50 protein-coding genes, 1 tRNA gene and 1 pseudogene (1 of these 52 only partly in view) are annotated in these 56,217 nt (G+C 73.5%); 35 read left to right on the forward strand and 17 right to left on the reverse strand.

The genetic code is table 11. The features are described 5' to 3' along the window. The 13 genes in view from V1L54_RS13660 to nuoN are tightly spaced (at most 13 nt apart) and all read left to right on the forward strand, a layout consistent with a single transcriptional unit that may run on beyond the window. Positions 1–63, forward strand: partial view of a NuoB/complex I 20 kDa subunit family protein gene (locus V1L54_RS13660; protein WP_330118256.1) — the end only. The gene continues 492 nt to the left of window position 1, outside the view; 63 of the gene's 555 nt are visible here — the last part of the coding sequence; its start codon lies off the left edge, out of view; it ends in the stop codon at positions 61–63. Beyond that, positions 60–776 carry an NADH-quinone oxidoreductase subunit C gene (locus tag V1L54_RS13665; RefSeq protein ID WP_330118257.1) on the forward strand — a complete coding sequence of 239 codons (717 nt, stop codon included), beginning with the start codon at positions 60–62 and terminating at the stop codon, positions 774–776. Before V1L54_RS13660 ends, V1L54_RS13665 begins: the two co-directional genes overlap by 4 nt. After that, on the forward strand, positions 776–2,125 hold the full coding sequence (locus V1L54_RS13670) for an NADH-quinone oxidoreductase subunit D (protein ID WP_330118258.1): 1,350 nt from the start codon (positions 776–778) through the stop codon (positions 2,123–2,125). Before V1L54_RS13665 ends, V1L54_RS13670 begins: the two co-directional genes overlap by 1 nt. Then, positions 2,122–3,012 carry an NADH-quinone oxidoreductase subunit NuoE gene (gene nuoE, locus V1L54_RS13675; RefSeq protein WP_330118259.1) on the forward strand — a complete coding sequence of 297 codons (891 nt, stop codon included), beginning with the start codon at positions 2,122–2,124 and terminating at the stop codon, positions 3,010–3,012. Before V1L54_RS13670 ends, nuoE begins: the two co-directional genes overlap by 4 nt. Next, positions 3,009–4,382: an NADH-quinone oxidoreductase subunit NuoF gene (nuoF, locus tag V1L54_RS13680; protein ID WP_330118260.1), complete on the forward strand. Its 1,374-nt coding sequence runs from the start codon at positions 3,009–3,011 to the stop codon at positions 4,380–4,382. Before nuoE ends, nuoF begins: the two co-directional genes overlap by 4 nt. Beyond that, complete coding sequence (locus V1L54_RS13685) at positions 4,379–6,973, forward strand: NADH-quinone oxidoreductase subunit G (protein ID WP_330118261.1); 2,595 nt, start codon at positions 4,379–4,381, stop codon at positions 6,971–6,973. The genes nuoF and V1L54_RS13685 overlap by 4 nt, the downstream gene beginning before the upstream one ends. Then, positions 6,970–8,382 carry an NADH-quinone oxidoreductase subunit NuoH gene (gene nuoH, locus V1L54_RS13690; protein WP_330118262.1) on the forward strand — a complete coding sequence of 471 codons (1,413 nt, stop codon included), beginning with the start codon at positions 6,970–6,972 and terminating at the stop codon, positions 8,380–8,382. Before V1L54_RS13685 ends, nuoH begins: the two co-directional genes overlap by 4 nt. Then, positions 8,375–9,007 (forward strand): NADH-quinone oxidoreductase subunit NuoI, encoded by a 633-nt coding sequence (gene nuoI / locus V1L54_RS13695; protein ID WP_330118263.1) that lies wholly within the window; start codon positions 8,375–8,377, stop codon positions 9,005–9,007. The genes nuoH and nuoI overlap by 8 nt, the downstream gene beginning before the upstream one ends. After that, positions 9,004–9,981: an NADH-quinone oxidoreductase subunit J gene (locus V1L54_RS13700; RefSeq protein ID WP_330118264.1), complete on the forward strand. Its 978-nt coding sequence runs from the start codon at positions 9,004–9,006 to the stop codon at positions 9,979–9,981. Before nuoI ends, V1L54_RS13700 begins: the two co-directional genes overlap by 4 nt. Then, positions 9,978–10,277 (forward strand): NADH-quinone oxidoreductase subunit NuoK, encoded by a 300-nt coding sequence (gene nuoK / locus V1L54_RS13705; RefSeq protein WP_100203740.1) that lies wholly within the window; start codon positions 9,978–9,980, stop codon positions 10,275–10,277. Before V1L54_RS13700 ends, nuoK (V1L54_RS13705) begins: the two co-directional genes overlap by 4 nt. Before the next feature lie 13 nt (positions 10,278–10,290). Next, on the forward strand, positions 10,291–12,237 hold the full coding sequence (gene nuoL, locus V1L54_RS13710; protein WP_330118265.1) for an NADH-quinone oxidoreductase subunit L: 1,947 nt from the start codon (positions 10,291–10,293) through the stop codon (positions 12,235–12,237). A 4-nt stretch (positions 12,238–12,241) separates the two neighbouring features. Further along, a complete protein-coding gene (locus V1L54_RS13715; RefSeq protein WP_330118266.1) occupies positions 12,242–13,852 on the forward strand; it encodes an NADH-quinone oxidoreductase subunit M in 1,611 nt (536 codons plus the stop codon). Then, on the forward strand, positions 13,849–15,495 hold the full coding sequence (gene nuoN, locus V1L54_RS13720; protein WP_330118267.1) for an NADH-quinone oxidoreductase subunit NuoN: 1,647 nt from the start codon (positions 13,849–13,851) through the stop codon (positions 15,493–15,495). The genes V1L54_RS13715 and nuoN overlap by 4 nt, the downstream gene beginning before the upstream one ends. Positions 15,496–15,916: 421 nt before the next feature. On the opposite strand, the gene V1L54_RS13725 is transcribed toward nuoN, so the two are convergent. After that, positions 15,917–16,444, reverse strand: a complete 528-nt coding sequence (locus tag V1L54_RS13725) for a hypothetical protein (RefSeq protein ID WP_330118268.1) — start codon at positions 16,442–16,444, stop codon at positions 15,917–15,919. A gap of 87 nt (positions 16,445–16,531) precedes the next feature. Further along, a complete protein-coding gene (locus tag V1L54_RS13730; protein WP_443076618.1) occupies positions 16,532–17,578 on the reverse strand; it encodes a hypothetical protein in 1,047 nt (348 codons plus the stop codon). Positions 17,579–17,729: 151 nt separating this feature from the next. Here V1L54_RS13730 and V1L54_RS13735 point away from each other — a divergent pair, with 151 nt between their 5' ends. Next, positions 17,730–18,563 (forward strand): TetR/AcrR family transcriptional regulator, encoded by an 834-nt coding sequence (locus tag V1L54_RS13735; protein ID WP_330118269.1) that lies wholly within the window; start codon positions 17,730–17,732, stop codon positions 18,561–18,563. A 124-nt stretch (positions 18,564–18,687) separates the two neighbouring features. On the opposite strand, the gene fahA is transcribed toward V1L54_RS13735, so the two are convergent. Then, positions 18,688–19,926 carry a fumarylacetoacetase gene (fahA, locus tag V1L54_RS13740; protein WP_330118270.1) on the reverse strand — a complete coding sequence of 413 codons (1,239 nt, stop codon included), beginning with the start codon at positions 19,924–19,926 and terminating at the stop codon, positions 18,688–18,690. A gap of 276 nt (positions 19,927–20,202) precedes the next feature. Between fahA and V1L54_RS13745 the strand changes: the two genes are divergently transcribed. From V1L54_RS13745 to V1L54_RS13760, 4 genes are all read left to right on the forward strand, one after another. Then, positions 20,203–21,213 carry a polyprenyl synthetase family protein gene (locus V1L54_RS13745; RefSeq protein ID WP_330118271.1) on the forward strand — a complete coding sequence of 337 codons (1,011 nt, stop codon included), beginning with the start codon at positions 20,203–20,205 and terminating at the stop codon, positions 21,211–21,213. 354 nt (positions 21,214–21,567) lie between these two features. Continuing rightward, positions 21,568–22,800: a LolA family protein gene (locus V1L54_RS13750; protein WP_330118272.1), complete on the forward strand. Its 1,233-nt coding sequence runs from the start codon at positions 21,568–21,570 to the stop codon at positions 22,798–22,800. 112 nt (positions 22,801–22,912) lie between these two features. Beyond that, positions 22,913–23,917 (forward strand): ABC transporter ATP-binding protein, encoded by a 1,005-nt coding sequence (locus tag V1L54_RS13755; RefSeq protein ID WP_443076619.1) that lies wholly within the window; start codon positions 22,913–22,915, stop codon positions 23,915–23,917. Then, complete coding sequence (locus tag V1L54_RS13760; RefSeq protein WP_443076620.1) at positions 23,904–24,911, forward strand: ABC transporter permease; 1,008 nt, start codon at positions 23,904–23,906, stop codon at positions 24,909–24,911. Before V1L54_RS13755 ends, V1L54_RS13760 begins: the two co-directional genes overlap by 14 nt. A gap of 50 nt (positions 24,912–24,961) precedes the next feature. Here the strand turns inward: V1L54_RS13760 and V1L54_RS13765 are convergent, their stop codons facing one another. After that, entirely contained in the window at positions 24,962–25,447 is a 486-nt protein-coding gene (locus V1L54_RS13765) for a VOC family protein (RefSeq protein ID WP_330118275.1), read from the reverse strand. A 152-nt stretch (positions 25,448–25,599) separates the two neighbouring features. Between V1L54_RS13765 and V1L54_RS13770 the strand changes: the two genes are divergently transcribed. Further along, entirely contained in the window at positions 25,600–26,250 is a 651-nt protein-coding gene (locus V1L54_RS13770) for a CGNR zinc finger domain-containing protein (protein WP_330118276.1), read from the forward strand. 435 nt (positions 26,251–26,685) lie between these two features. Here V1L54_RS13770 and V1L54_RS13775 read toward each other — a convergent pair whose 3' ends face one another. Both V1L54_RS13775 and rarD read right to left on the reverse strand, forming a co-directional pair. Next, positions 26,686–28,077, reverse strand: coding sequence for a M28 family peptidase (locus V1L54_RS13775; RefSeq protein ID WP_330118277.1), 1,392 nt, complete (start codon positions 28,075–28,077; stop codon positions 26,686–26,688). Positions 28,078–28,243: 166 nt separating this feature from the next. Further along, positions 28,244–29,212, reverse strand: a complete 969-nt coding sequence (rarD, locus tag V1L54_RS13780; protein WP_443076630.1) for an EamA family transporter RarD — start codon at positions 29,210–29,212, stop codon at positions 28,244–28,246. Positions 29,213–29,552: 340 nt separating this feature from the next. On the opposite strand from rarD, the gene V1L54_RS13785 reads away from it, so the two are divergent. Then, positions 29,553–30,062: an ATP-binding protein gene (locus V1L54_RS13785; protein ID WP_330118279.1), complete on the forward strand. Its 510-nt coding sequence runs from the start codon at positions 29,553–29,555 to the stop codon at positions 30,060–30,062. 40 nt (positions 30,063–30,102) lie between these two features. On the opposite strand, the gene V1L54_RS13790 is transcribed toward V1L54_RS13785, so the two are convergent. The 5 genes from V1L54_RS13790 to V1L54_RS13810 form a co-directional block, all read right to left on the reverse strand. Beyond that, positions 30,103–31,212: a 2-oxoacid:ferredoxin oxidoreductase subunit beta gene (locus tag V1L54_RS13790; protein ID WP_330118280.1), complete on the reverse strand. Its 1,110-nt coding sequence runs from the start codon at positions 31,210–31,212 to the stop codon at positions 30,103–30,105. Further along, positions 31,205–33,115 carry a 2-oxoacid:acceptor oxidoreductase subunit alpha gene (locus tag V1L54_RS13795; RefSeq protein ID WP_330118281.1) on the reverse strand — a complete coding sequence of 637 codons (1,911 nt, stop codon included), beginning with the start codon at positions 33,113–33,115 and terminating at the stop codon, positions 31,205–31,207. The genes V1L54_RS13790 and V1L54_RS13795 overlap by 8 nt, the downstream gene beginning before the upstream one ends. Positions 33,116–33,299: 184 nt before the next feature. After that, the gene (locus V1L54_RS13800; protein WP_330118425.1) at positions 33,300–33,959 is read right to left on the reverse strand and encodes a response regulator transcription factor; all 660 of its coding nucleotides are present in this window, start codon (positions 33,957–33,959) and stop codon (positions 33,300–33,302) included. A gap of 132 nt (positions 33,960–34,091) precedes the next feature. After that, positions 34,092–35,417: a sensor histidine kinase gene (locus tag V1L54_RS13805; RefSeq protein ID WP_330118282.1), complete on the reverse strand. Its 1,326-nt coding sequence runs from the start codon at positions 35,415–35,417 to the stop codon at positions 34,092–34,094. A gap of 187 nt (positions 35,418–35,604) precedes the next feature. Continuing rightward, positions 35,605–36,918, reverse strand: a complete 1,314-nt coding sequence (locus tag V1L54_RS13810; RefSeq protein WP_330118283.1) for a sensor histidine kinase — start codon at positions 36,916–36,918, stop codon at positions 35,605–35,607. Positions 36,919–37,121: 203 nt separating this feature from the next. Between V1L54_RS13810 and V1L54_RS13815 the strand changes: the two genes are divergently transcribed. From V1L54_RS13815 to V1L54_RS13870, 12 genes are all read left to right on the forward strand, one after another. After that, positions 37,122–37,493, forward strand: coding sequence for an NADH-quinone oxidoreductase subunit A (locus V1L54_RS13815; protein ID WP_233221303.1), 372 nt, complete (start codon positions 37,122–37,124; stop codon positions 37,491–37,493). Beyond that, the gene (locus tag V1L54_RS13820; RefSeq protein ID WP_330118284.1) at positions 37,484–38,167 is read left to right on the forward strand and encodes an NADH-quinone oxidoreductase subunit B; all 684 of its coding nucleotides are present in this window, start codon (positions 37,484–37,486) and stop codon (positions 38,165–38,167) included. Before V1L54_RS13815 ends, V1L54_RS13820 begins: the two co-directional genes overlap by 10 nt. Continuing rightward, entirely contained in the window at positions 38,164–39,315 is a 1,152-nt protein-coding gene (locus tag V1L54_RS13825) for an NADH-quinone oxidoreductase subunit C (protein ID WP_330118285.1), read from the forward strand. The genes V1L54_RS13820 and V1L54_RS13825 overlap by 4 nt, the downstream gene beginning before the upstream one ends. Then, positions 39,312–40,274: a complex I subunit 1/NuoH family protein gene (locus V1L54_RS13830; RefSeq protein WP_330118426.1), complete on the forward strand. Its 963-nt coding sequence runs from the start codon at positions 39,312–39,314 to the stop codon at positions 40,272–40,274. The genes V1L54_RS13825 and V1L54_RS13830 overlap by 4 nt, the downstream gene beginning before the upstream one ends. Beyond that, on the forward strand, positions 40,274–40,861 hold the full coding sequence (locus tag V1L54_RS13835) for a NuoI/complex I 23 kDa subunit family protein (RefSeq protein WP_330118286.1): 588 nt from the start codon (positions 40,274–40,276) through the stop codon (positions 40,859–40,861). Before V1L54_RS13830 ends, V1L54_RS13835 begins: the two co-directional genes overlap by 1 nt. Beyond that, positions 40,858–41,454, forward strand: coding sequence for an NADH-quinone oxidoreductase subunit J family protein (locus tag V1L54_RS13840; RefSeq protein WP_330118287.1), 597 nt, complete (start codon positions 40,858–40,860; stop codon positions 41,452–41,454). Before V1L54_RS13835 ends, V1L54_RS13840 begins: the two co-directional genes overlap by 4 nt. Continuing rightward, positions 41,454–41,849 (forward strand): NADH-quinone oxidoreductase subunit NuoK, encoded by a 396-nt coding sequence (nuoK, locus tag V1L54_RS13845; RefSeq protein WP_330118288.1) that lies wholly within the window; start codon positions 41,454–41,456, stop codon positions 41,847–41,849. The genes V1L54_RS13840 and nuoK (V1L54_RS13845) overlap by 1 nt, the downstream gene beginning before the upstream one ends. Next, positions 41,846–43,918 carry an NADH-quinone oxidoreductase subunit 5 family protein gene (locus V1L54_RS13850; protein ID WP_330118289.1) on the forward strand — a complete coding sequence of 691 codons (2,073 nt, stop codon included), beginning with the start codon at positions 41,846–41,848 and terminating at the stop codon, positions 43,916–43,918. Before nuoK (V1L54_RS13845) ends, V1L54_RS13850 begins: the two co-directional genes overlap by 4 nt. A gap of 3 nt (positions 43,919–43,921) precedes the next feature. Then, positions 43,922–45,526 (forward strand): complex I subunit 4 family protein, encoded by a 1,605-nt coding sequence (locus V1L54_RS13855; protein ID WP_330118290.1) that lies wholly within the window; start codon positions 43,922–43,924, stop codon positions 45,524–45,526. Beyond that, positions 45,523–47,082, forward strand: a complete 1,560-nt coding sequence (locus tag V1L54_RS13860; protein WP_443076621.1) for an NADH-quinone oxidoreductase subunit N — start codon at positions 45,523–45,525, stop codon at positions 47,080–47,082. The genes V1L54_RS13855 and V1L54_RS13860 overlap by 4 nt, the downstream gene beginning before the upstream one ends. A 174-nt stretch (positions 47,083–47,256) precedes the next feature. Continuing rightward, a complete protein-coding gene (htpX, locus tag V1L54_RS13865; protein WP_330118291.1) occupies positions 47,257–48,123 on the forward strand; it encodes a zinc metalloprotease HtpX in 867 nt (288 codons plus the stop codon). Then, the gene (locus tag V1L54_RS13870) at positions 48,120–48,530 is read left to right on the forward strand and encodes a YccF domain-containing protein (protein ID WP_330118292.1); all 411 of its coding nucleotides are present in this window, start codon (positions 48,120–48,122) and stop codon (positions 48,528–48,530) included. The genes htpX and V1L54_RS13870 overlap by 4 nt, the downstream gene beginning before the upstream one ends. 15 nt (positions 48,531–48,545) lie before the next feature. Here the strand turns inward: V1L54_RS13870 and V1L54_RS13875 are convergent, their stop codons facing one another. Next, complete coding sequence (locus tag V1L54_RS13875; protein ID WP_330118293.1) at positions 48,546–49,418, reverse strand: restriction endonuclease; 873 nt, start codon at positions 49,416–49,418, stop codon at positions 48,546–48,548. 185 nt (positions 49,419–49,603) lie between these two features. Here V1L54_RS13875 and V1L54_RS29475 point away from each other — a divergent pair. Then, a pseudogene (locus V1L54_RS29475) lies at positions 49,604–50,346 on the forward strand (SDR family NAD(P)-dependent oxidoreductase). On the opposite strand, the gene V1L54_RS13885 reads toward V1L54_RS29475, so the two are convergent. Both V1L54_RS13885 and V1L54_RS13890 read right to left on the reverse strand, forming a co-directional pair. Beyond that, the gene (locus V1L54_RS13885; RefSeq protein WP_330118295.1) at positions 50,243–50,647 is read right to left on the reverse strand and encodes a hypothetical protein; all 405 of its coding nucleotides are present in this window, start codon (positions 50,645–50,647) and stop codon (positions 50,243–50,245) included. The pseudogene V1L54_RS29475 and the gene V1L54_RS13885 overlap by 104 nt on opposite strands. Positions 50,648–50,817: 170 nt before the next feature. Beyond that, positions 50,818–51,306, reverse strand: coding sequence for a YajQ family cyclic di-GMP-binding protein (locus V1L54_RS13890; protein ID WP_330118296.1), 489 nt, complete (start codon positions 51,304–51,306; stop codon positions 50,818–50,820). A gap of 194 nt (positions 51,307–51,500) precedes the next feature. Between V1L54_RS13890 and V1L54_RS13895 the strand changes: the two genes are divergently transcribed. Continuing rightward, a tRNA-Tyr gene (locus tag V1L54_RS13895) sits at positions 51,501–51,582 on the forward strand. A gap of 115 nt (positions 51,583–51,697) precedes the next feature. On the opposite strand, the gene V1L54_RS13900 is transcribed toward V1L54_RS13895, so the two are convergent. Further along, positions 51,698–53,071, reverse strand: a complete 1,374-nt coding sequence (locus V1L54_RS13900) for a transcriptional regulator (RefSeq protein ID WP_330118297.1) — start codon at positions 53,069–53,071, stop codon at positions 51,698–51,700. 204 nt (positions 53,072–53,275) lie between these two features. Here V1L54_RS13900 and V1L54_RS13905 point away from each other — a divergent pair, with 204 nt between their 5' ends. Then, the gene (locus V1L54_RS13905) at positions 53,276–54,019 is read left to right on the forward strand and encodes a DUF4232 domain-containing protein (RefSeq protein ID WP_330118298.1); all 744 of its coding nucleotides are present in this window, start codon (positions 53,276–53,278) and stop codon (positions 54,017–54,019) included. Positions 54,020–54,121: 102 nt separating this feature from the next. On the opposite strand, the gene V1L54_RS13910 is transcribed toward V1L54_RS13905, so the two are convergent. Both V1L54_RS13910 and V1L54_RS13915 read right to left on the reverse strand, forming a co-directional pair. Then, positions 54,122–54,802, reverse strand: coding sequence for an NAD(P)H-binding protein (locus tag V1L54_RS13910; protein WP_330118299.1), 681 nt, complete (start codon positions 54,800–54,802; stop codon positions 54,122–54,124). A 39-nt stretch (positions 54,803–54,841) separates the two neighbouring features. After that, entirely contained in the window at positions 54,842–56,134 is a 1,293-nt protein-coding gene (locus tag V1L54_RS13915; RefSeq protein ID WP_330118300.1) for an amidohydrolase family protein, read from the reverse strand. Positions 56,135–56,217 lie beyond the last annotated feature (83 nt).

Consider the following 56,217-nt stretch of genomic DNA (forward strand, 5'->3'; position numbering starts at 1 on the left):
GAGGCGGAGGAGGCCGCGCTCAAGGCGCTTCCGACGATCGAGATGAAGGGGCTGCTGCGATGAGCGACGCACAGGCAGGCGGCAGCGGCGCCGTCCCCGCGCCGCGCGACGACTCCGGCGAGGTCATCGACGTACGCCGGGGGATGTTCGGCGCCAAGGAGGGCGGCGACACCTCCGGCTACGGCGGCCTGGTGCGCACCGTGCGGCTGCCGGGCGCGTCGAGCCGGCCGTACGGCGGCTGGTTCGACGAGGTGGCCGACGAGCTGGAGGGCGCCCTGGAGGAGCAGGGCCTGGTGCCGGAGGAGGTGATCGAGAAGACGGTCGTGGACCGCGGCGAACTCACCTTCCACATCGCCCGCGAGCACCTGCCGGCCACCGCCCGCACCCTGCGCGACGACCCCGCGCTGCGCTTCGAGATGTGCACCGGCGTCAGCGGCGTCCACTACCCCGGCGACTCCGGCCGCGAACTGCACGCCGTCTATCACCTGCGCTCGATCACCCACAACCGGCTCATCCGGCTGGACGTCAGCGCCCCGGACAGCGATCCGCACATCCCGTCGATCGTCTCGGTCTACCCCACCAACGACTGGCACGAGCGCGAGACCTACGACTTCTTCGGCATCGTCTTCGACGGCCACCCGGCGCTCACGCGGATCATGATGCCCGACGACTGGCAGGGCTTCCCGCAGCGCAAGGACTACCCCCTGGGGGGCATCCCCGTCGAGTACAAGGGCGCCCAGATCCCGGCTCCCGACCAGCGGAGGTCGTACAGCTGATGAGCACCTCGCACACCACCCCGCACGCCACCGCGTCCGCGAGCACCCGCGAGACCACCGAGGGCACCGTCTACACCGTCACCGGCGGCGACTGGGACGAGGTCGCGGCCGCGGCGGCCGGCGGCGACGACGAGAAGATCATCGTCAACATGGGCCCGCAGCACCCGTCCACGCACGGCGTGCTCCGGCTCATCCTGGAGATCGACGGCGAGACGGTCACCGAGGCCCGCTGCGGCATCGGCTACCTGCACACCGGTATCGAGAAGAACCTCGAGTACCGCAACTGGACGCAGGGCACGACCTTCGTGACGCGCATGGACTACCTCACGCCGTTCTTCAACGAGACGGCGTACTGCCTGGCGGTGGAGCGGCTGCTGGGCATCGAGGACCAGGTTCCCGACCGGGCCAACGTCATCCGCGTGCTGATGATGGAGCTCAACCGGATCTCCTCCCACATGGTGGCCATCGCCACCGGCGGCATGGAACTGGGCGCCACCACGGTGATGATCTACGGCTTCCGGGACCGCGAGCTGGTCCTGGACCTCTTCGAGCTCATCACCGGCCTGCGGATGAACCACGCCTACATCCGGCCCGGCGGCCTCGCCCAGGACCTGCCGGCCGGCTCGCTGGACGCGCTCCGCGAGTTCGTGCGGAAGATGCGGAAGAACCTGCCGGAGTACGACAAGCTCTGCACCGGCAACCCCGTCTTCCAGGCCCGGCTGAAGGACGTCGGCTACCTCGACCTGGCGGGCTGCATGGCGCTGGGCGCCACCGGCCCCATCCTGCGCTCCACCGGGCTCCCGTACGACCTGCGCAAGGCGCAGCCGTACTGCGGTTACGAGACCTACGACTTCGAGGTCCCCACCGAGACCACCTGCGACTCCTACGGCCGCTTCCTGATCCGGCTGGAGGAGATGCGCCAGTCGCTGCGGATCGTCGAGCAGTGCATCGACCGGCTCGCCGAGCCCGGCCCGGTGATGGTCGAGGACCGGAAGATCGCCTGGCCCGCGCAGCTCGCGATCGGCCAGGACGGGCTCGGCAACTCGCTGGACCACATCAAGAACATCATGGGCACCTCGATGGAGGCCCTGATCCACCACTTCAAGCTGGTGACCGAGGGATTCCGGGTGCCGCCCGGCCAGGTGTACACCGCCGTGGAGTCCGCCAAGGGCGAGCTGGGCGTGCACGCGGTCAGCGACGGCGGGACCCGGCCCTTCCGGGTCCACTTCCGCGACCCGTCCTTCACCAACCTGCAGACCATGGCGGCGATGTGCGAGGGCGGCCAGGTCGCCGACGTCATCGTCGCCGTCGCGTCCATCGACCCCGTGATGGGAGGCGTCGACCGGTGACAGACGTATCGCTCGGGATGCCCCAGCTGCCCGCCCCCGACTACCCGGCCGAGGTGCGCGCCCGGCTGGAGGCGGACGCGAAGGAGATCATCGCCCGCTACCCCGGCAGCCGCTCCGCGCTGCTGCCGCTGCTGCACCTGGTGCAGTCGGAGGAGGGGCACGTCACCCCCACCGGAGTGCGCTTCTGCGCCGAGGTGCTCGACCTGAACACGGCCGAGGTCAGCGCGGTGGCCACCTTCTACAGCATGTACCGGCGCAAGCCGTCGGGCGACTACCAGGTCGGGGTGTGCACCAACACCCTGTGCGCGGTGATGGGCGGCGACGCCATCTTCGAGGCGCTCCAGGAGCACCTGGGCGTCGGCAACCAGGAGACCACCGGGGACGGCAAGATCACCCTGGAGCACATCGAGTGCAACGCGGCCTGCGACTTCGCGCCCGTGGTGATGGTCAACTGGGAGTTCTTCGACAACCAGACGCCCGACAGCGCCAGGAAGATGGTGGACGACCTGCGCGCCGGACGCGAGGTGCGGCCCACCCGCGGCGCCCCGCTGTGCACCTTCAAGAAGACCGCGCGCATCCTCGCCGGCTTCCCCGACGAGCGCCCCGGCGCGGCCGAGGGCGAGGCCGGGGAGGCCTCGCTGATCGGGCTGAGGCTGGCCAGGGGCGAGGCGGCGCGGTCCGGTACGGGTCCGGCGGCGACCGGGCGGAAGGTCGTCTCACCGCGCGGCGGCGAGGAGCTCCCGGCCGCCGCGGAGCAGGGGCAGCCGACCACCGAGACCGGTGAGGCGCCCGACCCGCACCCCAGCTCCCACGACGCGCCGCGGAAGACCGCCGCCTCCGACCCCGACAACCCGACCGGTCCGGTGAGCAAGGAGGGCGACCGATGACCGAACAAGCCGCACGGCCGGCGGACGCGTCGGCGGAGACCTCGGCGGAGAAGCTGCTGTCACCGGTGCTCTCGGCCTTCTGGGACCGGCCGGACTCCTGGACGCTGGACACCTATCTGGCCCACGAGGGCTACGAGGGGCTGCGCAAGGCCCTGGCCATGCCGCCCGACGACGTCATCGCGTACGTCAAGGACTCCGGGCTGCGCGGCCGCGGCGGCGCGGGCTTCCCCACGGGCATGAAGTGGCAGTTCATCCCGCAGGGCGACGGCAAGCCCCACTACCTGGTGGTCAACGCCGACGAGTCCGAGCCGGGCACCTGCAAGGACATCCCCCTGCTGTACTCCAACCCGCACGCACTGATCGAGGGCATCGTGATCGCCTGCCACGCGATCCGCTCGAACCACGCCTTCGTCTACCTGCGCGGCGAGGTCGTCCCCGTGCTGCGGCGCCTGCACGAGGCCGTGCGCGAGGCGTACGCGGCGGGCTACCTGGGCAAGGACGTCCTCGGCTCCGGCCTGGACGTGGAGCTGACCGTGCACGCGGGCGCGGGCGCGTACATCTGCGGTGAGGAGACCGCTCTCCTCGACTCGCTGGAGGGGCGGCGCGGCCAGCCGCGGCTGCGCCCGCCCTTCCCGGCCGTCGCCGGTCTGTACGCCAGCCCCACTGTCGTCAACAACGTCGAGTCCATCGCCTCGGTTCCCGCGATCCTCCACAAGGGCAAGGAGTGGTTCCGCTCGATGGGCAGCGAGAAGTCCCCGGGCTTCACGCTGTACTCGCTCAGCGGCCATGTCGCCAACCCCGGCCAGTACGAGGCCCCGCTGGGCATCACGCTGCGCCAGCTGCTGGAGATCAGCGGCGGCATGCGGCCCGGCCACCGGCTGAAGTTCTGGACCCCGGGCGGCTCCTCCACCCCGCTGCTGACCGACGAGCACCTCGACGTCCCGCTGGACTACGAGGGCGTGGGCGCCGCCGGCTCGATGCTGGGCACCAAGGCGCTCCAGTGCTTCGACGAGACCACCTGCGTGGTCCGCGCGGTGACCCGCTGGACGGAGTTCTACGCCCACGAGTCCTGCGGCAAGTGCACCCCCTGCCGCGAGGGCACGTACTGGCTGGTCCAGCTGATGCGCGACATCGAGGGCGGCAAGGCGGTGATGTCCGACCTGGACAAGATCAACGACATCGCCGACAACATCAACGGCAAGGCGTTCTGCGCCCTCGGCGACGGCGCGGCCAGCCCGATCTTCTCCTCCCTGAAGTACTTCCGCGAGGAGTACGAGCAGCACGTCACCGGGCGCGGCTGCCCCTTCGACCCGGCCAGGTCCACGCTGTGGGCCGATGACACCACCGCACACCTGGAGGTGAACGCGTGACCGTCACCACTGACGCCAAGACCTCCGGCGGCGGGGAGGCCAAGCCGCCCGGAAACGCCGAGGAGCTCGTCTCGCTGACGATCGACGGCATCGAGATCAGTGTGCCCAAGGGCACCCTGGTCATCCGCGCCGCCGAACTGCTCGGCATCGAGATCCCGCGCTTCTGCGACCACCCGCTGCTGGACCCGGCCGGCGCCTGCCGCCAGTGCATCGTCGAGGTCGAGGGCCAGCGCAAGCCCATGGCCTCCTGCACGATCACCTGCACCGACGGCATGGTCGTGAAGACGCACCTGACCTCGCCGGTGGCCGAGAAGGCCCAGCGCGGCGTGATGGAGCTGCTGCTCATCAACCACCCGCTGGACTGCCCGGTCTGCGACAAGGGCGGCGAGTGCCCGCTGCAGAACCAGGCCATGTCCCACGGACAGGGCGACAGCCGCTTCTCCCACGAGCAGCCCGACGGCCGCTTCGAGGGCCGCAAGCGCACCTTCGCCAAGCCCGTGCCGCTGTCCGCGCAGGTGCTGCTGGACCGCGAGCGCTGCGTGCTGTGCGCCCGCTGCACCCGCTTCTCCAACCAGATCGCGGGCGACCCGATGATCGAGATGCTGGAGCGCGGTGCCCTCCAGCAGGTCGGCACCGGGGAGGGACCGCCCTTCGAGTCCTACTTCTCCGGCAACACCATCCAGATCTGCCCGGTCGGCGCGCTCACCTCGGCCGCCTACCGGTTCCGCTCCCGCCCCTTCGACCTGGTCTCCTCGCCGAGCGTGTGCGAGCACTGCTCCGGCGGCTGCGCCACCCGCACCGACCACCGGCGCGGCAAGGTCATGCGGCGGCTGGCCGCCGACGACCCCGAGGTCAACGAGGAGTGGATCTGCGACAAGGGCCGCTTCGCCTTCCGCTACGCCCAGCAGCGCGACCGGCTCACCCATCCGCTGGTGCGCGACGCGGAGACCGGTGAGCTGGTGCCCGCGAGCTGGCCGGAGGCCCTGGAGGCCGCCGCGAAGGGGCTGGCCGCGGCCCGGGGCCGGGCCGGGGTGCTGACCGGCGGGCGGCTGACGGTGGAGGACGCCTACGCGTACGCCAAGTTCGCGCGGGTCGCCCTGCGCACCAACGACATCGACTTCCGGGCCCGGGTGCACAGTCCGGAGGAGGCCGACTTCCTCGCCGCCCATGTCGCCGGACGCGGCCGGGACCTGGACGGCACCGGCGTCACCCACACCGCGCTGGAGAAGGCCCCGGCGGTGCTGCTGGTCGGCTTCGAGGCCGAGGAGGAGGCCCCCGGCGTCTTCCTGCGGCTGCGCAAGGCGCACCGCAAGCACGGCCAGCGGATCTTCTCACTGGCCACCCACGCCACCCGCGGCCTGGAGAAGGCCGGCGGCACCCTGCTGCCCGCCGCGCCGCACACCGAGACCGAGTGGCTGGACGCGCTGGCCGGCGGCGTCGGGCTCGACGAGCGGGGCCGTACGGCCGCCGAGGCGCTGCGCGCCGAGGGCTCGGTGATCGTCGTCGGCGAGCGGCTGGCCGCCGTGCCCGGCGGGTTCACCGCCGCCGTACGGGCCGCCACCGCCATCGGCGCGCGGCTGGTGTGGATCCCGCGCCGGGCCGGTGAGCGCGGCGCGGTCGAGGCCGGCGCGCTGCCCACGCTGCTGCCCGGCGGCCGGCCGGCCACCGACCCGCGCGCCCGCGCCGAGACCGCCGCCGTCTGGGGCGTGGCCGACCTGCCGGACGGGACCGGCCGCGACACCGGGCAGATCGTCGAGGCAGCCGCCGCCGGCGAGCTCGGCGCCCTGCTGGTCGCCGGTGTCGAGCCCGCCGACCTGCCCGACCCGGCCCGGGCCGTGACGGCCCTGGAGAAGGTGGGCTTCCTGGTCAGCCTGGAGCAGCGGCCCTCCGAGGTCACCGAGCGGGCCGACGTGGTCCTCCCCGTCGCCGCGGTGGTGGAGAAGGCGGGCACCTTCCTCAACTGGGAGGGCCGCGGCCGGCCGTTCGAGGCCGCGATCAAGCCCGACCAGCTCACCCGCCGCAGCGTCCCGGCCGACGCCCGCGTCCTGCACATGCTGGCCGACGCCCTCGACGTCCACCTCGGCCTGCCCGACGTGCGGACCGTCCGCGCCGAGCTGGAGCGGCTGGGCGTGTGGGACGGCCCGCGCGCCACCGCTCCGGACGAGGCCGTCCGGGAGACGGCCCGGCAGATCCCGCGGCCCGCCGCCGGGGAGGCCGTGCTGGCCGGACACCGGCTGCTGCTCGACCGGGGACGGCTCCAGGACGGCGACGAGGCGCTCGCCGGGACCCGGCACGCCGCCGTCGCCCGGCTGTCGGCCGCCACGGCCGCCGAGGTGGAGGTCGCCGACGGCGAGCCGCTGACCGTCACCGGCCCCGCCGGGACGGTGACCCTGCCGCTGGCGGTCACGCCGATGCCCGACCGGGTGGTGTGGCTGCCGCTCAATTCGGCGCACCAGGGCGTCTACCGAGACCTGGGCACCGTGCCCGGCCGGCTGGTGCGGCTGTCGGCGGCCGGCGGAACGGCTCCGGCCGGCGGAACGGCTTCGGCGGCCCCGGAGGCCGGCGACGAGACGAAGGGGGTGCAGGCATGACGGGCTCGTCCGTCGCCGTCGTGTCGGCCGCCGACACGGTCCTCGCCCAGGAGGACCTGTCGATGTTCGGCACCGATCCCTGGTGGCTGATCGGGATCAAGGCGGTCTTCTGCTTCGCGTTCCTGATGCTGACCGTGCTGATCTCCATCGTGATGGAGCGCAAGGTCGTCGCCTGGATGCAGCTGCGCGTCGGCCCCAACCGGCACGGCCCCTGGGGCATGCTCCAGTCGCTGGCCGACGGTGTGAAGCTGATGCTCAAGGAGGACGTCAACGTCACCGCCGCCGACAAGGCGGTCTACATCCTGGCGCCCATCGTCGGCATCATCCCGGCCTTCATGGCCATCGCGGTGATCCCCTTCGGCCCGCCCGGCAACGAGGTGTCGATCTTCGGCACCCGCACCGCCATGCAGCTCACCGACCTGCCGGTGGCGATCCTGTACATCCTGGCCACCGCCTCCATCGCGGCCTACGGAACGGTGCTGGCCGGCTGGTCCTCGGGCTCGACCTACCCGCTGCTCGGCGGGGTGCGGGCGACCGCGCAGGTGATCTCCTACGAGGTCGCGATGGGCCTCAGCTTCGCCGCGGTCTTCCTGTACTCCGGCTCGATGTCCACCTCGACGATCGTCGGGGCGCAGGCCGACACCTGGTTCGCGGTGCTGCTGCCGGTCTCGTTCATCATCTACATGGTCTCGATGGTCGGTGAGGCGCACCGCGCGCCCTTCGACATGCCCGAGTCCGAGGGCGACCTGGTCGGCGGCTTCAACACCGAGTACTCGTCGATCAAGTTCGCGCTGTTCATGCTCGCCGAGTACGTCCACATGGTCACCGTCTCGGCCCTGGCGGTCACCCTCTTCCTGGGCGGCTGGCGCGCCCCGGCGCCGATCAGCACCTACTGGGAGGGCGCCAACCACGGCTGGTGGCCGCTGCTGTGGTTCATCATCAAGATCAACCTGCTGCTGTTCCTCTTCGTCTGGCTGCGCGGCACGCTCCCGCGGGTGCGCTACGACCAGTTCATGCGGCTGGGCTGGAAGGTCCTCATCCCGGTCGCGATGGTCTGGCTGATGCTGGTGGCGACCGTGCGGGCGCTGCGCAACGAGGGCTACGCCTTCGCCGACATCCTGATGTGGGTCGCCGGCGTGGGCCTGGTGCTGGTGGTGCTGTCGTTCGTCTACGACGCGCTCCGCGAGCGGAGGGAACGCCGGGCGGAGGAGAGCCGCGCGGCGGCCGAGTCCGAACCCGTCTTCGACCCGACGGCGGGCGGCTACCCCGTGCCGCCGCTGCCGGGCCAGACCCTGCCGCCCGTACCGCGCCGGCGGCCGCGCCACGAACGGGAGACCGCTTCGGTGGCGGCCGGTGCGGACGGCGAGTCCAGCGAGACCGGCAAGGCCAGGGAGGCCGACGATGCCTGAGTTCGACAACCCGGTGGCCGGCTTCGGCGTGACCTTCAAGGCCATGTTCAAGAAGCGGCTCACCGAGCAGTACCCCGAGGAGAAGAAGCCCACCGCGCCGCGCTTCCACGGCCGCCACCAGCTCAACCGGCACCCGGACGGGCTGGAGAAGTGCATCGGCTGCGAGCTGTGCGCCTGGGCCTGCCCGGCGGACGCGATCTACGTGGAGGGCGCGGACAACACCGACGAGGAGCGTTACTCGCCGGGCGAGCGCTACGGCCGCGTCTACCAGATCAACTACCTGCGCTGCATCCTGTGCGGCCTGTGCGTCGAGGCGTGCCCCACCCGGGCGCTGACCATGACCAACGAGTACGAACTGGCCGACCGGTCCCGCGAGTCGCTCATCTACACCAAGGAGGAGCTGCTCGTGGGGCTGCAGGACGGAATGGTCGACACCCCGCACCCGATCCACCCGGGCACCACGGAGAAGGACTACTACCGCGGCCTGGTGACCGAGGCGGCGCCCGGCACGGTCCGGCAGGAGGCCCGCTCGAGCTCGGGGAATCCCGGCAACGAGCCCCCGCAGGCCGCCGCCAGGACGTTCGGGGCGCAGGAGCCGGCATCCGAGGCGGTGACCGAGAAGTGACCCCCGACACCCTGCTGGCCGCCACCACCACCTCCACCGGCGAGGCGGTGCAGTTCTGGATCCTGGGCACGGTCGCGGTACTGGGCGCGCTCGGGACCGTCCTGATGCGGCGTGCGGTGCACTCGGCGCTCTGCCTGGCCGGGACCATGATCATCCTTGCGGTGTTCTACCTGGCCAACGGCGCGTACTTCCTGGGCATCGTGCAGATCGTCGTCTACACCGGCGCGGTCATGATGCTCTTCCTGTTCGTGCTGATGCTCGTCGGCGTCACCGCCGCCGACACCCGGCGCGAGACGATCAAGGGGCAGCGCTGGCTGGTGGTCCTGTGCGGCCTCGGCTTCGGCCTGCTGCTGGTCGGCGGGATCGGCAACGCCACGGTCAGCTCCTTCGAGGGCCTGGCCGCCGCCAACTCCGGCGGCAACGTCCAGGGCCTGGCCCGGCTGCTGTTCAGCGACTACGTGTTCGCCTTCGAGATCACCGGCGCGCTGCTGGTCACCGCGGCCGTCGCGGCCATGGTGCTCACCCACCGCGAGCGCACCGAGCGCCGGAAGACCCAGCGCGAGCTGGCCGAGCAGCGCGTCCGCGAGGGCGAGCACCTGCCGCCGCTGCCCGCGCCCGGCGTGTACGCCCGGCACAACGCCGTGGACATCCCCGGCCTGCTGCCGGACGGCACCCCGTCCGAGCTGACCGTCAACCCGACGCTGCGCAGCCGCGGCCAGGTCCGGGACGTCTCCCGGGAGGCGCTGGCCGACCTGGCGGCGCTGGAGCGGCGCACCGAGGAGCACCTGGGACGCCGGCCGCTGCCGCGCGTACGGCCCGCGGCGGACGTACGCGAGGACGTCTCGGACGACTCCCCGGACACCGCCGAGGCGGGCGGCGGCGCCGACATGGCGGACAGCACCGGCAAGGCCGGCAGCGCCGGCGGCGGGGACCGCGACGGAGACCGCGACGGAGACAGGGAGGCCGCCAAGTGAACCCGGTCAACTACCTCTACCTGGCCGCCCTGCTGTTCACCATCGGGGCCTCGGGAGTGCTGCTGAGGCGGAACGCGATCGTCGTGTTCATGAGCGTCGAACTGATGCTGAACGCGGCCAACCTCGTGCTCGTCGCCTTCTCCCGCATCCACGGCAACCTCGACGGCCAGATCATCGCGTTCTTCACGATGGTCGTCGCGGCCGCCGAGGTCGTGGTCGGGCTGGCGATCATCGTGACGATCTTCCGCTCCCGTCACTCGGCCTCGGTCGACGACGCCAGCCTGATGAAGCTGTAAGGGGTCGCAAACAGTGGAGACTTTGATCGGACTGCTCGTCGCGGCGCCACTGCTGGGCGCGGCCGTGCTGCTGTGCGGCGGCCGGAGGCTGGACCGCGTCGGCCACTGGATCGGCACGGCGCTCGCCGCGGCGTCCTTCGTGGCCGGCGCGGTGCTCTTCGCCGACATGCTCGGCCGCGAGACCGACGAGCGGGCCATGCACCAGCACCTGTTCAGCTGGGTACCGGTCGGCGGCTTCCAGGCGGACGTCGCCTTCCAGCTCGACCAGCTGTCCATGACGTTCGTCCTGCTGATCACCGGCGTGGGCACCCTGATCCACGTCTACTCGATCGGCTACATGGAGCACGACGAGCGGCGGCGCCGCTTCTTCGGCTACCTCAACCTGTTCCTCGCGGCGATGCTCCTGCTGGTGCTCGCCGACAACTACCTGCTGCTGTACGCCGGCTGGGAGGGCGTGGGCCTGGCCTCCTACCTGCTGATCGGCTTCTGGCAGCACAAGCCCAGCGCGGCGACGGCGGCGAAGAAGGCGTTCATCGTCAACCGGGTCGGCGACATCGGCCTGTCGATCGCCATCATGATCATGTTCGCCACCTTCGGGACCTTCGCCTTCGGCCCGGTCCTGGGGTCGGTGGACGCGGCGGGCGAGGGCACGGCCACCGCCATCGGCCTGATGCTGCTGCTGGCCGCCTGCGGCAAGTCGGCGCAGGTGCCGCTGCAGTCCTGGCTCGGCGACGCGATGGAGGGCCCGACCCCGGTCTCCGCCCTCATCCACGCCGCGACGATGGTCACCGCCGGCGTCTACCTCATCGTCCGCTCCGGCGCGGTCTTCGAGGCGGCGCCCGCCGCGCAGACCACCGTGGTCGTCGTCGGCACGGTCACCCTGCTGTTCGGTGCGATCGTCGGTTGCGCCAAGGACGACATCAAGAAGGCCCTGGCCGGCTCGACGATGTCGCAGATCGGCTACATGGTCCTGGCCGCCGGGCTCGGCCCCATCGGTTACGTCTTCGCGATCATGCACCTGGTCACCCACGGCTTCTTCAAGGCCGGGCTCTTCCTCGGGGCCGGCTCGGTGATGCACGGCATGAACGACGAGGTCGACATGCGCCGCTACGGCGGGCTGCGCAAGTACATGCCGGTCACGTTCGTCACCTTCGGCCTGGGCTATCTGGCGATCATCGGCTTCCCCGGCCTGTCCGGCTTCTTCTCCAAGGACAAGATCATCGAGGCGGCCTTCGCCAAGGGCGGCACCGAGGGCTGGATCCTCGGCGGCGCGGCCCTGCTGGGCGCGGCCATCACCGCGTTCTACATGACGCGCATCATGCTGATGACGTTCTTCGGCGAGGAGCGCTGGCGCAACGCGCCCACCCCCTCGCCGAGGGAGCCGGATGTCGAGCCCGCCGCGCAGACCGGCGGCACGTACGAGCCGCCGCACCCGCACGAGTCGCCGAGGTCGATGACGATCCCGATGATCGTCCTGGCCTTCGGCTCGGTCTTCGCGGGCGGGCTGTTCAGCTGGGGCGAGTCCTTCGCCCACTGGCTGGAGCCGGTCACCGCCTACGAGCACGGCCACCCGCCGATCAGCGCGCTGGCGGTCACCAGTGCCACGGTCGTCGCCCTGCTCGCCGGCGCCGGACTGGCCTGGCTGCAGTACGGCCGCCGGCCCGTCCCCGCCGTCGCGCCGCGCGGCTCCCTGCTCACCCGGGCCGCCCGCCGCGACCTGCTCCAGGACGACTTCAACCATGTGGCGCTGGTCAAGCCCGGCGAGTACCTCACCCGCGGGCTGGTCTACCTCGACCACAAGGTGGTCGACGGTGTCGTCAACGGCACCGCCGCCGCGTTCGGCGGACTGTCCGGCCGCACCCGGCGGCTCCAGAACGGTTACGCCCGCTCGTACGCGGTCTCGATGTTCGGCGGTGCGGCGGTCCTTCTCGCCGCGACCCTGCTGATGAGGGCGGTCTGATCCCATGTCATTTCCCCTGCTGACGGCAACGGCCGCGCTGCCCGCCATCGGCGCGATCGCCACCGCCGCCGTACCCGCCGCCCGGCGGACCGCGGCCAAGTGGCTGGCGCTGGCCGTCTCCCTGGCGACCCTGGTCCTCGCCGGGATCGTGGCCTTCCGCTTCGACCCCGGCGGCGACCGCTACCAGCTCACCGAGTCGCACTCCTGGATCCCGGACTTCGGCGTCCGCTACGAACTGGGCGTGGACGGCATCGCGGTCGCCCTGATCGCGCTGACCGCCGTGCTCGTCCCGTTCGTGATCCTGGCCGGCTGGCACGACGCCGATCTTCCCGAAGGGGAGAAGGGCAACCGCCGGTGGCGGCCCACCCAGGGCTTCTTCGCGCTGATCCTGGCCGTCGAGGCGATGGTGATCATCTCCTTCGAGGCCACCGACGTCTTCCTCTTCTACATCTTCTTCGAAGCCATGCTGATCCCGATGTACTTCCTCATCGGCGGCTTCGGGGACCGGGCCGGACAGCACGGCGAGGAGGAGACGGCCAAGCAGCGCTCCTACGCCGCCGTGAAGTTCCTGCTCTACAACCTGGCAGGCGGCCTGGTCATGCTCGCCGCGGTGATCGGCCTCTACGCCGTCACCGCCGACCAGCTGGGCGAGGGCACCTTCTCGCTCCAGGCGATCGTCGAGGCCCGCCAGGCCGGCGAGCTGACGATGGCCGAGAACACCGAGCGGCTGCTCTTCCTCGGCTTCTTCCTCGCCTTCGCGGTGAAGGCGCCGCTGTGGCCGCTGCACACCTGGCTGCCGAACGCCATGGGCGAGTCCACCGCCCCGGTCGCGGTGCTCATCACCGCGATCGTCGACAAGGTGGGCACCTTCGCGATGCTCCGCTTCTGCCTGGGGCTGTTCCCCGGGGCCAGCGAGTGGGCCACCCCGGTGGTCATCGTGCTGGCGCTGGTCAGCATCGTCTACGGGGCGCTGCTCGCCATCGGCCAGCGCGACATCAAGCGGCTGATCGCCTACGCGTCGATCTCCCACTTCGGCTTCATCGTGCTGGGCATCTTCGCGATGACCAGCCAGGGCCAGGGCGGGGCGACGCTCTACATGGTCAACCACGGGATCGCCACGGCCGCCCTGATGCTGGTGGCCGGCTTCCTGATCTCGCGCCGCGGCTCGCGCCTGATCGCCGACTACGGCGGGGTGCAGAAGGTCGCCCCGGTGCTGGCCGGCACCTTCCTCGTCGGCGGACTGGCCACCCTGTCGCTGCCCGGCCTGGCGCCGTTCGTCAGCGAGTTCCTGGTGCTGGTGGGCACCTACACCCGCTATCCGGCCGCCGGCATCGTGGCCACCTCCGGCATCGTCCTGGCGGCGCTGTACGTCCTGGTGCTGTACCAGCGGACGATGACCGGCCCGGTGAAGGCCGGGGTCGAGCACCTGCCCGACCTGCGGAAGCGTGAACTGGCGGTGGTGGCGCCGCTGATCGCCCTGCTGCTCTTCCTCGGGGTCTTCCCGAAGCCGCTGACCGACATCGTCAACCCGGCGGTCGAGTACACGCTCTCCGACGTGCGGCAGACCGATCCCGAGCCCGATGTGTCCGTACCCGAGGTGGAGGCCGCGAAGTGAGCACCACACAACTCACGGAACTCACCCTGCGGGCGCAGGAAGTGACGCCCGTCCCGGCGCCCGAGATCGAGTACGGGCAGCTCGCGCCGGTGCTGATCGTCCTGGGCGCCGCCGTCGTGGGCATCCTGTTCGAGGCGTTCGTGCCGCGCCGCGGCCGGTACGCCGCCCAGGCCCTGCTGACCGGGCTGGCCCTGGCGTCGGCCTTCGCGGCGGTGGTGGCGCTGGCCGCCACCGGGCACGCCACCACCGAGGCGGGCCTGGTCGCGATGGGCGCCCTGGCCGTGGACGGCCCGACGCTCTTCCTGCAGGGCGTGATCCTGCTGGTGGCGCTGGTGTCGCTGTTCGTCTTCGCCGAGCGGCGGCTCGACCCGCGGGCCCACGGCCGCCACGTGGACTCCTTCGCGGCCGAGGGCGCCGCCGTGCCCGGCGGCGCGGGCGAGCGGGCGGCGGTACAGGCCGGGTTCACCACCACCGAGGTCTACCCGCTGCTGCTCTTCGCGGTCGGCGGCATGCTGGTCTTCCCGGCGGCCAACGACCTGCTGACCCTCTTCATCGCCCTCGAGGTCTTCTCGCTGCCGCTGTACGTGCTGTGCGCGCTGGCCCGCCGCAAGCGGCTGATGTCGCAGGAGGCCGCGCTGAAGTACTTCCTGCTCGGCGCCTTCTCCTCCGCCTTCCTGCTGTTCGGCGTCGCGCTGCTGTACGGCTACGCGGGCACCGTGAAGTACGCGGGCATCGCCGAGGTCGTCGCCAACACCAACACCGAGACCACCGAGGCGCTGGCCGCCACCTCCGGCAACGACGTGCTGCTCCTGCTGGGCGGGGCGCTGCTGCTGATGGGGCTGCTGTTCAAGGTCGGCGCCGTGCCGTTCCACATGTGGACGCCGGACGTCTACCAGGGCGCGCCCACCCCCGTCACGGGCTTCATGGCCGCCGCCACCAAGGTCGCCGCCTTCGGCGCCCTGCTGCGGCTGCTGTACGTCGTCCTGCCGGGCCTCACCTGGGACTGGCGGCCGGTGCTGTGGGGCGTGGCGATCGTGTCGATGCTGGCCGGCGCGGTCATCGCCATCACCCAGACCGACGTCAAGCGGCTGCTGGCGTACTCCTCGATCGCGCACGCGGGCTTCATCCTCGCCGGTGTGATCGCGGCAACGCCCGAGGGGATCTCCTCGGTGCTGTTCTACCTGGGGGCCTACTCCTTCGTCACGCTCGGTGCCTTCGCCGTGGTGACGCTGGTGCGGGACGCGGGCGGCGAGGCCACGCACCTGTCCAAGTGGGCGGGACTGGGGCGGCGCTCGCCGCTGGTGGCCGCGGTCTTCGCGGTCTTCCTGCTGGCCTTCGCGGGCATCCCGATGACCTCCGGTTTCACGGGCAAGTTCGCGGTGTTCAAGGCGGCGGCGGAGGGCGGCGCGGGGGTGCTGGTGGTCATCGGTGTGATCGCCTCGGCCATCGCCGCGTTCTTCTACATCCGCGTCATCGTCCTGATGTTCTTCAGCGAGCCGCAGGTGGGCGGGCCGTCGGTGGCCGTGCCCAGCGCGCTGACCTCCACGGCGATCGCCGTCGGGGTGCTGGTCACGCTGCTCCTGGGGGTGGCTCCGCAGTACTTCCTGGACCTGGCCGCCCAGGCGGGGGTGTTCGTGCGCTGAGCGTCCGCGCGCGACGGTACGCCGCGCGCGGAGAGTGAGGACGGCGGCGGCCGCCCGGCATCCGTGCCGGGCGGCCGCCGCCGTCCGCGGCGCCGTCCGGCGCCGCGCCGGCCAGGGCCTGCCCGGTGACGAGGCGTCCCACCGCCCGAGCCCTCCGGGCTTCCGGACTTCCGGGGCCGAGGGGTGGGGTCTCCCCAGGCCTCCGGGGCCGAGGGGTGGGGTCTCCCCAGGCCTCCGGGGCCGAGGGGTGGGGTCTCCCCAGGCCCCCAGGGCCGAGGGGACGGGTCGCTCCGGCCCCGTCGGCTCCCGGCCAGGGCGGCACGGGGGGGTACGTACCTCCCGGCCGAAGGCCAGGGAGTGCCGGGGCTGCCGCCGCGAGGCTGCCCGGGGACCGTCCGCGGTGCCGCCCGCGGTGCGCGGGTCACTCCGTGGGGAGGTCTCCGAGATCACCGAGCTCGCCGAGGTCGGACGGCAGGGTGCTCGGCAGGTCGCCGGTGCCGGTGGGGAGCTCGGTGGGGACCTCGACCCGGGTGAAGGTGTCGGTGGTGCCCGACTTCCAGGCGATCCTCAGCCGCCGGCCGTCGACGCTCTCCACCGTCCCCCTGGTGCGCTTCTCGTCACCGTCGGCGCAGGTGAGGGTGAAGGTCACCGGATCGGCCCCGGTGTCCACCGGGCCGGTGCAGGTCGACTGGCCGAGCAGCGCGGCCTGGCCGTCGCCGACGCTCAGCACCAGGGCGTCCGAGCCGCTGGTGGTGGTCCAGTTGCCGTTCACCCCGCCGCTGTCCGCCGTCGGCTCGCCGCCGTCCGCGGTGGGACCGGTGGACTCCCCGGCCGGTGGGGTCTTCTCCGGCTCGCCGGAGCCGCTGTCGCCACCGCCTGAGCAGCCCCCGGCCAGCAGCGTCGCGGCCAGGACGGCGGCCGCTCCCGCGTACCGTGCTGATGTCCGCACCTCGTCCCCCTCCATGCGGCACACAAGTACACGTCAAGCTAGCAGGGGGGCGGACCGCGCCGTACGGGTGTCCGGCTGCCCGGCCCGTCAGGCCGTGGCCGGAGTGGCGGCGGTGCCGCGCCGGCCGCCGCCGGTCCGGCCGGCGACGAGGACGAGGAGAGTGCCGAGCACGACCCAGGCCGTGAGGACCAGAGCGGGTGTGCCCGCGCCGGTGCCGTCGAAGAAGGCGTTGGCGCACAGCAGGTCCCCGGAGGCGCCCGGCGGGAGGAGCCGGCCGAGGGCGGCCCAGCCGGCGGGGAGCCAGTGGGGGCCGGTGGCGAGCCCGGAGAGCGGGTTGCCGAGGAACATCATCACGGCGGCGCCGAGGCCGATGCCGGCGAAGCCGAGCAGGGCTCCGAGGCCGACGAGGGTGGTGGACAGCGCCGCCATGCCCAGCGCGAGGCCGAGGGCGGTGAGCGGGTAGTCACCGTTCAGGGAACCGGTGCCGTACTGGAGGAGGGCGGTGACGGCGGCGCCCGCGACGAGGGAGAAGAGGAGGACCCCCAGGAGACGGACGCGCAGTCCCCCGCGACCGGGGAAGAGACGGCCGAGGACGACGGCGGGGAAGATGCCTCCGAAGATCATCGGCAGGGCGGCGGAGGAGAGGCCGGCTCCGCGCGGGTCGTCCTCGGGGAACGGCGCCAGGTCGTGGACGGTGGCCCGGACGCGCTGCTGGGCGGCGAGGGTGTCGCCCATGGTGGTCAGTGCACCGGCGGCCATGGGGCCTCCGGCCGTGGCGGTGTAGACGTCGACGCCGCCGTCGGTGGCGGCCAGCCCGCCGACGACGGCACGGTCCCGGACCGCGGCACGGAGCGCTCCGGGGGTGTCGTAGACCGTGATGTCCCATGCGTCGCCGGCGGCGAGCTTCTGCTGGACGGCCCGGGTGATCTGCTCGGGCCCGGTGACGCCGATGGGCACGTCGTGCGGGCCGCCGTTGACGCCGGGCAGGGCGAAGGCGCACAGCATCACGGTGATCAGGGCGGTCATGCCCAGGACGACGGCCGCCAGTCTCCGTCCCGTGCCGCGGCGCGGAGCACTCGTGCCGGGATCGGGGCCGGGGTCGGGGTCGGGGTCGGGGTCGGAGAGGCTGGACACGGGTGGCCTCCTTCTGTCGGTCTTCTGCCGTCTTCTGCCGGTTTCCGCCGGGGTGCGCGGGCAGGCCGAGCCGTGAGACACACGGTGTGCGCCCTCTGACGACCGGTCGATTCGCTGGACTGAGTAATGAGTACAGGGTAACTTTACCCTCGTGTCAAACCTCGGTGAAGAGAAGCCCGCCGGCTCGGCTCCCCCGGAGATCGTCGAGGCCGCGCTGCGCGCCGCCGACGCCCTCGGCGTGCCCGTCGCCGACGTACCTGTGCTGGCCGTCGCGCAGGAGGCCGGGATGTCCCGCAGCACCCTGATGCGGCGCCTGGGCGGGACCCGCCGCACGCTGGACGAGGCCGTACGGGCCAGAGGTGTGGATCCCGGAGGCCGGAAGCCGGTGCGTGAGCGTGCGGTGGAGGCCGCCGCCTCCCTGATCAGCGAGCACGGACTCGCCTCGGTGACGCTGGAGCGGGTGGCGGCGGCCGCGCGGTGCTCCGTCCACAGCCTGTACGCCGTCTTCGGCGGGCGGGACGAGCTGCTGTTCGCCGTCTTCGAGCGGTACAGCCCCATCCTGGACGTCGAGGCGGTGCTGGCCGGTCCGGACGAGGGCCTGGAGCAGCGGGTCCGCCGGATCCACCGCCTGGTGGCCGAGGCGCTCGGCCGTGCGCCGCGAGTCATCCCCGCCCTGCTGGCGGAGGTGCTGTCCCGGCCGCAGGAACCGTCCGTGCAGGTGATGGCCCAGCGGTTCGTCCCCCGCATGCTCGACGGCGTGGGGCGGTGGCTCGCCCACGAGGTCGCCGCCGGCCGCATCCGGGCGCTGCCCCCGCTGCTGCTGATGCAGCAGATGATGAGCCCGGTCCTCTTCCACTTCCTGATGAGGCCGGTCTTCCAGGGCGTGTCCGCGGTGGATCTCCCGGAGACGGAGACCGCCACGGAGGTCTTCACGCAGGCGTTCCTGCGTGCGGTCGCACTCCCCGAGCCGCCCCCGCGACCATGACCCCACCGGCCGGGCCCGCCGCACCGTCCGTGCGGTCCCCGCCGGCCCCGGTGGACGCCGCGGCGTCCACCGGGGCGGACGCGGTCGGCCGGCGCTCAGGCAGGTGAGCGGGCGCGGGGACCGCTCAGCGCGCCGGGTGGACGCGGCCGGACACCTCGCCCAGACCGATCCGGGAGCCGTTCGGGCCCGGCGCCCAGGCGGTGATGACCACCTCGTCGCCGTCGGCCAGGAAGGTCCGCTCCCCGCCGGGCAGCTCGAGCGGGTCGCGGCCGGACCAGGTCAGCTCCAGCAGACAGCCGCGCTGGTGGGGCTCGGGGCCGCTGACCGTGCCGGAGGCGAAGAGATCGCCGGTGCGCAGCGAGGCGCCGTTGACGGTCAGATGGGCGAGCTGCTGGGCGGCCGTCCAGTACATGGCGGAGAACGGGGGCTCGGCGACGGTGTGGCCGTTGAGGGTGACGGACAGCCGCAGATCCAGCCCGCAGGGCTCCCCGGCGGCGGAGTCGTCCAGATAGTCCAGCAGCGGGTGGGAGCGCCCGGGCGGCTCGGTGCGGGCGGCGTCGAGGGCGTCGAGCGGGGTGATCCAGGCGGAGACGGAGGTCGCGAACGACTTCCCCAGGAAGGGGCCCAGCGGAACGTACTCCCAGGCCTGGATGTCGCGCGCCGACCAGTCGTTGAGCAGGCAGACGCCGAAGACATGGTCCCGCAGGGCGGACTGCGGCACCGGTTCGCCGAGCCGGGAGGGGGTGCCGACGACGAAGCCGACCTCGGCCTCGATGTCCAGCCGGCGGGTCGGACCGAGGACGGGGGAGGTCTCGCCGGGCGCCCTGCGCTGGCCCCGCGGGCGGACGACGGGGGTGCCGGAGACCACGACCGTGCCGGCGCGGCCGTGGTAGCCGATCGGCAGGTGCTTCCAGTTCGGGGTGAGCGGCTCGCCGTCCGGGCGGAACATCCGCCCGACGTTGGAGGCGTGGTGCTCGCTGGCGTAGAAGTCGACGTAGTCGGCCACCTCGAAGGGTAGGTGGAGGGTGACGTCCTCGATCCGGATCAGGTTGTGGGTCAGGACGCCGGCGTACTCCGGGTCGGTCAGCCACGAGCGCAGCTCGGCCCGTACCGCCTGCCAGACCGGGCGGCCCGCCGCCATCAGCGGGTTCAGGTTCGGCTGCTGGAGCAGCTCGGTGTGGGGCGAGCCGCCGGCGTCCGCCACCGCGCCCGCGTCCAGGACGTACTCGCCGTAGCGGACGCCGATCCGGCGCAGGTCCTGGTCGTCCTCGGTGGTGAAGACGCCGTAGGGCAGGTTGTCCGGACCGAAGAGGTCGTCCTCGGGCAGCGTGAGCGGATGCGGCTCGGAGTGTGCTTCGGACATGGGTGAGGTGCCTCGCCTTCGAGGTCGTCGCCGGTCAGGGGCGCGATCAGGCTACGCGGTGGTGATCTCCGGCAGAAGCGTCCCGCGGCACGGCGTGGCCGCGGCCCGCGGGGGCGGCGGATACCGGGGTACGCGGCGGCGGTGATCCTCCCGGGACCGGTTACGCTGCCAGGGATGATGCTGGGGACAGCGGCCGGACGGTGCGGGGACACACCGGGACGACCGCGACGAGCCGCGTGATCGGTCGCTGATCGTACGCAGACAGGAGTACTCCTCGTGACCGTCGTCGGGCCCTTCGGGCTGAGCGTGCGGGACAAGGCTCTGGAAGCCCATGTCCAGGCGGGGTTGGCGGCTGTCGAGGAGGGCCTCATCGAGGCCACCAAGAGTGGCGTGCCGTTCATAACGGAAGCCGCGCGTCATCTGGTGCAGGCCGGCGGGAAGCGCTTCCGGCCGCTGCTGGTGATGCTGGCGTCGCGCTTCGGCGATCCGCACGCCCCGGGGGTGGTGCCCGCGGCGGTGGTGGTGGAGCTGACGCATCTGGCGACCCTCTACCACGACGACGTGATGGACGAGGCCGACGTACGGCGGGGCGTGCCCAGCGCGAACGCGCGCTGGGACAACTCGGTTGCCGTCCTCACCGGGGACTTCCTCTTCTCCCGGGCCTCGCGCATCCTGGCCGATCTGGGGCCGGAGGCCGTCCGCATCCAGGCCGAGGCCTTCGAGCGGCTGGTGACCGGGCAGATCCTGGAGACGGCCGGGCCGCGCGAGGGCGACGATCCGGTCGCCCACTACCTGGAGGTGATCGCGGGCAAGACCGGTTCGCTGATCGCGGTGGCCGGCCGGCTCGGTTCGCTGATGGCCGGCGCGGGTGAGGACGTCGTCGACATCCTCACCCAGTACGGGGAGCGGATCGGCACCGCCTTCCAGCTGGCGGACGACGTCCTCGACATCGCCAGCGACTCCCACGAGTCCGGCAAGACGCCGGGCACGGACCTGCGCGAGGGCATCGCGACCCTGCCGGTGCTCCATCTGCGCGCCCGCGCGGCCCGGGACGGCCGGCCGGAGGACCTCGCCCTGTGCGCCCTGCTGGACGGCGACCTGACCGACGACGCGCGCCACGCGGAGGCGCTGGCGGCGCTCCGCGCCCACCCGGCACTGGCGGAGGCGCGCCGCGACACGGTCCGCTATGCGGACGAAGCCCGTGCCACCCTCGCGCCGCTGCCGGACTGCGCGGCCAAGACGGCCCTCTCCTCCCTGTGCGACGCGGTGGTCCACCGCGCGGGCTGAGCCGCCCGGGCCGCGCCCACGCCCCGGTGCCAGGTCCGGCGCCGCACCCCTGTGCCCGGGAGTTCTCCCAGGTCCGGCCCGTTCGCGGTGGTGAGCCGGCCGGCCTCCGACCGGCCCCGTACACCCGTGGTAGCGCCGGGTGGCCCGGTCCTCCGCCCGCCGGGACGAGAGAAGCGCCCTGTCCTCATCCCGCGGTATCACACCGACTCGATCCCGTCGGCTGACGCCCTGTCCGGAGCAATCTGATGGGATGGGAACCGTCACCCCGCACCGGAATGGGTGAGAATGGCGGCCAGGGGTGGACGAGTGCGACACACGGGCGAACCGCCGTCGATCACGGAGGTATGGGCACACATGGCACAGACCCGACCCATCAAGAAGGCGCTGAGCTATGCCGTCCCGGTCACGGTGGCCGGAGCGGCGGCGGTGACCATCGGACTCGTACCGGCGCTGGCGAACTCCGCCGGTGACCCCGATCTGCCGGAGATCACCGCCGAGGAGCTGGTGGCGAGGATCGCCGCCTCGGAGACCGAGCAACTGTCCGGCACGGTGCGGATCAGTACCGACCTGGGACTTCCGGGCCTGGCCGGCCAGGCCATGGGCGGCGGTCACCGCGGTGGGAGCGGTGCGGACGACGGGTCGGACGCCGATCCACGGGCCAAGCTCATGGAGCTGGCCTCGGGCACCCACACCCTGCGGGTCGCCGTCGACGGACCGGACAGACAGCGCATCTCGGTCGTGGAGAAGGCCGCCGAGTACAGCGTCGTCCACAACGGAAGGGACGTCTGGGCGTACGACAGCGCCGCCAACGCCGTCCACCACACCGTGCTTCCCGAGAAGGGCCCGCACGGGGACGGGGACAGCGGCGCGGACGAGGACGGGAAGCGGGCCGGGGGCACCTCCGGACCGGCCGGGATCACCCCGCAGCAGGCCGCCCGGGAGGTCCTCAAGGCGGTGGACGGCACCACCTCGGTCACCGTGGACGGCACGGCGAAGGTCGCCGGGCAGGACGCCTACCGGCTGCTGGTCAAGCCCAGGACCGCGGAGAGCACGGTCGGCTCGGTGCGGATCGCGGTGGACGCGGACACCGGAGTGCCGCTGAAGTTCACCCTCACCCCCAAGAGCGGGGGCAAGGCCGTGTTCGACGTGGGCTTCGCCGAGGTGGACTTCGCCAAGCCGGACGCCGACACCTTCGACTTCAAGCCCCCCAAGGGCGCGGAGGTCACCGAGGAGAGGCTCGACGGGGCGCGGGACGGCGCCGGGGCCGAAGGCCGCGGGGAGCACCGGGAGGGGGAGCACCGACAGGACGGCCAGGGCCTGCCCTCCGGGCTGGAGCTCATCGGCGAGGGCTGGGACACGGTCGTCCGGGCCGAACTGCCGGGGGCCGGACCGCAGGCGGACTCCGCCGAGGCCGGTGAACTCCTCGACCGTTTCACCGAGGAGGTGAAGGGCGACTTCGGTACCGGCCGGATCTTCAGCACCCGTCTCGTCAACGTACTGATCACCGACGACGGCACCGTGTACGCCGGCGCCGTTACCCGCGACGGCCTGGTCAGGGCCGCCGGGGCCGCGGGCTCGGCAGGCTGACCGGACCACCGCCCGGCGCCGTCGGCCGCCGGTGCGCCGCCGCTCCGGCGGCAGCACCGGGGCCGGTGGCGCACCGGCGCACCGAAACACCCGCCCGACCCCGGGGAGCACCATGCAGCCACCGCCCGCACCGGACACGTCCGTGCCGACGCAGCCTGTACCGGCACCGCCCGGAGCGGCCCCGGTCATCGAGACCCGCGGGCTCACCAAGCGGTACGGCGGCGGCCGGCCCGCCGTGGACGGCCTCGACCTGTCCGTGCCGCGGGGCAGCGTCTTCGGTTTCCTGGGGCCCAACGGCTCGGGGAAGACGACGACGATCCGGATGCTGCTCGGCCTGATCGAGCCCAGCGCGGGCAGCGCACGGCTGCTCGGCGAGCCGATGCCCGGCGCGGCCCGGCGGGTGCTGCCGAGGGTGGGTGCGCTGATCGAGGGCCCGGCGCTGTACGGCTTCCTCTCCGGGCGCGACAACCTGCTGCGCTTCGACGCGGCCGACCCGACCGCCGACCCCCGCACCCGGGCCGCCCGGGTGGGGCGGGCCCTGGAACGGGTGGGGCTCACGGCCGCCGCCCGCAAGAAGGCCCGGACGTACTCGCTGGGCATGAAGCAGCGTCTCGGACTCGCCGCCGCGCTGTTGCAGCCGCGTGAGCTGCTGGTCCTGGACGAACCGACCAACGGACTGGACCCCCAGGGCATGCGGGAGATCCGCGCCCTCGTACGGGAGCTCGCGGACGACGGCACCACGGTCTTCCTCTCCTCTCATCTGCTGGACGAGGTCGAACAGGTCTGTACGCATGTGGCGGTGATGACCGGCGGGCGGCTGATCACCCAGGGACGGGTGATCGAGCTGGGGGCGGGTGCGCGGGGCCGGCTCGCGGTCACCACCCCCGACACCGCGGACGCCGCCCGTGTCCTGACGGAGTACGGCCTGACCGAGCTGACCGTCGCCGGCGACCTGGTCACCGGTGAGCTGCCGAGCGTCGACCCACCCGATCCGGCCGACCTCAACGCCGCCCTGGTACGCGCCGGAGTGCGGGTGCGGGCCTTCGGAACCGAACGCGCCTCTCTGGAGGACGCTTTCGTGGCACTGACCGGAGAGGGTTTCGATGTCGCGGGCTGAGTCGGGGACGGAACCGCCGCGGACCGGGGCGACGGGAGCAGGGATGTCAGGAACCGGGACGACAGGGGCTGGGACGACGGGCGCCGGGGCAGCAGGGGCCGGGGCCGGAGCCGGGACGGTGGAGGACGGGACACCCGCCGCTCCGCGCCGCCCCGGACCGCTCCGGTCGCTCGGCCTGTTCCGCAGCGAGCTGGGCATCACCTTCCGCCGCTGGCGGACCCTGGTGCTGCTCGCCGTGCTGGCGGGTGTCCCGCTGCTGGTCGGCATCGCCGTCAGGATCGAGACCGGCGACGGCGGTACGGTCGGTGACGGCGGCGGCGAGGGGCCGCCGTTCATCGGCCAGATCACCAACAACGGCCTGTTCCTGGTCTTCACCGCCCTCGCCGCCACCCTGCCGTTCTTCCTCCCCATGACGGTCGGAGTCGTCGCGGGCGACTCGGTGGCGGGGGAGGCGGGCGCGGGCACCCTGCGCTATCTGCTGGTCGCCCCGGCCGGACGTACCCGGCTGCTGCTCGCCAAGTTCACCGCCGTCCTGGTCTTCTGTCTGGCGGCGACCCTGACCGTGGCGCTCTCCGCGCTGGCCGTGGGCGCCCTCCTCTTCCCCCTGGGAGACGTGACCCTGCTGTCCGGGACGACCGTCCCCTTCACCGAGGGGCTGCTGAGAGCACTGGCCACAGCGGTCGCGGTGGCCGCCTCGCTGGCCGGCCTGGCGGCCCTGGGACTGTTCGTCTCCACTCTCACCAACAGCGGGGTCGCCGCCATGGCCACCACCGTCGGTCTGCTGATCGCCGTGCAGATCGTCGGCGCGATCCCGCAGCTCGACATGGTCCACCCCTATCTCTTCCCGCACCACTGGATGTCCTTCGCGGACCTTCTGAGGGATCCCGTCTACTGGGACGACCTGCTGGACAACCTCGGCCTCCAGGGGCTGTACGTGGCCGTCTTCGGCTCCGCGGCCTGGGCCCGCTTCACCAACCGGGACATCACGGTCTGATCAGGGGCCGCTCCGGGAGAGCCGCCCGGGGAGGGGGGAAGCGGCGGGAATCACGCCACGCAGAACTCGTTCCCCTCCGGATCCGCCATGACGGTCCACTCCCCGCCGGGCTCCTTCACCTGCCGTATGACCGCCGCTCCCAGCTCCGTGAGCCGTGCCACCGTCTCCGCACGCCGTCCGGGGCCGGCGTGGACATCGATGTGCAGGCGGTTCTTGCCCGCCTTGGGCTCCGGCACCCGAAGGAAGAGCAGCCGCCGCCCCAGCCCCGTGCCGCTCGACTCCTCGACCGGGTCCTGCGGGTGGCGTGCGGCTGCCGCGTGACGCCAGACCCGGTGGCCGCGGTGCTCCATGAGGAGATCCTGCCCGATCACGCCGGAGCCGAGCAGCCGATCGATCAGGACGCCGTGGTTCTCCACCTCGTATCCCAGGGCCGCCGCCCAGAAGTCGGCCTGCCGATGCGGGTCCGCGCAGTCGACCACGAGCTTCCAGCCGAGCACCTCCCGCGTCTCCCGTGCCTCGTCCGTCGTGTCCGTCATGTCCGCCACGCCTGTCGTGCCCGTCGTGCCTGCCGCGCCTGTCGTGCCTGCCGCGCCTGACATGCCTGCCCCTCTCCCGTACCGTGCCGGGGCTTCCGCCGGAATCCGGCTCCACCGGCCCCCGATTTCCTGTAACTGTTTATAGTGGTTACATGGAAGAGCCCGCAACAGGTCTGGTGCTGCACTCACCCGAAGGAGTGCCCTACCGCTTCGACCCCGGAGCGCTGTGCCTGGAACTGCTGCCCACGGGCGGATCGGCGAGGTACCCCCACTACGAGGTGCTGCGCGAGCCGGCGAACCTGGCGGTCTGGGCCGCCCGGTCCCGGCTGCGCCCCTCGCCCTCGGTCGAGGTGACGGAGGCGGAGCTGGCCGCGGCCAGGGAGCTGCGGGCCGCGCTGTGGCGGATGGCCGTGGACCAGGCACACGGCCGGGTGCCGCGCGAGGCCGACGTGGCGGTGGTCAACGCCACCGCGGCCGGCCCGCCGCTGTCCCCGAGGCTGCTGCGTGCGGAGGGACGGCGGAGCGGCGGCGGCGCGGGCTGGAGCCGGGACTGGGGACCGGCCGCGACGGGCGCGCGGCTGCTCTCGACGGTGGCGCGCGACGCGGTCGACCTGTTCGGCGGCCCGTACGCCCACCGGGTGCGGGAGTGCGCCGCCGACGGCTGTCACCTGGTCTTCGTGGACACCTCACGGCCCGGCCGCCGCCGTTGGTGCTCGATGGAGCGCTGCGGCAACCGCCACAAGGTCCGGGCGCTGCGCGCCCGGCGTGAGGAGCAGGGGGAGCGGGGGAGCGAAGGGGAGTGAGGAACGCGTCCGCGGGACGCGCCGGGGCCGTCGGCCGGTGCCGCACCGTACGGGACCGGTGAGGAGCGGCCGGTGAGGGACGCGCCCCGGCCGGGTGAGCCTCCCGGCCGACGACCCGTCCGGAACCGCCGGGCGGCCCACCGCTCACCGGCCCTCCCCCGTCGGCGCGGGGACGGCCGGTGGCCGCCGGAGGCTGCCCCGCCGCCGCGAGGAGCGGCCGGCCGGCACCGGCGAGCACGTCCGCCGGAGCGGACACCGGCGGACGGTGCCCGGGACGGCGCCCGCCCGCTCGGGCCCGGACGGGCCGGTGGCCGGGGAGGCTCACCGGGCCGGGGCGGCTCGGGCGGGACGACGGCCCGGTGAGGTCGTGCGAGCCGGTGTTGGTGGACGCCCCCGGGCGTCCACCAACACCGGCGGAGCGAACGGCCGGAGCCGTCAGAAGCCGAGCCACCAGCCGGCGAGATGGCCGGTGTCCTGCCGGTGGGCGTCCCGGACGCGGAGCTTCCACACGCCCGCGGCCGGTGCGGCGGAGGCGTCGACGGTGTAGGTGGCGACCAGGTCGTCGCCCGAGTCGAAGCCCGCGCTCTTCAGCCGCGTGGTGCCGCCGTCCGGAGCCACCAGGCCGACGACGAGATCACCTCGGTAACCGTGCCTGATGTCGACGCCGATCCGCAGGTCGCCCGGGGCGTTCCCGGCCGGCCCGGTGACGCGGATCGGGGACTCCACGGCGGGACCGCCGTCGGGTATGGCCGACTTCTCGGTGCTCTCGAACACCCGGCCCGGTTCGTCGGCGCCGGTGCCGAGCGTCCACACCGCGTGGGCCAGGGCGTCGCTGTTGCGGTCCAGCGCGGTGTCGTCGATGTTGGCCTCGGTGTCGCAGGCGGAGTGGTAGCAGGGGTCGAAGGCCTGCCCCGCGGTGCCGCCCCACTTCCGCGCCTGGGCGGCCGTCTTGATCCGTCCGGCACCGGTGAACAGGCCACCGACGGGTATGCCCGCGTCGGCGAACGGAGCGTGGTCCGAACGCCCGTCGGCCTCGGTCGAGATCTCGGTGGGCACTCCCGCCGCCGTGAACCAGTCCTGGAAGACCCGCTCGATCCGCGGATCGTCGTCGTAGACGAAGTAGCCCGCGTTGGGGGAGCCGATCATGTCGAAGTTGAGATAGCCGCTGATCCTCGACCGTTCCGCGGCGGAGAGGCCGCCGACGTGGTGCCGCGAGCCGAGCATGCCCAGTTCCTCGGCTCCCCACCAGGCGAACCGCAGGTGCTTGTCCGGCTGGAACCCGGTGCGGGCCACGGCCAGCGCGGTCTCCAGGACGGCGGCGGAGCCGGAGCCGTTGTCGTTGACGCCCGCGCCCCCGGAGACCGAGTCCAGATGGGCCCCGGCCATGAGGATCTCGTCGGGACTGCCGCCGGGCCAGTCGGCGATCAGGTTGTAGCCGGTGGTGCCGCCGGCGGTGAACCGCTGTACGGAGGTGGTGTAGCCCGCGGCGTCCAGCTCGCTCCGGATGTGGTCGAGTGCGGCGCGGTAGCCGGGGCTGCCGTGGGCGCGGTCGCCGCCGTTGGCCGAGGCGATCGACTGGAGGCGCGACAGCCGGCCCTTGACGGCGGAGAGCGGGATGTCCGGCGCCTCGGCGGCCGGTGCGGCGCCGGACGGGGCGGGTCCGGCCGCGGCGAGCGCGGTGGACGCGGTGGGGGGCCCGGCCGCGAGCACGCCGGCCGTGGCGGCCGGGGCGGACGTGACGAGCAGCCCGGCCGCGAGCACGCCGGCCGCGCCGGCCCGGCGCGGAGGAGTTCTTCGGGGATGCCGCCGGACGGAGCGGGTGAACATCGATGCCTCCTGTGGGGGGATGAGGTGGGCATGATGCTGAAGGGCCGCCGACACACCGTCAAGGACGCAACCCGGACATTCCTTACTGAATATCGGGCAAGGTGAGACGGGATGCCACCCGGGCCCGGGCGGTGGCCCGCCGCACCGGGGCGCGGCGGTGCGCCCGTTACGCCTTTCGGGTGAGTTCCTCGGCCGTCCCGTCCGGTCGGGCCGGCGCGGAGCCCGGCTGCTGCTTCCCGGCTGCGACCGCCGGAGTCGCCGGAGTCGCCGGAGCCGCTGTGGCCGCCGCGGCCCGCAGCCGTACCCGCGAGCGGCGCGCGGTGCGCAGGGCGTCCCAGGTCAGCAGGCACAGCGCCGCCCAGACGAGGATGAAGCCCGCCCACCGCTCGGGCGGCATCGCCTCGTCGAAGGCCAGCAGCCCCAGCAGGAACATCGAGGCGGGCGCCAGGTACTGCAGCAGGCCGATCGTGGACAGCGGCAGCCGTACGGCCGCCGCGCCGAAGAAGATCAGCGGCAGCGCGGTGGCCAGTCCGGCGAAGGAGAGCAGCAGCATGTGCCCGGAACCCTCGGCGGTGAAGGTGGACTCGCCCCGGGTGCCCAGGAAGGCCAGCACGCCGACCGCGGGCAGGAACTGCACGGCCGTCTCGGCGCCGAAGCCCGCCACTCCGTCCAGTCCGATGCGCTTCTTGAGCAGCCCGTAGAGGGCGAAGGTGACGGCCAGGGTGAGCGAGACCCAGGGCACCCGGCCGTAGGCGGAGGCCATCACCGCCACCGCCGCCACCCCGATGCCCACGGCCCCCCACTGGGCCGGGCGCAGCCGCTCGCGCAGCAGCAGGACGCCGAAGGCGATGGATATGAGCGGGTTGATGAAGTACCCGAGCGAGGCCTCGAGGACCTTGTCGACCGTGACGGCCCAGATGAACAGGCCCCAGTTGACCGAGATCAGGGTGGCGGCCAGGACCACCAGGGCGAGCCTGCGCGGTTCGCGCAGCAGCGGCCCCACCCACGACCAGCGGCGCAGCAGGGCCAGGATGACCAGGGCGGTGGGCAGCGACCACGCCATCCGGTGGGCCAGGACCTCCAGGGCGCCGGCGGGCTCCAGCGCGTGCCAGTACAGCGGGAGCAACCCCCACATCCCGTAGGCCGCGAAGCCGAACAACAGGCCTGTGCGGTGCTCGCCGTGCGACTCCAAGGCTCCTCCTCCGGACTGGCGGCCGGCCCCGGCGGGCCGACCCGATGAAGGTAACGCGCCACACCGCCGCTGTCATTTCCGTTTCGTCATACGGTCCTGACGGCTGATGTGCTGCCCGGTCCGGTGGTCCACCGGCGTACGCCCGTAGAGCCCGCGCCTCCTGTGAATCGTGTGCGCAGGCAACTGAACACCTTCCTGCTTCCGCCCGTATCCGTTCGTGAGCGCACCCGTACGCCCGCGTGCGGACGGACGTTGTGGTCATTCCTCATGACGGAGAGCGACCATGGGTGATACCAGCCGGATGGCTTCACCACCTTCTCCCCGGGAGAAGGTGTTCCAGCTCAGCGGCCGTTCCGTCCATGCCGCGCGGGAGTTCGTCGGGGAGGTGCTGGATGACTGGGGGGTGACGGAGCGCGAGGAGGAGGTACGGCTGTGCGTGTCGGAGCTGGCCACGAACGCCGTGCGGCACGGCATGCCGTCCGGTGACCGCTTCCGCGTACGGCTGACGCTGCCGAGGCGGGGCGTCCTGCGGATGGAGGTGCGGGACCGGGGCGCCGGGCGTCCGTGCGTCCGCCGGCCGGGACTGCACGAGGAGGGCGGGCGCGGACTGCTGCTGGTGGACGCGCTCGCCGACGCCTGGGGCGTCGGCGGACGGGTGCCCGGGGAGCCGGGGAAGACCGTGTGGTGCGAGTTCGAGCTCAAGCCCGCCCGGGAGTCCGGGTTCGAGTCCGGGCCCGCCGGACACGGCACGGGGAGGGCCGGACCCGCCGAGCGGGACCGGCCCTCCCCGTGAGCGCCGGACGTGCACGCCGGGCGGCGTGCCCGGCGCCGGATCAGCCCAGGACCGTCCAGGTGTCGTTGCCGGCGAGCAGTGCGCCGAGGTCACCCTTGCCCCGCTGCTCCACGGCCTTCTCCAGCTGGTCCGACATCAGGGTGTCGTAGACCGGGCGCCGCACGTCGCGCAGCACCCCGATCGGCGTGTGGTGCAGGGTGTCGGCGTCGGCGAGCCGGGAGAGGGCGAAGGCGGTGGTCGGGGAGTCGGCGTGGGCGTCGTGCACCAGCACGCCGCCGGTCCCCTCCACCGTCACGTCCACGACCCGCAGATCGCCGGTGGCCGGGTCGCGGACGACCCCCTTGGAGCCCAGCCCGTCCTCCGCGGGCGCGCCGAAGCGGATCGGCTGCCCGTGCTCCAGGCGGATCACCGCCTCCAGCGCCCGCTCCTTGTCCTTGAGCGCGTCGAAGGCGCCGTCGTTGAAGATGTTGCAGTTCTGGTAGATCTCCACCAGCGCGGTGCCCGGGTGGTCGGCGGCGGCCCGCAGCACGCTCGTGAGGTGCTTGCGGTCGGAGTCCACGGTGCGGGCCACGAAGGACGCCTCCGCGCCCAGCGCCAGCGAGACCGGGTTGAAGGGCGCGTCCAGTGAGCCCATCGGCGTCGACTTGGTGATCTTGCCGACCTCGGAGGTGGGGCTGTACTGGCCCTTGGTCAGACCGTAGATCCGGTTGTTGAACAGCAGGATCTTGAGGTTGACGTTGCGGCGCAGGGCGTGGATGAGGTGGTTGCCGCCGATGGACAGCGCGTCGCCGTCACCGGTGACCACCCACACCGACAGGTCCTGCCGGGAGGCGGCCAGCCCGGTGGCGATGGCCGGGGCGCGCCCGTGGATGGAGTGCATCCCGTAGGTGTTCATGTAGTACGGGAAACGGGAGGAGCAGCCGATGCCGGAGACGAAGACGATGTTCTCCTTCGCCAGCCCGAGCTCGGGCATGAAGCCCTGCACGGCGGCCAGGACGGCGTAGTCGCCGCAGCCGGGGCACCAGCGGACCTCCTGGTCGGACTTGAAGTCCTTCATGGTCTGCTTGCCGTCGGCCTTGGGGACCAGGGAGAGCGCCTGGTACGCCGGGTTCGGCGCGGACGCGGGCGCCTCCGCCGCGGTCTCAGCCATCGAGGGCCTCCTTCAGAACGGTGGCGAGTTGCTCGGCCTTGAACGGCAGGCCGGTCACCTGCGTGTGGGACCGGGCGTCGACCAGGTACTTGGCGCGGACGAGGGTGGCGAGCTGGCCGAGGTTCATCTCGGGGATCACCACCTTGTCGTAGCGCCCGAGCACCTCGCCGAGATTCCCGGGGAAGGGGTTGAGGTGGCGCAGATGGGTCTGGGCGACCTTCTCCCCGGCGGCGCGCAGCCGGCGCACCGCGGCGGTGATCGGCCCGTAGGTGGAGCCCCAGCCCAGCACCAGCAGCCGGGCGTCCCCGGCCGGGTCGTCCACGACGGCGTCCGGCACCTCGATGCCGTCCACCTTGGCCTGGCGGGTGCGGACCATGAAGTCGTGGTTGGCCGGGTCGTAGGAGATGTTGCCCGTGCCGTCCTGCTTCTCGATGCCGCCGATGCGGTGCTCCAGGCCCGGGGTGCCCGGCACCGCCCAGGGGCGGGCCAGGGTCTGCGGATCGCGCTTGTAGGGCCAGAAGACCTCGGTGCCCTCGGCGGTGGTGTGGTTGGGGCCGGAGGCGAAGCGCACCCGCAGGTCGGGCAGCTCGTCCGGCTCCGGGACGCGCCACGGCTCGGAGCCGTTGGCCAGGTAGCCGTCGGAGAGCAGGAACACCGGAGTGCGGTAGGTCAGCGCGATCCGGGCGGCGTCCAGGGCGGCGGTGAAGCAGTCGCCGGGGGTGGCCGGGGCCACGATCGGCACCGGGGCCTCGCCGTTGCGCCCGTACATCGCCTGCAGCAGGTCGGCCTGCTCGGTCTTGGTGGGCAGCCCGGTGGAGGGGCCGCCGCGCTGGATGTCCACGATCAGCAGTGGCAGCTCCAGGGAGACGGCCAGGCCGATGGTCTCCGACTTCAGCGCGACACCGGGGCCGGAGGTGGTGGTCACGGCCAGCGAGCCGCCGAAGGCCGCGCCCAGCGCCGCGCCGATGCCGGCGATCTCGTCCTCGGCCTGGAAGGTGCGCACGCCGAAGTTCTTGTGCTTGCTCAGCTCGTGCAGGATGTCCGAGGCCGGGGTGATCGGGTACGAGCCCAGGAACAGCGGCAGGTCCGCCTGCTGAGACGCGGCGACCAGTCCGTAGGACAGCGCGAGGTTGCCGGAGATGTTGCGGTAGGTGCCCGCCGGGAAGGCCGCCGAGGCGGGCGCCACCTCGTAGGAGACGGCGAAGTCCTCGGTGGTCTCGCCGAAGTTCCACCCCGCCCGGAAGGCGGTGACGTTCGCCTCGGCCACCTCCGGCTTCTTGGCGAACTTCTTGCGCAGGAAGGACTCGGTGCTCTGGGTGGGCCGGTGGTACATCCAGCTCAGCAGGCCCAGCGCGAACATGTTCTTCGCCCGCTCGGCGTCCCGGCGGGCCAGCCCGGACTCCTTCAGCGCCTCCAGCGTCAGCGTGGTCAGCGGCACCGGGTGGACCCGGTACGCCTCCAGCGAGCCGTCCTCCAGCGGGTTGGCGGTGTAGCCGACCTTGGCCATGGCCCGCTTGGTGAACTCGTCGGTGTTGACGATGAGCTCCGCGCCCCGCGGCAGGTCGGCGAGGTTCGCCTTCAGGGCGGCCGGATTCATCGCCACCAGCACGTTCGGCGCGTCGCCGGGGGTGAGGATGTCGTGGTCGGCGAAGTGCAGCTGGAACGAGGAGACACCCGGCAGGGTGCCGGCCGGGGCCCGGATCTCGGCCGGGAAGTTGGGCAGCGTGGACAGGTCGTTGCCGAACGACGCCGTCTCGGAGGTGAACCGGTCACCGGTCAGCTGCATGCCGTCACCGGAGTCGCCGGCGAAGCGGATGACGACCCGCTCCAGGCGCCGGACCTCCTTGGCCGTCGAGCCGGGCGGGCGCTGCTGGTCGGTGGGGTTGCTGACCTGGCTGGTCACTGGACGGGACCTCCCTTGAGGCGTCGGCTCGTCAGCCATCGTACGTGGGTAAGGGTGACCTTCCTGCTGCAGATCGCATGCTGGACGGCCAAATGAGACGACACCCACAGTGGGCGTCCTGTTCCGGCCGCACCGCCGTCCCCCGGTTCGGCACCGGGTCCGCGGACGGCGCTCCACGACCTCCCTACGACCTGAGGTAGGTCAGCACCGCCAGCACCCGGCGGTGGTCGCCGTCGCTCTGCGCGAGCCCCAGCTTCATGAAGATGTTGCTGACGTGCTTCTCCACCGCGCCGTCGCTGACCACGAGCTGCCGGGCGATCGCGGAGTTCGTACGACCCTCCGCCATCAGCCCCAGCACCTCGCGCTCCCGCGGGGTGAGCCCCGCCAGCACGTCCTGCTTGCGGCTGCGGCCCAGCAGCTGGGCGACCACCTCCGGGTCGAGCGCGGTGCCGCCCCGGGCCACCCGGACCACCGCGTCGACGAACTCGCGCACCTCGGCCACCCGGTCCTTCAGCAGATAGCCCACCCCCCGGCTGGACCCGGCCAGCAGCTCGGTGGCGTACTGCTCCTCGACGTACTGCGACAGCACCAGCACCGCCAGGTCCGGGTGGTCGGCGCGCAGCCGGATGGCCGCCCGCAGTCCCTCGTCGGTGTGCGTCGGCGGCATCCGTACGTCCGCCACCACCACGTCCGGCAGCTCCCCGGTGTCGGCCAGCTCGCCGACGACCTTCACCAGTGCCTCACCGTCGCCGACACCCGCGACGACCTCGTGGCCCCGGTCGCTCAGGAGGCGGGTCAGGCCCTCCCGGAGCAGCACCGAGTCCTCGGCGATGACCACCCGCACCTTGTCCTCCTCGTCCACCACGGTCCACGGCCCCCCAACAGTCCGGAATCCTGGCCCCAGCATTCCAGGATCCGGACCCCGGTGGAGAACGGGTTGTGCGGAAGGGTGAGGACGCGGCGTGCCGCGGGGCGGTCAGGTCCGCCAGGGGAGTTCGGCGGTGATGGTGGTGGGTCCGCCGGTGGGGGAGTCGAGGAGGAGGAGTCCGTCGACGGAGTCGAGGCGTTCGGCGAGTCCGGCCAGTCCGGTGCCGCCTTCGGTGGTGGCGCCGCCGTGGCCGTTGTCGGTGATCTGGATGAGGAGGCGGTCGTCGGTGTGCCAGAGGTCGACGGTGGCGTGGGTGGCGTGGCTGTGTTTGCTGATGTTCTGGAGGAGTTCGGAGACGGTGAAGTAGGCGATGCCTTCGATGGCGGGGGCGGGGCGGGTGGGCAGGTCGGTGGTGATGGTGGTGGGGACGGTGCAGCGGGCGGCGAGGTTGGACAGGGCGGGGCCCAGGCCGCGGTCGGTGAGGATGGCGGGGTGGATGCCGCGGGCGAGGTCGCGGAGTTCGGCGAGGGCGAGTTTTACTTCGCCGTGGGCTTCGTCGACCATTTTGGCGGCGGTTTCGGGGTCTTCGAGGAGTTTTTCCTTGGCGAGGCCGAGGTCCATGGCGAGGGCGACGAGGCGGGCCTGGGCGCCGTCGTGGAGGTCGCGTTCGATGCGGCGCAGGTCGGCGGAGGCGGTGTCGGTCACCGTCCGCCGGTCCGACTCCAGCTCCCGCATCCGGGTGGTCAGCTCGGAGGGGCCGAGCAGTCCCCGCACCATCACCCGGTCCACCCCGGTCAGCCCGCGCAGGAGCCACGGTGCGGCCAGGACGACCGCCAGGCCGACGGCGGAGGTGAGGAGGATCTCCGGCGGGCTGTCCAGGTACCAGCTGTCGCCCCCCGCCTCGCCGTAGACCTGGATGCCGGGCTGCCCGGCGTGGGTGGGGAGGACCCAGACCCACAGCGGGTAGGTGAGCAGGCCCCAGCCGACCGCCCAGAACGGCAGCACCACGCAGAAGGAGAACACCGCCCACGGGAAGTGGAGGAACGCGTACAGCAGGTGCCGCCAGGACGCCCCGCTCCGCAGCAGCGCCCCCGTCCACGCCACCACGCCCCTGCCGCGCCGCCCGGTACCGACCGGCTCCGGCTCGTCGATCTCCATGCCCAGCAGCGCCCGGGCGCGGGCCCGCTCCAGTACCCCGACCCCCCGGAAGAGCATGAGGGTGAGGGCCAGCAGGGGCACCCCGACGAAGGTGACCAGCAGTCCGGCGCCGACCGCGGTCAGGGCGGTGGCCAGGGCGAAGCTCGCGGTGGCGATCGGCAGGCCGAGCAGGACGTGGAGGAACTCCCGCCAGGCGCGGCCCGCGAAGGGGGCGCGCAGCACCGCGGGGACCCGGTGCCGGACCGGCGCCGGGGCGTCGTGGTCGTAGGCGGTCATGGGGCCATCCGTTTCGTGGTCGGGCCGTCTCCGGGCACCGGATCGGTCGGGTCGGGGGCGGTCCGCGGGCCGCGGTCCGCCGTTCTCCTTCAGGGTCGGCCGTGCGGGAGGGGCGGGCCATGGAGCGTGTCGGCGTCCTGCCCGGGGGTTCTCCCCACCCCGGAGCCCCGGCGCTCCCGGCGGCGGGTCAGCTCCCCCGGCCCCCGGTGCCCCGGTCCCGCTCGTCGCTCCCGTCCCTCTCCCGCCAGGGGAGTTCGGCGGTGATGGTGGTGGGTCCGCCGGTGGGGGAGTCGAGGAGGAGGAGTCCGTCGACGGAGTCGAGGCGTTCGGCGAGTCCGGCCAGTCCGGTGCCGCCTTCGGTGGTGGCGCCGCCGTGGCCGTTGTCGGTGATCTGGATGAGGAGGCGGTCGTCGGTGTGCCAGAGGTCGACGGTGGCGTGGGTGGCGTGGCTGTGTTTGCTGATGTTCTGGAGGAGTTCGGAGACGGTGAAGTAGGCGATGCCTTCGATGGCGGGGGCGGGGCGGGTGGGCAGGTCGGTGGTGATGGTGGTGGGGACGGTGCAGCGGGCGGCGAGGTTGGACAGGGCGGGGCCCAGGCCGCGGTCGGTGAGGATGGCGGGGTGGATGCCGCGGGCGAGGTCGCGGAGTTCGGCGAGGGCGAGTTTTACTTCGCCGTGGGCTTCGTCGACCATTTTGGCGGCGGTTTCGGGGTCTTCGAGGAGTTTTTCCTTGGCGAGGCCGAGGTCCATGGCGAGGGCGACGAGGCGGGCCTGGGCGCCGTCGTGGAGGTCGCGTTCGATGCGGCGCAGGTCGGCGGAGGCGGTGTCGGTCACCGTCCGCCGGTCCGACTCCAGCTCCGCGATCCGCCGCTCCAGCTCGTCCGACGGCGACAGCAGTCCCCGCACCATGGCCCGGTCCGCGAGGGTCAGCCCGCGCGCCAGCCAGGGCAGGACGGGCCAGGCGACGAAGAGGGCGGCGAGGGTGACCGCGAAGGTGGCGGCCCCCCAGGGGAGCCGGAGGAAGAAGTAGAGCGCGGTGCGCCAGCCGACCGGGTCCTTCAGCGTCGCCCACAGCCAGGGGAGGAAACCGCCGTGCGACCGGCGCCGGATCGGCGTCGGCTCGTCGATCTGCACGTCCAGCAGTCTCCGCGCCCGGGCCCGCTCCAGCCTGCCCAGCCCGCGGCAGCCGACCAGGCCGAACGCCAGCACGGGCAGTCCGACCACCGTGACCGACAGCAGCGCGCCGGAGTAGATCCACACGCTGACGAAGACGAAGCCGGCGAGATCCACCGGCAGGTTGAGCAGGAGATGCGCGATCTCCTTCCAGGTCCCCGCGGTGAGCGCGGCCCGTGGCGGGGGCAGCCCGTCGTTCCGCCGGCCCGGGCCGTCCCGCCCGTCGCGGTGGCCGCCGCCGGGCCCGGGGCCGGTGGTGTGCCGGGTGCGCCCGGCGGGCGGCGGATCGCCGTCCCGGGCGCGGGGGGAGGACGCAGGGCTCGCGGTCATGGGCCCAGCCTGCCGCGCGCGGGAACGCGCCGCCATGGGGTGCGTGGGTGGGCGGGAGGTGGGGTTGTCCCCACCTTCGGGCACACCGGGCGGCCCGGGAGGGCGGTCCAGGGCCTAGACTCCCCTTCCGACTCCTTTTCCGACTCCTTTTCCGGGCGCCGCGACCGGTCGCGGACGCGAACACCACAGAGCGAGGGACGGACGTGCCGGACTACTTCCACGGCTACGCGGTCGTCGGACTGGTCGCGGTCCTCGGGGTGCTCTTCGTGGCCGCGGCCTTCGGCGCCGGACGGCTGCTGCGGCCGGTGGTGCCGACCCCGGAGAAGCTGCTGACGTACGAGTGCGGGGTCGACCCCGTCGGCGAGGGCTGGGCCCACACCCAGATCCGCTACTACGTGTACGCCTTCCTCTACGTCGTCTTCGCGGTCGACTCGATCTTCCTCTTCCCCTGGGCCACGGTCTTCGCCGAGCCCGGCTTCGGCGGAGTGACACTGGTGGAGATGTTCGTCTTCCTCGGCTTCCTGGCCGTGGGAATCCTCTACGCCTGGAAGAAGGGCGTGCTGGCATGGACGTGACCCCGCCCCCCGCGTCGCCCCCCGCCCCCTCCGGCACCCGGAGCCCCGTGGACCTGCCGGAGCCCCGGCGGCTGGGCGGTCTGGCCCGGCTCGCCCCGGAGCCGATGAAGGTGGTCCTGAACTGGGGCCGCCGCTACAGCCTGTGGGTGTTCAACTTCGGACTGGCCTGCTGCGCGATCGAGTTCATCGCCGCGTCGATGTCCCGGCACGACTTCATCCGCCTCGGGGTCATCCCCTTCGCGCCGGGCCCCCGCCAGGCCGATCTGATGGTCGTCTCGGGCACCGTCACCGACAAGATGGCCCCGGCGGTGCGGCGGCTGTACGAGCAGATGCCCGAGCCGAAGTACGTGATCTCCTTCGGGGCCTGCTCCAACTGCGGCGGCCCCTACTGGGACTCGTACTCCGTCACCAAGGGCGTGGACCAGATCATCCCGGTCGACGTCTACGTGCCCGGCTGCCCGCCGCGCCCGGAGGCGCTGCTCCAGGGCATCCTCAAGCTGCAGGAGAAGATCGCCGGCGAGTCGCCGGCCGAGCGCTACGGGCACCGTCCCGGCCGCCGGGGCGGCCCGGGCGAGCCGTCGGCGGCGGCGCTGACCAGCGGCCTGGTCGCCCCGCCCCCGGCTCCGTCCCCCGGTCCGGCAGCAGGTCCGGCAGCGGGGGAGGAGCGCGGGTGACCGGCTGGCTGCCCCGTCCGCCCGAGGAGCTCTTCGGCGCGGGCGCCACCGCTTCGCAGGCGTACGAGCTGCTGACCGTCGAGGTGCCCGCCGAGCGCTGGACCGAGGCGCTGACCGCCGCCCGCGACGAGCTGGGCTGCACCTACTTCGACTGGCTGAGCGCCGTGGACGAGCCGGGCGCCGGCCTCGCCGTCTGCGCGCACTTGGCCGCGCTGGGCACCCCGGTGCGGCGGCTGCTGCTGCGCACCACCGTGCCGCACGGGGCGCCCGAACTGCCCACCGCCACCGGGGTGTACGCGGGGGCGGCCTGGCACGAGCGGGAGACGCACGAGATGTTCGGCGTCGTCTTCACCGGCCATCCGGGTCTGACGCCCCTGCTGCTCCCCGACGGTTTCGAGGGGCACCCGCTGCGCAAGGACTTCGTGCTGGCGGCCCGGGTCGCCAAGGCGTGGCCGGGTGCCAAGGAGCCGGGGGAGTCCGGCGCGGGCGGCCCGAAGCGGCGGCAGGCGCTGCCGCCCGGGGTGCCCGACCCCAACGAGTGGGGCCCGCTCAAGGGACAGCTTCCGCCCGGCCCCGCCCGTCCGGCCCGCCGCCGCGCGGCGTCCGCCACGGGTACGGCGGGCGGGACCGGGGAGCCGGGGGCGCCCGGCGAGCGGCGACCGCGCCGGGCGCGCAGCGCGAGTGCCGGATCGGCCAGCCAGCGGGCGGCGGCCGCCGAGGCCGCCGGAACGACCGCCGGGGAGCCGGTCGCCGGAGAGGGCGCCGCCCCGGCGGAGCTCCCCGCCCGTCCGCCCCGCCGGGCGCGGAGCGCCGCGGAGGGCTCGGCCAGTCAGCGGGCCGCGGCCGAGCCGGGCCGCCGCAGCACGGACGCGCCCTGGCTCAAGCCGTCCCCCGGGACACCGGCCCCGGAGGAGACCTCGGACGAGGCGGCCCGCCGGGTGCGGGAGACGGACGAACAGGCCGGGACCCCGCTCGCCGAAGGCGGCGGCGCCTCGGTCGCGAACGCACCCGGGGACGCTCCCGGAAGCGCCGGCGAGGCCGGTACCCGCAGCGACAGCGGTACCGGCGGCACGAACGAGGAAGCGGGCACGGACACAGGCACGGACACGGGAACCGACCGGGACGGGACGACGGGAGGGGGCACCTGATGGACGTGCTCGATGTCGCCTGGCGGCTGCTGGCCGTCCTGCTCGCCTTCCTGATCCTGCCCCTGCTGGTGGGCCAGACCGAGCACAAGGTCATGGCCCACATGCAGGGCCGGGTCGGCCCGATGTACGCGGGCGGCTTCCACGGCTGGGCCCAGCTCGTCGCCGACGGAGTGAAGTTCGCACAGAAGGAGGATGTCGTACCGGCGGGCGCCGACCGCAGGATCTTCCAGCTCGCACCGGCGGTAGCCCTCATCCCCTATCTCCTGGTGCTGATCGCGATCCCCGTCGGGCCGGACGGCATGGTCGGCCAGGCGATCGACGCGGGGATCTTCTTCGTCCTGGCCGTGATGGGCGTCGGGGTGCTCGGCTCGCTGATGGGCGGCTGGGCCTCGGCCAACAAGTTCTCCCTGCTGGGCGGGCTGCGCACGGCCGCCCAGCTGATGGCGTACGAGCTGCCGCTGCTGCTGGCCGCCGCCTCCGTCGCCATGGCCGCGGGCACCGTCTCGCTGCCCGGCATCCTGGACGCGTTCGAGTGGTGGTGGGTGCCGTGGCAGCTGGTCGGCGCCGCGGTCTTCTTCACCGCCGGGCTCGCCGAGCTCCAGCGCCCGCCCTTCGACGCGCCCGTCGCCGACTCCGAGATCATCTTCGGTGCCTACACCGAGTACACCGGTCTGCGCTTCGCGCTGTTCCTGCTCGCCGAGTACGCGGGCATCGTCGTGCTGTGCGCCCTGACCACCGTGCTGTTCCTCGGCGGCTGGCACGGGCCGTGGGCCGGTGAGCTCGGCTGGCTGTGGACGCTGCTGAAGACGGCCGTCCTCGCCTTCGTCGTCATCTGGCTGCGGGTGAGCTACCCGCGGCTGCGCGAGGACCAGCTCCAGCGGCTCGCCTGGACGGTGCTCGTCCCCCTCGCCCTGGCGCAGATCGCGCTCACCGGCGTCGTGAAGGTGGTGATCCAGTAATGGCCGTACCCGGCAGCGGCCTGGCCAAGGGCCTGGCCGTCACCCTGCGCACCATGACCCGGCGCTCGGTCACCGCGCACTATCCGGAGGTCCAGCCCGAACTGCCGCCCCGCAGCCGCGGGGTGATCGGGCTGTTCGAGGAGAACTGCACGGTGTGCATGCTGTGCGCCCGGGAGTGCCCCGACTGGTGCATCTACATCGACTCCCACAAGGAGACGGTGCCGCCCGCCGCGCCCGGGGGCCGCGAGCGCAGCCGCAACGTCCTGGACCGCTTCGCCATCGACTTCTCCCTCTGCATGTACTGCGGCATCTGCGTCGAGGTCTGCCCGTTCGACGCGCTGTTCTGGTCGCCGGAGTTCGAGTACGCCGAGACCGACATCCGCGAGCTCACCCATGAACGCGACCGGCTGCGCGAGTGGATGTGGACGGTGCCCGCGCCGCCGCCGCTGGACCCGGCGGCCGAGGAGCCCAAGGAGCTCGCCGCCGCCCGCAAGGCCGCCGGGAGGCCGGCGGCCGCCGGACCGGCGGGGCAGCCGGGGCAGCCGGACCGGCCCACCGCGGACCGGCCCCGGGAGGACGACGCGTGAGCGCCGCCGTACGGCTCGCCGCCGAGCACCCCGGCTTCCTGTCGCCCACCGGAGTGGAGATCGTCTTCCTCCTCGTCGGCCTGGTCACCCTGGGCGCCGCCGTCGCCACCGTCACCAGCCGGCAGCTCGTCCACGCCGCGCTGTGGCTGGTGGTGGCGCTCGGCGGGATCGCCGTGGAGTACCTGCTGCTGTCCGCCGAGTTCATCGCCTGGGTGCAGGTGCTGATCTACGTCGGCTCCGTCGTCGTCCTCCTCCTCTTCGGCCTGATGCTCACCCGGGCGCCCATCGGCCGCTCGCCGGACGCCGACTCCGGCAACCGTCCCGTCGCCCTCGCGGTCGCCGGCGCGGCGGCCGTCACCCTGGTCACCGTCGTCGTGGACGCCTTCCGCACCACCTGGATCGATCTGGACACCGGCGGCCCGCAGGGCACCACCCGCGTCACCGGGGAGGTCCTCTTCAGACACTGGGTGCTCCCCTTCGAGGCCCTCTCCGTCCTCCTGCTCGCCGCGCTCGTCGGCGCCATCGTCCTGTCCCGCCGGACGGACGGCGGTACGGGCGGCGGGCCGCGCGGCGAGAAGGCCGGAGGGCGCTGATGCATCTCGCCTACCCCGCCGTCCTCGCCGCGCTGCTGTTCTGCACCGGGCTGTACGGCGTCCTCGCCCGGCGCAACGCGATCCTCGTCCTGATGTCGGTCGAGCTGATGCTCAACGCCGTCAACCTCAACCTCGTCGCCTTCGACGTCTGGCTGCGCGACACCCTCCACGCGGGCCAGGCCCTCACCCTCTTCGTCATCGCCGTCGCCGCCGCCGAGATCGGCATCGGCCTGGCCATCGTGCTGCTCGTCCACCGCGCCCGCGGCACCTCCCACATCGACCGGCTCCGCGCCCTCGCCGAGACGGCCGATGCGTCCGATGCGTCCGAGACGGCCGACGAGCCCCCCGGGAAGACCACCGACACGCGCCTGACCAGGGGAGAGGCCACCGCGTGACCACCACGACCCTCGCCGTCCTCGTCCCGCTGCTGCCCTTCCTCGGCGCTCTCGCCGGACTCCTCCTCGGCCGCCGCGCCCCCGGCTACGTCCGCCCCCTGGCCGTCCTGCCCACCGCCGTCTCGGCCGTGCTCGCGGTCGTCCTCGCCGTGCGCCAGGGCGGCGAGGACGCCCTGACCGGCGCCACCCTGCTGGCCCCGACCGGCAACACCGCCCTGCCCGTCGAACTCGCCTTCCACCTCGACGGCTTCGCCGTCCTGGTCGCGGTCCTGGTCGGGTCCGTCGCGTCCGGTGTGCAGCTCTACTCCACCGGCTACCTGCGCGACGACCCGCGCTACCCCTCCTACGCCGCGCTGGTCTCCCTGTTCACCTCCGCGATGCTGCTGGTCGTCTACAGCGACGACCTGATCGTGCTGCTGGTCGGCTGGGAGGTCATGGGCATCTGCTCGTACTTCCTGGTCGGCCACTACTGGGAGACCGCCGCCGCCCGGACCGCCTCCCTCAAGGCGTTCCTGGTCACCAAGCTCGGCGACGTGCCGTTCGTCATCGGCATCCTGGCGCTGGCCTCCGAGGCCGGGACGTTCCGCATCAGCACGGTCGTCACCCGGCTCACCTCCCCGCTGGCCTCCTTCGAGCTGGAGCACCCCACCGTCATCGCGCTGCTGCTGCTCGCCGGGGTGGTGGGCAAGTCCGCCCAGTTCCCGCTGCACGGCTGGCTGCCGGACGCGATGGCGGGCCCGACCCCGGTCTCCGCGCTGATCCACGCCGCCACCATGGTCGCCGCCGGTGTCTACTTCGTCGCCCGGCTGCTGCCCGTCTTCACCGCCTCCACGGCCGCGCTGGCCGTCCTGGCCGCGCTGGCCGCCGTCACCATGACCGGCTCGGCGCTCGCCGCGCTCGCCCAGGACGACATCAAGCGCGTCCTGGCCTGGTCCACCGTCGGCCAGCTCGGCTACATGTTCGGGGCGCTGGCCGTGGGCGACCGCGGCGCCGCCGTCTTCCACCTGATCTCGCACGGCGTGTTCAAGGCACTGCTCTTCCTCGCCGCGGGCGTGGTCATCCACGCGGCCGGCACGAACTCCCTGGCCGCCATGTCCCGCATGTCCGGCCTGGCCGAACGGGTGCCCGACGCCTACTGGACGATGACCGTCGGCCTGCTGGCGCTGGCCGCCGTACCGCCCTTCGCCGGCTTCTTCTCCAAGGAGGCCGTCCTCGGCGCCGCCGAGCACGCCGTCACCGGCTCCGCCGCCGGGGGCCACGCCGTACCGGCCGCCGTGGGCTGGACGGTCCTGCTCGCCGGGCTGCTGACCGCCCTGCTCACCGCCGCGTACGCCGCCCGGCTGTGGCTGCTGGCCTTCCGCGGCCGCGGCGACCGGGCGCCCGACCACGGGCGGCAGCCGGCCGTCATGAACACCGTCCTGTGGGCGCTGGCCGGGCCCACCGTCGTCCTCGGCCTCCTCCACGGCACCCTGCCCGACTGGTTCGACGGCGGCTCCCTCGCCCCCACCCTCACCACCGCCGTCCTGGCCACCGGGCTGACCGCCGCCGGAGTCGTGATCACGTACGCCGCCTGGCGGCACACCGCGGCGCGGGCCCCCGTACCGCTCGGCGCGGTCGCCGCCCACCCGTCGGCCGAGCCCGCCGCCCTCCCGTCGCCCGGCCGCCACCCCTCACCGAGGCGCTCCGCGCCGCAGTTCTCGACTTCCGAGGCCGAGGCCATCGCCACCCACCGGGCGGCCTACGGCGACATCGCCGCCGCCGACGACCCGGCCGACCCCGGCCGCGTCCTGCTCGGCCCGCTGCACCGCCACGCCGCCCGCGGCTTCCACCTCGACACGGTGTACGCGGCGGTCGCCGTACGCCCCGCGCGGGCCGCGGCCCGCCTCGTCCGCTTCCTCGACCGCGAGGTCGTCGACACCTACGTCAGCGGCGCGGGCGGTACGGCCCGGCTGCTCGGGGCGGCCGTGCGCCGCGCCCAGACCGGCAACGTGCAGACGTACCTGAGCGTCCTGTTCGCCGCCTCCCTCGTCCTGGCCGTGGCCGCCGCCCTCGTCGCCGCCGGAGCGTGACCAGTGAACCCCGTCAACGGCCTCCTCGGCGACACCGTGCTCCAGCTCCTCCTGCTGGCCGTCGTCGCCCTCCCGCTGCTCGGCGCGGTCGCCGCCCTGCTGCCCGCCCCGCCCGGGCTGCGGGGCCGCGACCCCGGGCAGGCGGTGCTGCGCCACGGCGTCACCGTCACCGGCGCCGTCCTGGCCGCCGCGCTGCTCCTGCTGCTCGGCTTCGACCACGACCGCCCCGGCACCATGCAGGCCACCACCGACGTCGGCTGGATCCCGGCGCTGGACGTCCGCCTCCACTTCGGCGTGGACGGCGTCTCGCTGCCGCTGGTGGTGCTGACCGCGCTGCTGTCCTTCCTGTGCGCGCTGTACTCCTGCCACCGGATGCCCGCCGGTCCGCGCCCGGCGGCGTTCGTCGCGCTGCTGCTGGTCCTGGAGTCCGGCACGCTGGCGACCTTCGCCGCCCTGGACCTGATGGTGTTCTTCCTCGCCTTCGAGACGGTCCTGATCCCGATGTACTTCCTGATCGCCCGCTGGGGCGGCGGGGGCCGGGAGGCGGCGGCCCGGAAGTTCGTCCTGTTCACCCTGCTCGGATCCGTGGTGATGCTGCTCGGGCTGCTGCTGCTCGGCCTGACCGCGCCCGGCGGCCCCACCTTCGACATGACCGTGCTCGCGGCGAACCGCGGCCGGGGGGTGAGCCACTCCGTCCAGCTCCTGGCCGCCCTCGCCATCGGGATCGGCCTGGCGGTCAAGACGCCGATGTGGCCGCTGCACAGCTGGCTGCCGGACGCCCACACCGCCGCCCCGACCGTCGGCTCGGTCCTGCTGGCGGGCGTCCTGCTGAAGATGGGCACCTACGGCCTGGTCCGCATCGTCCTGCCCATGGCCCCCGACGGCATCCACACCCTGGCCCCCTACCTGGGCGCGTTCGCCGTCACCGGCATCGTCTACGGATCGCTGGCCTGCCTCTTCCTCGCCCGGCGCGGCAACGGCGGCGACCTCAAGCGGCTCATCGCCTACTCCTCCGTGGGCCACATGGGCTTCGTGCTGCTGGGCATCGCCACCCTCACCCGCGCCGGGGTCAACGGCGCGCTGTTCGCCAACATCGCGCACGGGCTGATCACCGGTCTGCTGTTCTTCCTCGTCGGCGGCATCAGGGAACGCACCGGCACCACCGATCTGGACCGGCTCTCGCCGGACGCCGGCGGCGCGGCGCTGTACGGGCGCGCCCCCCGGCTGGGCGGGCTGCTGGCCTTCGGCGCGGTGGCCTCGCTGGGACTGCCGGGGCTGGCCGGGTTCTGGGGGGAGATGCTCGCCCTGCTCGGCTCGTACCACCCCGCCGACGGGCTCAGCCGCCCGGCGTACCTGGTGTTCATGGCCGTGGCCGCCTTCGGCACCCTGCTGACCGCCGCCTATCTGCTGGTGGTGGTGCGCCGGGTGTGCATGGGGCGGCCGCCGACCTCGGGCGCCACCCTCGCGCTCGCCGACGTGCGCGCCCACGAGTTCGCCGCCTGGCTCCCGCTCGTCGTCCTCACCGTCCTGGCCGGACTGTGGCCCGCGCTCCTCCTCGGGCTGACCGAACCGGCCGTGCAGACCCTCCTGCCGGGAGTCAGCCGATGACGCCGATGCCGCAGCTCGCCCAGAGCGCCGTCCAGTCCGTCGACTGGCTCGCCATCGCCCCGCCCGTCCTCGCCGCCCTGGGCGCCGTGACCGTACTGGTCGCCGACCTGTTCCTGCCCGGGCACCGCAAGCCGCTCCTGGGGTGGCTGGCCACCGGCTTCCTGGCGCTCGCCGTGCTGTCCCTGCTGCCGCTGCTCGACGGGGGCCGCACCACCTTCTGCCTCACCGACGACCCGGCGGTGTGCTCCTACGCCGCCGACCCGTTCGCCCTGGCCGTGCAGTTCCTGGTGCTCGGCGCCGCCCTGCTCACGGCGCTGCTGTCGATGACGGCGGTACGGGAGGAGGGGCTGCCGGGCGGCGAGTACTGGTTCCTGCTGCTGTCCTCCGCCGCGGGCGCCGCCCTGCTGCCCGCCGCCCGCGACCTGGCCACCCTGATCGTGGCCCTGGAGGTCGCCTCCCTGCCGTCCTTCGCGCTGGTCGGGCTGCGCCGCGGGGACGGGCGCTCCGCCGAGGCGGCCCTGAAGTTCTTCCTCTCCTCGGTCACCGCCACCGCCGTCAGCCTGCTGGGCGTCAGCTTCGTCTACGCCGCCACCGGCGCCGTCCACCTGGACCGGGTCGCCGGGGGGCTGCGCGAGGTGGACCCGGCCCTGGGCACCCTGGCCGCCGCCGGGGTCGCCCTCACCCTCGTCGGCTTCGCCTTCAAGACCGCCGCCGTCCCCTTCCACTTCTGGGTGCCGGACACCTACGCCGGCGCGCCGCTGCCGGTGGCCGCCTATCTGTCGGTGATCGGCAAGGCGGTCGGCTTCTCGGGGCTGATCCTGGTGACGGTGGTGGCCTTCCCGGCGTACGACCACGTCTGGGGCCCGGTCCTGGCCGTCCTCGCGGCCCTGACGATGACCGGGGGCAACGTCGCCGCCCTGCGGCAGCGCCCCGGCCGCGCGCACAGCGCGGTACGCCTGCTGGCCTGGTCCTCCGTCGGCCAGGCGGGCTACCTGCTGGTGCCGATCGCCGCCGCGGCGTACACCGGCGACCCGGGGACGGCCGTCGGCGCGACCGTCGCGTACGCCCTGATGTACGCCGCCGTGAACCTCGGCGCCTTCGGCGTCGCCGTCCAGGTCGGCCGCACCGCCGCCGCCAACCGGATCACCGACTACCGCGGTCTGTGGTCCACCCATCCGCTCGCCGCGCTCGCCCTGGCCTTCTTCCTGCTCTGCCTGGCCGGGCTGCCGCCGGGGATCGTCGGGCTGTTCGCCAAGGTCGCGGTCCTCTCGGTGGCCGTGGACGCGGGCCTGGGCTGGCTGGCGGTGGTGATGGCGGTGAACGTCGTGATCGCCCTCCGCTACTACCTGGCGTGGACGGCCCAGCTCTTCCGCGCGCCCGGGGCCGTGCCCGGGGCGGCTCCCGAGCACGCCCGGGCCCCGGCCCCCGCCGTCCGCGCCCGGCCGCGTCCCACCGCACCGCTCACCGCCGCGATCGGCCTGGCCGCCGCCCTGGGCGTCGTCCTCTCGGGCGCTCCCCAGCTGGTGATGCGCTTCGCCGCCGGGACACTGCTCTGACCGGGGAGTAGCCGGGCGCGGCCGGGAGCCCGCCGGGAACCCAGCCCCGCCACCTGGCGTTGACCTTTCAGGAAGGGTCCGCCGAATCCGCCAGAAGACGGAGACACCGCCACAAGAGGGCTGTGGAAGGACCATGCCAAGGGTTCCCCTGCCGCACCACCTGGAGGGCGTACCGTGCACCGCCGGCACAACGGTCTGAAGACCGCCCTGCTCCTCGGGGGACTGTCCGCGCTCATCATCGTCATCGGCAGTTTCTTCGGCCGTACGGGCCTGGTCGTCGCGCTCGTCCTGGCGATCGGCACCAACGCCTACGCGTACTGGAACAGCGACAAACTGGCCCTGCGCGCGATGCGGGCCCGCCCCGTCAGCGAGTTCGAGGCCCCGGGCCTCTACCGCATGGTCCGCGAGCTGTCCACGGCGGCCCGCCAGCCCATGCCGCGCCTGTACATCTCGCCGACCCAGGCCCCCAACGCGTTCGCCACCGGCCGCAACCCGCGCAACGCGGCGGTCTGCTGCACCGACGGCATCCTGCGCCTGCTGAACGAACGGGAGCTGCGCGGCGTCATCGGACACGAGCTGAGCCATGTCCACAACCGCGACATCCTGATCTCCTCCGTCGCGGGCGCGCTGGCCTCGGTGGTGATGTTCCTGGTCAACTTCGCCTGGCTGATCCCGTTCGGCCGCTCCGACGACGACGAGGGCCCCGGTCTGCTCGGCCTGCTGCTGATCATGCTGCTCGGCCCGCTCGCCGCGTCCCTGATCCAGCTCGCCGTCAGCCGCTCCCGCGAGTACGAGGCGGACTCCTCCGGGGCCCGGCTCACCGGCGACCCACTCGCCCTGGCCTCCGCCCTGGCCAAGCTGGAGGCCGGCACCAAGCGGCTCCCGCTGCCGCCCGAGCCCCGGCTGGAGACGACCAGCCATCTGATGATCGCCAACCCGTTCCGTCCCGGTGACGGGATGACCAGGATGTTCTCCACCCACCCGCCGATGGCCGAGCGCATCGCCCGGCTGGAGCGCATGGCCGGAGGAGGAAACCCGTGAGGACGCTGCTCAACGTCGTCTGGCTGCTCTTCTCCGGGCTGTGGATGGCCCTGGGGTACGCCGTCGCGGGTCTGGTCTGCCTCGTGCTGATCGTCACGATCCCCTGGGGCATCGCCTGCTTCCGGATCGCCGCCTACGCGCTGTGGCCCTTCGGGCAGCGGGTCGTCGAGCGGCCCGGCGCCGGGGTCGCCTCCGGGGTGGGGAACGTCGTGTGGCTGGTCTTCGCCGGGATATGGCTCACCCTCGGCCACCTCGCCGCGGGGATCGGCTTCTTCCTGACGGTCATCGGCATACCGTTCGGCATCGCCCACTTCAAGATGATCCCGGTCTCGCTGATGCCGCTGGGCCGCGAGATCGTCCCCAGCGACACCGCGTACCCGTCGTACCGCTGGAGCGCGTCCCGCTGAGCCCGCCGGGCGGTGTCACTCCCCGGCGGGGCCCGGCCCGGCCGGGGGCGCGGTCTCCCACGGCGCGGGCCCGGTGCCGTCGCTCCAGGCCAGCAGCGCCTCCCGGCCGACGCACAGGATCCCGCACTGCTCGGCGTACTCGACGGCCGGCGCGGTGAAGTCGCTGGTGGTCACCACGGCCGCCACCTCGGCCTCGTGGACGGTCCAGCAGGTGCCGCCGAAGCGCTGCACGTCCTGCGAGCCGACCTTGTTGGTCTCGCCGTAGTGCTTGCACTGGACGACCACGCGCCGCCCGTCCGGGGCGGTGGCCAGCACATCGGCGCCCAGATCGCCCGCTCCGCCGACGACCGACACGTCCCGGCAGCCGTCCCGCTCGCACAGGGCGGCGACGGCCTGCTCGAACCGCTCCGCGTCCAGCGCGTCGTAGTACGCGCCGTGGTCCGCCGCCGGTACGGAACCGGTGAGCTCCACCGTGGGTTCCGCGGGCTCCACGGGGTCCACGAACTCCGCGGGCTCCGCCGCCGCGGGCACGGCCGTCTCCGCCGCCCCCGGGAGCGGCCGGAGCGGCTGCCGCTCCGGCGCCGGTTCCTCCAGCGTCTCCAGGGCGGCCTCGGCGCCCTCGTCCAGCGCCTCGGCGGCCCGCCGCGCCGCCCTGGCCGCCCGCAGCCGCCTCCTGCCGCGCAGCAGACCCGCGACCGCCGGCGCGGTGAGCAGGCAGAGCGCGACGGCCGCGACCGGATGCCGCCCCGCCGCCTCGACCACCACCCGCCCGGCGAACCACAGACCGCACAGGACGATCGCGGCCAGTACGAACCACAGGGTGGTCCTGCGCAGGCTGAAGGCGGTCCCACCACCCGCCGGACGCGGACGGTGCGCGGGTGCGGTCATCGGCCTCGATCCCCCCTGGCTCCTCGCGGACTCCTCCGGCACTGATCATTACGCCGTCTGCCCCGGATCACCGCGTTCAACAGCACACCGGCCGCCCCGGCCGGTGAACCCGGCGGCCCGCCCGGCCACCCTCCCGGGCGTACTCGATCACCGGTGTTCGGCGATTCCGGGAAAGAGGCGGCGGCATGGCCTTCACCGGCAGAGCGGTCCTGCTCACCGGGGTGAGATCCGGCATCGGAGCCGTGTTCGCGCGGCGCTTCGCCGAGCGGGGCGCGGCCCCGGTGCTCGCCGCCGGGAGGGAGCGGGAACTGACCGCTCCCGCTCCCGCTCCCGCTTCCGGACCGGCCGACCTGGCCGAGTCCGGCGCCGGGACGCGGCCCGCGCGGGAGGTGGCGGAGCGGGGCCTCGCTGTCGACACCCTCGTCAACGACGCGGGAGCGGGCAGCGTCACCGGCTTCGCCGACGCCGAGCCGTCCTGCGTCACCGCCGAGATACAGCTCAGCGCCGTCTCCCTGGTGGAGCTCACCACCACTTCCTGCCCCGGTTCGCCGGTGCGGGACACGGCACCGTGCTCGACGTCGCCGGCATGACCGCCTGTCTGCCGGTGCCGAAGATGGCCTTCTACGCGGCGAGCAAGGCGTTCGTGCCGAGCTCCGCCGAGGCCCTGCGGTACGAGACGCGCGGCACCGGCGTCACCGTCCTGGCCGCTCTCCCCGGGCCCCGCCCGCACCGGCTTCCACCGGGCCTCCGGAACCCGGGAGGGGGAAGGGCTTCCAGACCCCGGAGCAGCTCGTCGACCGGGCCCGGCGGCCTGATCCGGGCCGTCAGCAGCCGATGCCGATGCAGCCCTGCTCGAAGACCTGCTCGCCGTCCACCCTGCCCACGACGGAGAAGCCGTCGAACCGCACCCCGTTGTCGTCGGTGGTGATCTCCGGGTTGTCGCCCGCCTCGGCGACCATCTCGGCGTCCCCGCCGTCCACGGTGGTGCCCTCGCAGGTGACGGTCAGGTCCGTGCCGCTGCCCTCGTCGACGCAGGTGAGATCGCCGTCGATCTCGTGCCCGGCCTGGTCGAAGGCGAGCTCCCCCGCCTCGGCCGCGCTGTTGCGGGCGAGCGACCCGGTGATCTCCCGTCCGTCGCTGCCCTCCTCCCCGCAGCCGGAGAGCGAGAAGGCGAGCGCTCCGCACAGCAGCGCGGCGGGCAGGGTGTTCCGTACGGTCCTCTTCCGCATGCGTCCTCCAGTCCTCGGGTGTCCGGGGTGGTTCGCATCCGGGTTCCCTGAACGGCGCGCCTGTCAACCTCCCGCGCGTGCGGGCCTCTCGCCGTGCCGCGCCTTCCGGGGAGCGCGGCCGGGCGCTCGGCACCGGGCTCCGGCCCGGTGCCGAGCGCCCGGCCGGTGGCTCAGCGGTAGTTCACGAACTGCAGCGCGAAGTCGAAGTCCTTGCCCTTCAGCAGGGCGATGACCTCCTGGAGGGCGTCCCGGCTCTTGGAGCTGACCCGCAGTTCGTCGCCCTGCACCTGGGCCTTGACGCCCTTGGGACCCTCGTCGCGGATGATCTTCGCGATCTTCTTGGCGTTGTCCTGGGAGATGCCCTCCTGGACCGACGCGACGAGCTTGTACTCCTTGCCGGAGGCCTGCGGCTCACCGGTCTCCAGGGACTTGAGGGAGATGCCGCGCTTGATCAGCTTGGACTGGAAGACGTCGAGGATGGCCTTCACCCGCTCCTCGGAGTTGGCGCGCATCTCGATGTTCTCACCCGACCAGGCGATGGACGCGTCCACGCCCTTGAAGTCGTAGCGCTGGGAGATCTCCTTCGCGGCCTGGTTGAGGGCGTTGTCGACCTCCTGCCGCTCGACCTTCGAGACGATGTCGAAACTGGAGTCGGCCATCGTGGATTGGCTCCTCGTACTCGGATCCGTCAGATTCCGGCCCGCCGGGCGGTCCGTGCCCGTCAGCCTAGTCATCCACCCGGTCGTCCACCGAGGTGATCCACCGGCGGACAACCAGGTGGCGGACCACCCCCTGCCATCGGGTATGGTTGTCCGCGTCGCCACGGGGTGAATCCCCGGGCGGCGAAACCCCAGGCGGTGTGCCCGAGCGGCCAAAGGGAGCAGACTGTAAATCTGCCGGCTCAGCCTTCCCAGGTTCGAATCCTGGCGCCGCCACTTTCCGAGGACCGGCCCCCGACCAGCGCAAGCGGTCGGGGGCCGGTCCCGTTCCGGGTGCCCGGCGCGCCGCCCGCGCGGTCCCGGCGGCGTGGACGGGCGGGTGGACGGCTGGTCAGCCGGTCTGGGGGAGCCATCCGTCGCCCCCCAGGGGATAGCCGTACAGGGGGCGGCCTTCCACGGCCGCCGTGCGCAGGGGGCCGCCGGTGTCGACGCGCAGCGTGCCGCGGCGGTCGCCGCTGGACCACTCCAGTTCCAGGAACCAGGTCACGTCGTGGGCGGCGGTGTGGCCGGTGACGTACAGCACCAGGGGATCGGTCTCGGTCACCGAGTAGGGGAAGTCCCGCTGCCCCGCCACCGGCACGGCCTCCGGAGTCCCCTTGTCCAGGTCGACGTCGAAGGACTTGGTGGGGACGTCGCCGCCGCAGCCGATGCCCATGGCGTAGGCGTTCCAGGCCAGGGGGGCGCCGCGCTCGACCACGCGGACGTGCAGATCCTGCAGTACGACCGTCTCCGCGCCGGTGCCCTGGACGGTGAGCTCGACGAGGTGGTCGTCGGTGGAGACGGCGCCCAGCGCGTTCACCCAGCCGGGGGCTTCCTGCTCGGTCGGCGGTGGCGGCGGCACCTGCCCCGGCGGGCGGTCGACCAGGTAGTGCTCCGTACAGGGGTGGTCCCAGGCGTACGGGCGCGCGGCGACCGTCAGCGGCACGGCGTCCCGCGGCGCCTCGGGCGCGGCCCGACGCGCTCCGTCCGGGGCGGACGGGGCGGTGCCGCCCGGTGCGGTGGAGGCGGAGACGGATGCGGAGGGCCGCCCGGTGGTGCGCGGAGCGGTGGGCGAGGGGGAGCGCGACCCGCCGAGGTGCGGTGTCCGCCGGGCGGCGGGCCCGTCGGCGGACGCGGTCGACGGCGGCTCCTGCCGCCGGGATTCCTCGCCCGGCAGGGCCAGGGCCAGGGCGGCGGAGGCCAGGACCGCGGCGGTGGCCATCGCGGAGAGCCAGACCGTGCGCCGCCTGCGGACGGACCGCGTGCTCCCCGCCGGGCCGGGAGCGGCCGGAACGGGCCGCTCCTCCTCCCCCTCCGGCCGGGCACCGGGGCCGGCGTTCCCTCCGGCGGTGCTCCCCCTTTCGGCGTGCTCCCCGCCGGCCCCCTGCGCGTCCTGAACCGCCGCCTCCGGCCGGACGGCGGGCGGCGGAGCGGCGGACGGCCGGTCCGCGCCGGTCGCCGCCCGCTTGTCCCGCAGCCGTGCGGCGTCCGCCAGCAGCCACCGCCGGTGCAGCTCGGCGAGCTCCTCCGGCGTCGCCCTGCACAGCCGCGCCAGCCGCTCCACCGGTGCGTAGTCCGCCGGTACCGCGTCGCCGTTGCAGTAGCGGTGCAGCGTCGACGGACTCATGTGCAGCCGCTTGGCCAGCACGCCGTAGCTCAGTCCCGAACGCTCCTTCAGCACCCGCAGCAGCGCCGCGAGATCCGTTCTCTCCCCAGCCTCCGCCATCTTCCCCATCCCGTTCGGTCATTCGAGGTGAGGGGCATTCCCCCAGGTCAACACCGGTGCGAATGTTCCACCCTCCCGGAAGCCCCCCAGTTCCTGGCGGATGGGACGGATCACGGCGCAGCCTCGGGCCATCCAAGCACGCCGCCTCCCGGCAACCGAGCGAGGCGCCGCGCCGAACCAGCCATTCCCAAGGGGGGAACCACCATGTCCGCACGCATCGCCCGCTCCCGTACCCGTCTCCTTCTCACCGCCGGCACCGCGGCCCTCGCCGCGTTCTCGCTGACCGCCTGCGGAGGAAGCGACGAGGGAGTGAAGACGGAGGGGAAGGCCGCGGCCTCGATCACCTCCCCGGCCGGGGACACCGGCCCGCGGCAGGTCCCGGCCGGGGCCGCCGGGTCCGAGGAAGCCGACGGTCAGGAGACCGGGAAGCGGGCCGACGGCGGTGAGCGGACCAACGGCGGTGAGCGGGCCGACGACGCCGCCAGCGGCGCGCGGAAGGCCGCCACCGGCGGCTCGCGGACCAGCACCGAGCCGGTCACCTGCACCCCGCGCAACACCAGGATCACCGTCACCGAGGTGTCCCGGCCCGTCAACCACCTGCTGCTGACCGCCACCAACACCGGCACCAGGCCCTGCTTCGCCTACGGCGCCCCGTTCCTGCGCTTCGACGAGGGGCACGCCGCCCTCCCGGTCGTCCGGGACAGCGTGCCGCAGGCGGTCGTCACGCTCGAACCCGGGCAGTCCGCGTACGCGGGCGTCGGCACCTACTCCCCCGACGGCCACGAGGACGGCACCGCCCGCACCCTGGGCGTGCTGTTCGCCGACCGGAACGGGGAGTCCACCGGCACCGAGGTGAAGCTGCCCCTGCCCGGGGAGGGCGTCACGGTCAACAGCGGCGCCCAGGTCACCTACTGGCAGTCGGACCTGGACGACGCCCTGGCCTGGTGACCCACCACCGGGACCGGGCACACCGGGACCGGACGCGCCGTTCCCCGGCGGCATGACGCAGCCGGGGAACGGCGGGCGCTTCGCACCGTCCGGCCCGTCCGGTCAGTCCGGCACCTCGGTCGCCTCCGCCGCCAGCGCGGCGACGGCCTGGTCGACCGGGGTGGGGCCGCCGATCAGTTCCAGGGTCACCCGTACCGTGCGCGGGTCGTCGAGCAGGGCGAGGAGCACGGCGGCCACATCGTCCCGGGGGATGTCCGCGCGGCCGGTGCGGGCCGCCAGCTCCACCTCGCCGGTGCCCGGTTCGTCGGTGAGGCGGCCGGGGCGCAGGATCGTCCAGTCCAGGTTGACCCGGCGGCGGAGGTCCTCCTCCGCGGCGCCCTTGGCGCGCAGATAGGCGGCGAAGACCGGGTCCATGTCCGGCGGGGGCTCCACGTCCGCGCCCATCGAGGAGACCAGCACGAACCGGCGCACGTCGGCCCGCTCGGCGGCGTCCGCGAACAGGACCGCCGCCGCGCGGTCCACGGCGTCCTTGCGGTCCACCCCGCTGCCCGGGCCCGCGCCCGCCGCGAAGACCGCGGCGTCGGCCCCCTGGAGGTGTCGGGCGACCTCCTCCACGGACGCCGACTCCAGATCGCAGACGACCGGCTCGGCGCCCGCCTCCCGCAGGTCGTCCGCCTGCTCGGGCCGTCGGATCAGTCCCGCGACCTCGTCCCCGCGCCCGGCGAGCAACCGCTCCAGCCGCAGCGCGATCTGTCCGTGTCCACCAGCGATGACTGTGCGCATACCTCCGACCGTACGCCGTGCGGGGCCCCGGCCGGCGGATCAGCGCTGTGACTGGCGGGGCAGTCCCAGTTCGTCGGCCGCGTCGCAGTACTCCCGCACCGCGCTGGTGCGGGCCACCACCCGGCCGCGGTGGACGACCAGCCTGCTGTACCCCAGGGAGAGCACCCCGGCGAGGTCCGTGCCGCGCACGGCCAGAAGCTCCGCCGGGAAACCCGCCTCGATCCGCACCGGGGGCAGCCCCATGACCTCCCGGGCCCGGGCGCTCACCGCCTCGTACGCCGCCCGCGGGGCGAGCCGGTCGCGCGAGGCCAGCAGATAGGCCGCCTCCAGCGGGTCGCCGCGGCCCACCGGGTTGGCCGCGTCGCGCAGCGCGCCGCTGCCCGCCGCGACCCGTACGCCCGCCGCCCGCAGCAGCCGTACCGGGGCGGCGGGCGGGCTAGTGTCCCGGCTCTCCCGGGCGGCGCGCTCCAGCAGCCCGCAGCCACCCTGCGGCAGGCAGACCACCGTCACTCCGGCCGCCGCGAGCGCCTCGGCGGTACGGGCCGCGACCTCGTGCGGCAGCCGGGCCAGCCCGTCGCACGGGCCGACGGCCACCCGCGGCCGCAGCCCGCCCGCCGCCGCGGCGAGCCGGGCCAGCCGGGCCGGGTCGGCACCGTCGGTGTGCAGGTCCACCGCGCAGCCGTACTCGGCGGCGACCGCCAGTACGGCCTCCGCGCAGCCGGCCGGGTCGGGGTCGAGGTCCGGGCAGCAGCCCACCGCCGTGGCGCCCATGGCCACCGCGTCGCGCAGCATCGCCAGCCCGTCCGCACCCGCCGCACCGGTCAGTACCCGGGGCACGGCCACGGGGGTGAGGTCCGCCAGCCCGCGCAGGGCGTGCCGGACCCGGAGCACGGCCCGCAGGGTGCGCAGCCCGGCGACCCCGCCGATCCGCACGTGGGTGCGCAGCGCGGTCGCGCCGTGGCCGAGCTGGAGCAGGGCGGCCTCCGCGGTGCGCCGCTGGACGCAGCGCGGCTCGTACGGGTCGGCGGACCCGGACCCGGCGGTCAGCGCGGTGTCGTGATGGGCGTGGGGTTCGGCGGGCGCGGGCAGCAGCAGATAGCCGGTGAGGTCCACGCGGGCGGTCCGGGCCGCCGGGGCGGAGAGGCTGCCCGGGGTGCCGACCGCCGTGATCCGCCCGCCGCCGATCCGTACGTCCACGGTGCGGCCGTCGGTGAGGCGGGCACCGCACAGGACGAGCCCCTCCGGCCCCGGGGCCTCGTGCGCGGGTGCCTCGGAGACCTCGGAGACACCGTGTTCGTGCTCCGCCGGTTCCTGCGGCTGGCTGCCGGGCATGCGCCTCCCGCGGTTCGCTCATGATCGCCGGTCCGGGGGCCGAGCCTACGGCCGGACCGGGCCGGGAAGGGGACGACAGCGCA

The sequence above is a fragment of the Streptomyces rubellus genome, assembly GCF_036323805.1.
In the GTDB taxonomy this organism is placed as follows: Bacteria; Actinomycetota; Actinomycetes; order Streptomycetales; family Streptomycetaceae; genus Streptomyces.

Bases quoted from the DNA above. Each gene is read 5' to 3' on its own strand.
- V1L54_RS13665 (WP_330118257.1), top strand. From the start codon at position 60: ATGAGCGACGCACAGGCAGGCGGCAGCGGCGCCGTCCCCGCGCCGCGC.
- V1L54_RS13670 (WP_330118258.1), top strand. From the start codon at position 776: ATGAGCACCTCGCACACCACCCCGCACGCCACCGCGTCCGCGAGCACC.
- nuoF (WP_330118260.1), top strand. From the start codon at position 3,009: ATGACCGAACAAGCCGCACGGCCGGCGGACGCGTCGGCGGAGACCTCG.
- nuoH (WP_330118262.1), top strand. From the start codon at position 6,970: ATGACGGGCTCGTCCGTCGCCGTCGTGTCGGCCGCCGACACGGTCCTC.
- nuoI (WP_330118263.1), top strand. From the start codon at position 8,375: ATGCCTGAGTTCGACAACCCGGTGGCCGGCTTCGGCGTGACCTTCAAG.
- V1L54_RS13715 (WP_330118266.1), top strand. From the start codon at position 12,242: ATGTCATTTCCCCTGCTGACGGCAACGGCCGCGCTGCCCGCCATCGGC.
- fahA (WP_330118270.1), bottom strand. From the start codon at position 19,926: ATGTCCGAAGCACACTCCGAGCCGCATCCGCTCACGCTGCCCGAGGAC.
- V1L54_RS13750 (WP_330118272.1), top strand. From the start codon at position 21,568: ATGGCACAGACCCGACCCATCAAGAAGGCGCTGAGCTATGCCGTCCCG.
- V1L54_RS13755 (WP_443076619.1), top strand. From the start codon at position 22,913: ATGCAGCCACCGCCCGCACCGGACACGTCCGTGCCGACGCAGCCTGTA.
- V1L54_RS13760 (WP_443076620.1), top strand. From the start codon at position 23,904: ATGTCGCGGGCTGAGTCGGGGACGGAACCGCCGCGGACCGGGGCGACG.
- V1L54_RS13765 (WP_330118275.1), bottom strand. From the start codon at position 25,447: ATGACGGACACGACGGACGAGGCACGGGAGACGCGGGAGGTGCTCGGC.
- V1L54_RS13770 (WP_330118276.1), top strand. From the start codon at position 25,600: ATGGAAGAGCCCGCAACAGGTCTGGTGCTGCACTCACCCGAAGGAGTG.
- V1L54_RS13775 (WP_330118277.1), bottom strand. From the start codon at position 28,077: ATGTTCACCCGCTCCGTCCGGCGGCATCCCCGAAGAACTCCTCCGCGC.
- rarD (WP_443076630.1), bottom strand. From the start codon at position 29,212: ATGTGGGGGTTGCTCCCGCTGTACTGGCACGCGCTGGAGCCCGCCGGC.
- V1L54_RS13785 (WP_330118279.1), top strand. From the start codon at position 29,553: ATGGGTGATACCAGCCGGATGGCTTCACCACCTTCTCCCCGGGAGAAG.
- V1L54_RS13790 (WP_330118280.1), bottom strand. From the start codon at position 31,212: ATGGCTGAGACCGCGGCGGAGGCGCCCGCGTCCGCGCCGAACCCGGCG.
- V1L54_RS13805 (WP_330118282.1), bottom strand. From the start codon at position 35,417: ATGACCGCCTACGACCACGACGCCCCGGCGCCGGTCCGGCACCGGGTC.
- V1L54_RS13810 (WP_330118283.1), bottom strand. From the start codon at position 36,918: ATGACCGCGAGCCCTGCGTCCTCCCCCCGCGCCCGGGACGGCGATCCG.
- V1L54_RS13820 (WP_330118284.1), top strand. From the start codon at position 37,484: ATGGACGTGACCCCGCCCCCCGCGTCGCCCCCCGCCCCCTCCGGCACC.
- V1L54_RS13835 (WP_330118286.1), top strand. From the start codon at position 40,274: ATGGCCGTACCCGGCAGCGGCCTGGCCAAGGGCCTGGCCGTCACCCTG.
- nuoK (WP_330118288.1), top strand. From the start codon at position 41,454: ATGCATCTCGCCTACCCCGCCGTCCTCGCCGCGCTGCTGTTCTGCACC.
- V1L54_RS13860 (WP_443076621.1), top strand. From the start codon at position 45,523: ATGACGCCGATGCCGCAGCTCGCCCAGAGCGCCGTCCAGTCCGTCGAC.
- V1L54_RS13875 (WP_330118293.1), bottom strand. From the start codon at position 49,418: ATGACCGCACCCGCGCACCGTCCGCGTCCGGCGGGTGGTGGGACCGCC.
- V1L54_RS13885 (WP_330118295.1), bottom strand. From the start codon at position 50,647: ATGCGGAAGAGGACCGTACGGAACACCCTGCCCGCCGCGCTGCTGTGC.
- V1L54_RS13890 (WP_330118296.1), bottom strand. From the start codon at position 51,306: ATGGCCGACTCCAGTTTCGACATCGTCTCGAAGGTCGAGCGGCAGGAG.
- V1L54_RS13900 (WP_330118297.1), bottom strand. From the start codon at position 53,071: ATGGCGGAGGCTGGGGAGAGAACGGATCTCGCGGCGCTGCTGCGGGTG.
- V1L54_RS13905 (WP_330118298.1), top strand. From the start codon at position 53,276: ATGTCCGCACGCATCGCCCGCTCCCGTACCCGTCTCCTTCTCACCGCC.
- V1L54_RS13910 (WP_330118299.1), bottom strand. From the start codon at position 54,802: ATGCGCACAGTCATCGCTGGTGGACACGGACAGATCGCGCTGCGGCTG.
- V1L54_RS13915 (WP_330118300.1), bottom strand. From the start codon at position 56,134: ATGCCCGGCAGCCAGCCGCAGGAACCGGCGGAGCACGAACACGGTGTC.